This window comes from Natrinema amylolyticum (genome assembly GCF_020515625.1).
Classification (GTDB): domain Archaea; phylum Halobacteriota; class Halobacteria; order Halobacteriales; family Natrialbaceae; genus Natrinema; species Natrinema amylolyticum.
Genome location: NZ_JAIWPJ010000001.1, coordinates 1 through 55,730 on the forward strand (window position 1 = coordinate 1; position 55,730 = coordinate 55,730).

A 55,730-nucleotide genomic window follows, 5' to 3' on the forward strand; every position below is an offset into this window, starting at 1 on the left:
ACGGAAGATAAGCTCGCCTGCGTTACGATCAGTACTGGAGTGGGCGACCCTCTGGGAAATTCGTTTCGCCGCCACCACTCATACTCGTTTCAACCCCGCACAGCATCGGCTGTGCGGGGTTTTCTGCGTATATCCCCCTTCGTCGGGGACCTTACCACCAAATATTTTTGGAGCGGCTCTTAACCAGTTGTCTCTGGAAGGCCAGAACATGGATACAGGGGTAGAAAATCTCGATCTCGATACTATTTATGAACTTCTCTCGGAATCCCGTCGTCGATACGTCTTGTACTATCTCCTAGACAGAGAACACGCAAACGTCGATAGATTGGCTCTTCAGATCGCTGCCGAAGAACAGGACAAAGCGATCAAGCGAGTCACGGACGGCGAAAAAGAGACAGTCTCGATATCACTGATGCATAATCACCTTCCCCGACTCGCCGATCACAAAGTCATCACGTACGATCAGCGGAGTGGTGATCTCGTTACTGGAGAGCAATTCGATACAATGCGTGCAACTATCAAGCGTGCAGGAAACATTGAGTCGGTTGATTCAATTGGGAGTAACCGGACCGAGTCTTTCCTCTATAGCGATCCAGTAACAGAATCGACGAACAACGAGGATTGATCGGCTCATTTCGCCGTTTTCTGGAGCGTCTAACGGCTATTCTCGAGGTCGCAATCGGTAACATAAATCCGATCACAGCTGCGCGCAGCGGTATCAGAATGGGATTCTGAAGCGACCAAGAGGGACGACCGGTGCGCCTCGAGAGAGAGCGCCTGATCGTTGTAATGCATGTGAAAATCCGTGTTCCTCGGCTCGAGCGCGGTGATCGACGGACGTGGCGCTCGCGAGCGTATCGTGTGAAAATGTCACCCGGAACACTAACGTCCAGCCTCATCCCGTGGCGGCGTGCCGCGTCGGCTGGCTAACCCTCGTGCCGGGCGGAGGAACTCGTGGGAGTTCCCCGGAGTGCTACTGTCGCGTGCCCGGGTTCGCCGTACTGTCATCGCACCCGAATGGGTATGCTCGGACGGGGACTAAAGGCACGCACTCCACCTAGGAACGGGACCCGTTTAACTCTTGCAGGCTCGTCCCGTCGTGCAGTCGACCGCGGTCAGGAAGAGGCACGGTAGTTCGACGACCGGATTCGAGTACCGATCGAACACTGCCGGTGATCACCCGGGTTCCGGTGCCGCGGTGACGTTGTCGTCGTCCGCGTTATCCTCGAGCCACTGGTCGTAGGTTTCGGGTTCGACGACGACGACTGCGGCGTCCATTCGCGAGTGGCCCGCACCGCAGAACTCGGCACAGACCGCGTTGTAGCGGCCCGGTTCGGAGACGATGGTTCGGGCGCGAGTGTAGTCGCCGGGGAAGGCGTCCTGTTTGACGCCTAAGTCGGGCACGAACAGCGAGTGAATGACGTCGTCACTGGTGACCCAGAACGTGACGTTTCGATCGGCCGGTATCACGATCTCGTTTTCGGTCGTGACGTTCGAGTCGGGATAGGTCGCCTGCCATTCCCACTGGTAGCCGCGGACGTAGACCTCCTCGTCGTCGGTTTCGGGGAGGTCCTCGAACGAGTCGAATCCCTCCTGACTGCGGTCGTCGTCCTCGAGTGCTTGCGACGGCGATACGTAGGGGTTGACGAGGACGCTGTAGCCGGAGAGTCCGACGAACAGTAGGATGATCGCCGTCGCGGCGGTCCAGGTGATCTCGAGGGCGGGATCCTCCGTGGTCGGTTGGGGGTCGTCGTTGTCGTGAAACTTCACGGCCGCATAGATCAGGATCACGAGGACGAACAGGGTCAGCGGGAGGGCGACGTAGAGCAGTTGATACTCGAGACCGTCGATGAGCTCGCGGTTTTCGGACTGTGCAGCGACTGTTCCGGTCAGGACGAGACAACTCGAGCACGCCGCGACGAGGAGGGAGACGATCGTGCGTCGACGACTACCCATTGGCGGGGATTCGACGACCGGCGTGATATACGGCCTTCACGGATCGGTGAACTGTCACGATCGGATACCGATCGTAGGCGACAGATAGAGGGAGAGGGGCCTATCGTAAGCGGCGACATTCACGAAACTACCAATCCATCTTTATTGGGGACGATGGTGAGTCCACCGCTATGCACGGTTACGAGCGGTACGGTCGATCAGCGGGAGGTGACGGGCAACGATGAACCGTGCGCTCGCGGAGGTGTCGCTGTTCGGTGTCGTCGTCGTTAGCTGTCTGCTGGTCGTCTGCTTCGCCCGGCGCTTCCGAGCGGAAGCGTCGCCGGACGGGGGTTACGCGACGGGTCGTCAGCGACGGTTCGGTCTCGGAGACGCGAAGGCGGCCGCCGTCCGCTGGACGACGACGACGAACCACCGTGAGATCGGGTTGCTATACATCGCGTTCGGGACCGTCGCGGCGATCTGGGGCGGGATCGACGCGATGATGATCCGGACCCATCTGTTGACGCCCGAGGCGAACATCTGGACCGAGCAGACGTACAACGAACTGTTTACGATGCACGGGCTGACGATGCTGATCTTCTTCGTCACGCCGGTGTTCTTCGGAATCGGGAACTACTTCCTGCCGTTGCTGATCGGGGCCGACGACATGGCGTTTCCGCGGCTCAACGCCATCGGGTTCTGGCTGCTGCCGCCCTCGCTCCTGCTCGCCCGGTTGGGGATCGTCGCCGAAGTGACGGGAGCGGTGCTCGCAGTCGTCGTTCCGACGGACTGGATCTCGGTTCTCTTGGCGTTTCAGGAGCCGGCGATCGGGTGGACGATGTACCCGCCCCTGTCGCTGGCACCGAATCCGCAGACGAACTTTCTCTTACTCGGACTTCACTTGAGTGGCATCGCTACCACGATCGGTGCGATCAACTTCATCACGACGATCATCTACGAGCGCGACGAGTCGATCGGCTGGGCGAACCTCGACATCTTCTCGTGGAACATGCTCATCACGAGCGCGATCATCGTCTTCGCATTCCCGCTGCTCGGGACCGCCCTGCTCATGTTGCTGTTCGATCGGAACTTCGGGACGACGTTCTTCGCGGTCGAGGGCGGCGGTCCCATCCTCTGGCAGCACCTCCTCTGGTTCTGGGGACACCCCGAGGTCTATATCATCTTCCTGCCGGCGACCGGGCTGATGAGCCTCATATTACCGAAATTCGTCGGCCGCAAGCTGTTCGGGTTCAAGTTCATCGTCTACTCGACGATCGCTATCGGCGTCCTCTCGTTCGGCGTCTGGGCCCACCACATGTTCGTGACAGGTATCGATCCGCGCGTTCGGGCGAGTTTCATGGCGACGTCGATCGCCATCGCCGTCCCCAGCGCGATCAAGGTGTTCAACTGGATCACGACTATGTGGAACGGTGACGTTAGGCTCGCAGCGCCGACGATCCTCTGTATCGGCTCGATCGGTCTGTTCATCGTCGGCGGCGTCACTGGCATCTTCCTCGCCGTCATCCCCGTCGACGTCATCTATCACGGGACCTACTACGTCGTCGGTCACTTCCATCTCATCCTCATGGGGATCATCCCGCTCATGATGTTCGCCGCCAGCTACTACTGGTACCCCATGCTCACCGGCCGGATGTACGACCGCCGGCTCGCGATCTTCCAGTCGTCGCTGCTGGTCATCGGTGCCGCGCTCACGTTCATGACCCTGATGGCGCTCGGTTTCCTCGAGCTCCCCCGTCGATACGCGACCTACCCGCCGGGATACTCGGGGCTGCAGGTCGTCGCGACCGTCGGCTCGTTCATCATCGGGCTCAGCGTCCTCATGTGGCTCTATAATATGATCTGGTCGTACTTTCAGGGGACGCCGATCGAGACCGCCGATCCCTGGGAACTCAAGGCGACCGAGCAGTTCACGCCCGAGTGGCAGTGGTTCGAGGACCGCCTCGAGCGCGAACGCGGAGTGCCGCCGAGCGAACCCGAGGAAGTTCGCCCGTCGTACGTGCCCGCACAGGGTGAGCGGCCGCTGTCGATCTACGGACGGATCAAGCCGGTCGCCCGAACCGTCGTGAACGACGCCGGTATCGGCGCGGCCGGCGGGTTCGTCGGGACGCTGCTGATGACGGGAGTCCTGCTCCTCGCGGTGGCACTCGGCGTGTTCGACCTCGAGTCGTTCGCGACCCTCGCGACGTTCGTCGGGTTACCGGCGAACCTCGCGCTCGGGTACGGACTCTTCGTCGTCGGTGGAATGACGGTTTGGCCGCTCCTGTTCCTGTCGCTGGGGGAGTATCTGCCGGGCGAGCTCACGCTCGTAACGGGGCTGTGGTACGCGACGGTCATCGCCTCGGGGTTCGCCCTCGCCTTTTACACTGGCCAGCCCGGGCTCGAGTTGGTCGCGTACCTGCTGTTCGTCCTGCTCGCACACTGGATCTACGGTCTGGGGCTCGCGGGAACGATCGCGTCTCTCGGTGGCCGTCGACGCCGTCCGTCGACCGGGGAGGGCGAGTAGCGATGGGAGCCGGTGACGATTCATCCCCCGACGCGACCAAGCCGCCCGCGACCGACGAGACGGGACCGATCGAACCGACGACGTCGTCCGAGTCACTGATGTTGACCTACGCCGCGCCCTTTCTGGGCGTCCTCCTGATCGCCGCCGGCCTCCCCCTCGCGATCGCCGGCGGCTACGTCGTCATTCAGGACGGAATCGGACTCTGTGGGAACCCCACTATTACGGCCGACCCGGTCACCGAGGGCGAGACCCCACCGGAGACCGTCGAGACGCTGCCGGCCGCCGAGCTCTCGTCGGCCGAACGAGCGGCCCTCGAGGAGGCGATCGACAGTCCGCTCCAGGAGGCGAAGGTCGACGGCGAGCAGGCGAACAGAGGGGCGCTGCTCGAGGGGGCGATCGTCGAGTACGAGGGCGACCGTTACTACGTCCAGATAACGTCCCAGAACTCCTGTCTCGAGGTCGCGCCGTTGCTGTTCCCGATCGGTGCGATCGCGATCCTCATGGGGGTCATCGGCGTCCTGACGCCGCCGATATACCGGAAGATGGCGGGATTCGAAGAGCGGATGCGGCGCGATCGGACGGACTGATCGATCGCTCGATGGCGGCGGCACGGACGGCCGACGACGGGTGCCCGAGTCCGCCGCTGAAAGGGAAACCCGACTGTGATCGAAAAGCGATCTCGAGCGGTGTCGATCGCGGGGCTGAACTGCGACGGGACGATTCGACGCGTCGGCCTTACTCGTTCGAGTCGGTGGTGTTTGACTCGTCGGTCGCGTTCGAGTCGGTCGTATCGCCCGAGTCGGCCGAATCGCTCGTCCTGTTGGGCGTATCGTTCGTCATCGGGCTGGGCTGGGGCGCGATGACTTCGCCGTCACCGGGCTGTTCAGGCGCGTAGGAGAACTGGCCCTTGCCGTCCGGTGACTCTCCCTGAGTCCACGGGTACTCGGGGTTCGGCTGTTCTTCGCGTCTCGTCGAGATGAACGTGTAGTTGAAGTCCTGGTTCTCCTGTTCTTGTGGGAAACTCGCGGGTACCGGAACCGGGTCGTCGAGGGTCTCGAGGGCCTGCAGCCACTGGTTCTGGTGCATCGTGTCCCGAGCGATGAGATAGGAGAGCATGTCCTTCATGCCGGGATCGTCGGTGTACTCCCAGAGCCGCGTCGCGAGGGTGCGACCGGTCGACTCGGCCATCACGTTCGCGTAGAGGTCGCCCGCGAGGTTGCCCGACGCGACGATATAATTGCCGGTGAACGGAGCGCCGTTACTGTCGACGGGCATGGCTGATTCCCCCGCCGAGAGGAACTGCCGCGGGTTCTGTCCGGTCATCGCCGCGGCCGTCGCCGCGGTCTCCTGGGCGTCCTCGCTCATCTGCTGGGACGATCCTCGGAGGTTCTTCGTGACGGCCGACGCGAGCATCTCGATGTGACCGAGTTCCTCGGCCGCGGTCTCCATCAGTAAGTTTCGATACTCCTCGTATCCCTCCGGCAGGGCCCACGCCTGAAACATGTACTGCAGAGCGACGCGCATCTCGCCTTCCTGTCCGCCGATCGCTTGCTGCAGGAGTTTCGCGAAGTGCGGGTCCGGTTCTTCGACGGTAACCTCGTACTGTAGCTCCGGTTCTTGGAAGAACATCCACTGTTCCCTGCCCACATCCAGTGGGATAAACCACTGTTACGACCGACAGTGACCCTTCTATTTACTGGTAATAGTTGGATATAAAACGTTCGTATCTGCCGGAAGACGCGCTGATACGTGTATGATCGGCATTCCAAAGGCTGCACGCCCGTCGCTGTGTCGTCATGGCAAACTATTATAATGACCTCGGTGGTCGGGGATCAGCACATGAGTGAGGAACCATGGTCGACGTCACGACGCGCGTTCGTTACGTACGGCGCGGTATCGACGGGAACGCTGTTAGGGGCCTCCGGAGCGAGCGCCGATTCGGGAGCGGCTTCGACTGAACCCGACGGCGAACCGGCCGATCACGGCGTGGTACGTCCCTATCAGTTCACCCCGGATAGCCGGTTCACCGTCGTCGAATCGGGCCTCGAGTGGCAGCCGGAGCGATTCGACGACAGCTATCAGACCAACGTGATCGCCTACGACCACGCGCCGTCGTATCGTGCGTTCCTCTTTACCGAGTCCGACGCGACTCTCGAGTCGGGCCAGTCGTTCGATTTCGGGGCCGTCCGGGGATCGCCCGGAACCGCCGGCCGACGATTCGTCACCGTCGGCCTCGAGTAATGTACCCGGGCGGGGGCCGAAACGCTATCACTGGCCGCGGACTGCGGTCGGCCGATCGGCCACCGGGGTTTTTCCTCGGTGACTGTGGTACGGATCAGTCCCAGAGGTGACTCTAGTGGGAAACAACGACGAGAAACAGCGAGCGGCGGCCGAGTGCGACGATTGCGGCGAGATCGGTATCGTCCAGATCTGGCCCGACGGCAACCTCCAGCCCCTCGGTCAGTCGAATTTCTGCGACTGTGAGTCACCGACGCTGGAGGTCCTCGCGACCGATCTCGACCACGACGAGATACCGTGACCGACTCACTCTGCGCGCTGTTCATCGACGACGGTCGCGATCGCCTGCGCGACCCGTTACACTGACGCGCCGACGTAGAGGACGACGACGAGGAAGAGCCAGACGACGTCGACGAAGTGCCAGTACAGCGAGACGGTCGCGACCGACGTATCGCGGTCCGGGCCGTAGTGACCGCGGAGCGCTCGCCAGCAGAGCACGGCGATGCCGCCGACGCCCAGCGCAACGTGGAGTCCGTGGAGTCCGGTCAGTCCGAAGAAGGCGGTCCCGAAGATACCGCTCGCGAGGGTGAATCCCTCGTGAGCGACGAATTCGTAGTACTCGTAGACCTGTCCGGCGAGGAAGACCAGGCCGAGCGCGAGCGTCGTTCCGAGTAGTCCGAGGAATCGTCTTCGGTTGTCGTGCTCGAGCGCCTCGTGTGCGTAGTGGAAGGTGACGCTGCTGGCGACCAGGATGGCGGTGTTGACGATCACGAGCGAGCCCAGCAGCGGCGGTAACTCCTCGGGCGGCCACGTCCCGATTCTGACGAAGAAGTAGTAGATAAACAGCGCGCCGAACGTCGAGACGTCGGTCGTGAGAAAGAGCAGCGTCGTCGAGACGTACGACTCGCGGGACTTGTGCGACCCCTGCCGATCTCGAGCGGGCGTCAGAAACGCCTGATCGACCCAGCCCGCGACGCCGGCCAGCAGAACGATCGTGCCGACGACGGCGAGACCGGCGCCGAGCAGCGGCGGGACGAGATCAGTCTCGTCACCGAGGATGAAGACCGCGACCCCGCCGTAGAGCCCGGCCGCTCCGGCGGCGGCGACGAGCGGCCAGCGACTGCGGTGCTCGTGCTCGTCGTGATCGCCGCGACCGCGGTGGTCGCCGTACTCCTCGGGTGCCTGCCCCTCGGGAACGCGGTGGCCGGAGCCGTCGGCTCGAGGGGCGTCCTCGTCGGGCGGATCGGTGCGTCCACCAGAGCCCATAGGGGCGCTTCCACGTCGACCCGGAAAAAGGATCACCGCGAACGAGCAGTTAGGCCGGCGTTACACCGGCGGTTCCCGACTGATACGCAGTTGTCGCCTCGCTCGGGCCCCTCGAGTATACCGCGGACGGAACGCGACGAGGTGCCGGCGCATCGGCCGACTCAGTAGAAGTAGTCGTCCTCCGAGAGCTGCACGTAGCCGCCGTCGCGATATTTGAACTTCTGGCGCTTGTACGTCGCCATGATCTTCGCCGCGCCGAGGCCGGCGGAGTACGTCTTGCTCACGAGGCCGTCGGTCAAGCCGTCGCCCTGCATGCCGGTGATGGTGTCGAACGCCCAGTCCCAGTCGTCGGGCCCGTAGTCGGCGACGATGTCCGCGAAGGCGACGTTGCGCAGGATCTCGTCGCCGATCGCGCGTTTCCAGACGTCGTTGTAGTTCGCGATGGAGTCCGTCGCGGCGAGTCGGCCGGCGATCTTGCCGGTGCGGACGGCGACGTGGTAGCCGCCCTCGTGGAAGGCGGAGGTGGTGCCCATCGCGCCACCGGCGACGGCGATGTTCGCGCCGACGGGCGACTCGATCGGTCGCGTAGAGGAGATCGGATAGGTTTCGGTTCCCTTCGACTTGCCGCGGTCCTCGACCCGCGGGATGTCCTCCTCGACGTCGTACTCGTCGCCGTACTCCTGCTCTAAGAGCCGCCTGATGTACTCCGCGCCCGAGGGGATCCGCTCGTCGTCGGGCCGTAGGAGCTTGTAGGAGCCGGGATCGTCGACGTCCGCGAGGTCCATCCCGATGGGCATCGTCAGCCCGACGCGGGCGACCGTGCCGTCGTTCGGGAAGACCCACGGATAGGCGGTCTCGCCGGGCATGTACCCCCACCAGAACTTGAGTCGATCCTCGAACTCCTCGAACAGTTCGGGCGGGAACTCTCGATACTCCTGATAGGCGATGTGGTTCGCCTCCGGCGGCGAGAGGTGATCGGAGACGCTCCGGCCGGGTGCCGTGAACTGATCGAGCGCCTCGAGCGTGATCCGTCGCTGCGGGCCGTCCGCGAGGACGACGTACTGGGCCTCGAGTTCCTCGCCGTTCGAGAGCGTCAGCGTGTGGGTCGGGCCCTTCTCACTCGCGGCCCGTAGGTCGGTCTCGAGGTCCGAGACGCCGGTCCCGACGCGCAAGTCAGCGCCCGCGTCGACCGCGCGTTCGTGGAGCCAGTCGTCCATGCGCGCGCGGTGGAAAGTATAACCGAACTTGGGGTAGCTGGCTTCCATCCCGGTCGAGGTCAACTTGACGTTGCTGTTCGGCCCGACGAACTCGGTCGCCTCGAGCTCCCGGTGGATGACCTCGTCGGGAATTTCCCGGTAGTCGAAGCCCATGATGTCGATCCAGTAGTCGAGCATTCCGGCGGCGTCGGTCGAATCCGGCCCCGGCCCCTCGCGGTCCTCTCGAGGCACCCCCTGCTCGAAGAGGACCGTCTCTGCGCCGTGAGCGGCGGCCCGTTCGGCCGCGGACGCACCAGCGGGCCCTCCGCCGACGATCGCGACGTCTACGCGTTCCATACGCCGTTTGGACTCAGTGAGTCGTTATAAAATCTGCGAGGTGGAGTTTCAGCTTCTCGTTCACGTCTCGTCGCGGATCGACCGATCTCCACGTGGTGGCGCGGCTGTGCCGCGCGAACTGCGGGGCCCGAACGACGTGACGGACTCGTGTCGTGAGCGGTGACCGCAGGGGACCGCGAACCGAAACGCGAATCAGGGTGCCGCGAGACGAACCCTTTTGATCGCACCGGCCGACGGCTGGGACATGAGCGACGACGCGCCGGACGTCCTCGTCCTGCGAAAGGGCACCCACGGGACGCCGATCGAACAGTACGCCGACGCGATCCGCGACCGGCTGCCGGACCACACCGTCGACCTCGCGCGAACGCCGGCCGAAGAGCGCGAGGCGATCGAAGACGCCCGCTTCGTCACCGGCATGACCCTCGAGGAGGACCTTCTCGAGGCCGCCGAATCGCTCGAGGTCTTCGCGTGTGCCTACGCGGGGACCGGCCACCTGCCCCTCGAGCGACTCGAGGAGCGGGGCGTCGCAGTGACGAACGCCTCGGGAGTCCACGGACCGAACATCGGCGAGCACGTACTGGGCGCGATTCTCCACTTCACCCGGCGGTTCCACGTCGGCGAACGCCGCCAACGCCGCCGCGAGTGGCGTCACTACCAGGCCACCGAACTGCAGGGATCGACGGTCACCGTCGTCGGTCTCGGTGCGATCGGGCGATCGATCTGTGACCGACTCGAGCCCTTCGGCGTCGACACGATCGGCGTGCGCTACACCCCCGAGAAGGGCGGCCCGACGGACGAGGTGATCGGCTTCGAGGACGCCGAATTCGACGACGCGCTCGCGCGGACGGACTATCTCGTCCTCGCCTGTCCGCTCACGGAGACGACGCGCGACCTGATCGACCAGAGTGCGTTCGTCACGATGGATCCCGAGTCAGTGCTGGTCAACATCGCCCGCGGCCCGGTCGTCGACACCGACGCGCTCGTCGAGGCGCTGCGCTCGAACTGGATCCGCGGCGCGTCGCTGGACGTCACCGACCCCGAACCGCTGCCCGAAGAGCATCCGCTGTGGACCCTCGAGAACGTCCAGATCACGCCCCACAACGCGGGCCACACGCCGAAGTACTACGACCGACTGGCCGACATCGTCGCCGAAAACCGCCGCCGGTTCGACGACTCGGGGTCCGATGCCGACCTCGAGAATCAGGTACTCCCCTGACTGAGGACCGTTCGATCACGCTCGAACTCGGACGATCGCCGCTCGAGTCGTCCGACCTACTTTTTTGACCCCCTGCGACGAATCACGAGTATGAATCTCTCAGTAACTGCCGAAACCGCTCGAGCGGGCGACGCGGGAGGTGTCCCGTGCCGCTGACGTTCGACGGGACGATTCTCGTCCCCGCAGCCGATCCCGACGACGGAGAGCGGACCGCGGCGGCGCTCGCACCGTATCTCTCCCCCTCGAGTCGCGTGATCGTCGTCAACGTGATCGAGAAAGCGGGGGGTGCGCCCGACAAGGCCTCCGTCGAACAGCGCGAGGAGTACGCGCGGGAAATCTTCGAGCGCGCCCGCGGGCCGCTGGAGGAGCGAGCGAGATCGGTCGAGACGGCGATCCTCTTCGGGACCGACGTGGTCGAGACGATCTTCGAGGCGGCAGTGGAGCGCGACGTCGACGCCGTCGTCTTCGAGCCCCGCGACGGGAACCGGTTCGTGGAACTGCTGACCGGCGACGTGGCTCGACGGTTAGTGAAGGAAGCCTCGGTACCGGTGGTCGCGTTGCCGCGAACCGACGATTAATCGCGTACTGAGACGGCGCTCGCTCGTCATCACCCGTTCGTTTCCGACGGGCGGGTCTCGGCTCGCTCGTTCGAAAAACGGCTACTCTCGGTCCTCGAGCAGCACCTGCCCCGTCTGATCGACCGTGACTCGATAGTCGGCGTACTCGAACGTGACGGACCCGACGGACCGCTCCGTCTGCCCCGTCGACTGGAACAGTGAATCCAGTGCGGTCGGATCGACCGCGTCGTAGAGCGGTCCGAACTCGTCTGCGATTTCGAGCACGTCCATCCCCGATTCCGACGCAATCGCGGCGATGACCGTTTCGCTGAGGGGCGTGTCGGGTTCGAACTGATACGTCGCGGTTCCGTCCTGCAGGCGTGACTCGCCGGTCGAAGGCTCAGTTTCCATACTCGGTGTACCGGTCCAATGCGGGAAGTGACTACGATTGAATGGTCAACCCATTAAGAGGGGGTCCGTTCCCCCATCGTATTCCGGAGCAGATTGGCCTGCCCCCGCCGAAGCCGCGCGGACAGGGCCTGGTCCGAGATATCGAGTTTCGCGGCGACCGCCGATAGCGTCGTCCCTCGCGGCACGTCGAAGTAGCCCTCCTCGAGGGCGATCTGGAGCGCTTCTCGCTGTCTGGCAGTGATTCCGTATCGATCCTCGGTCTCCGACGGGTCCGATTCCCGAAAGATGCGCTGAATCCGAAACGGGATATCCTTCTCGCGACAGACGTCGCGATACGCGAACAGCGCCGCTCGCGTCGGGACGCGAGCGCGGATCTTCGTGTCCTTCGTGACGGTGATCTCGTGGTAGCCGATGTCGTACTCCGCCGCCGTGGGATAGGTCAGGTGCGCCTCTCCCCGCTCCGATAGCGTGACGCTGTAGAGGTGACGATCGTCCTGCTCCTCGAGCAACGAGAACGTCTGTACGGTGTCGTCGTCGGTCAGTGCCGTCTCGACGCTCTCGAGTTCGTCGCCATAGACCCAGCAGATGAGTTTCGTCTCCCCCGTTTTGGACTGATAGATCTCTTCGACGTCGATCCTCGAGACCGCCTCGACCGTCCGCCGGAGGATCGGCGTCGCGATTTCGAACTCGACGATCAGGACCATGGCGGGCTCACTCTCTCGACTACGTGACGCTGGTTGTTATAGTATAGCAATACCCGAGAGCGGGTTGCTGTGAGAGCTGCGATTCGACGCCGAAAATAGCGCGATCGACCGCGGGACGCGACTCGCGCGTTCAGATGTAGCCGTTCTCGAGCAGCAGTTCGCCGTTGAGCACGCTCGCGCCGGCGGCGCCGCGGATCGTGTTGTGGGCCAGACAGTTGTACTGCAGCCCGAACGGGGACTCCTGAAGGCCGCCGGCGGCGATGGCCATTCCGTCGCCGAGCGTGCGGTCCATCCGCGGCTGCGGTCGGTCGGGCTCCTCGAAGACGTGGATAAGCGGGTCCGGCGAGGAGCGCAGGTCCAGCGATGGGTAGTCGCGCATGGCCTCGGCGGCCGCGTCGGTGGTCAGTTCCTCCTCGGTCTCGACCCAGACGTTCTCGAGGTGGCCGTCGATGGTCGGGATGCGGTTACAGGAGGCCGCGACGTCCATGCCGTTGTGGGTGAGTTCGGCCCCGTCGAACTGCCCGAGCAGCTTGCGAGACTCGGTCTCGAGTTTGTCCTCTTCGCCGCCGATGTAGGGGATGGCGTTGTCGATGATCTCCATCGAACTGACGCCGTCGTAGCCCGCGCCGGAGACGGCCTGCAGGGTCGAGACGTGAACCTTCTCTAAGCCGAAGTCGGTCAGGGCCGCGAGCGTGGGAACGAAGGTAATCGTCGAGCAGTTGGGGTTCTTGACCATCGCGCCGTCCCAGCCGCGCTCGTCGCGCTGGACCTCGAGCAGGTCGAGGTGTTCGGCGTTGACCTCCGGAATCACGAGGGGGATGTCGTCGTCCATGCGGCCGTTCGAGGAGTTCGAGGAGACGACGTAGCCCGCCTCGCAGAAGCCGGGCTCGACCGCCGCGCCGACGCTCGAGGGGAGCGACGAGAAGATCAGATCGACGTCGTTCGGAACCTCGTCGGGATCGGTCGCCGTGACAGTCGTGTCGGCGACGTCGTCCGGGATGGGGCTGTCGACGCGCCACTTGGCGGCCTGTCGATACGTCTTGCCGGCGCTCGCGTCGCTCGCGGTGAGCGATGCGATCTCGAAATCCGGATGGGGATCGAGTAGCTGAATCAGTCGCTGTCCAACAGCACCGGTCGCACCGAGTACGCCTACTCGTACTGCCATTTTCCGCCACTCCGAGTTGTGTCCGCAAAACCGTTTGGGTTTACGGTAGCGACTGTCAATCGACGAAGCTGCTCGGCCAGCGTCGGGTGTTGCGGCATGACCCGACGGCCGTCCGTCGCGACGCGCTGTGACCGGATAGAAGATGTTAAGAAACGGGAGCGCCAGCTATCGACCGATGCATTATCGACAGGATCGACTCGAGGCCGCCGGTGTGAGGTGGTCCCGATGACGAGTTCGACCGCGAACACCAGCGACCGAGGGCTGTTCGATACCCGGTTCAGTATCGGCGCGGCGGCCGTCGCGGCCATCGCGACGCTGTTGGGCGTCGTCTTCGGCTGGACGGGCTACAACGACGGGGCACTCCCGGTAATCGGCCTGGATCTGAACATCCTGACCGGCGTCATCGGGCTCCTGTTCGGGCTCGGGATCGCACTCGTCGCGGTCGTCGCTGCGATCTACATGGAACCCGGTCTCGACCAGTAGCGCCGACTATCGAGTCGAACTGTTCTCTCCGCTCACCCGCGAAACAGAACTCTCACTCGCGACCGGCGGCTCTCGAGAAATTCGACCGATCGCCGCCGCTCTCTCGTGGCGGGTATGACTCGCTCGAGGTGAAAATATCGACTTACGCGGGAACTTCTGCGCCCTTCTTTCGCGTCACGTAGCCCGCGATACGGTTGCGGACGCCCTTGGACTCGACGTTCGTGAGCTTCGTGACACTCTCTTTGTTCTGCTCGAAATCGGTCGTGAACGCCTCCGGGTACCGCTCCAGGAGGAGTTTGCCGGTCTTCTTGACGTAGGCCGGTTTGATTGCCATGTAGAGTGGTTCCGTCTAGAGGCTCTTAATCCCTTTCTCTTCGGCGCTCCGGGACACCGATTCGGCGTCCCGTCGGTCTCGTCGCTCGCGGACCGATTACCACGTCGAGTGCTCGCGGACGCGCTCGAGCGCCTCGCGCTCGCGGGGCCCGCCGGCGCGGTCGACGACCGAGGCACAGTATGCGAGCCGGTCCCGAAGCTCGCTCTCGTCGTAGTCGGCAACCTCGAGTCGCGAGGCGGCGACGGTCGCCTCGACGACGGCCCCGAACCCGCGGTCGATCGTCGGGACGGTTTCCCGCTCGATCGCCGACTCGACGGGACGGAGTGTCCATTCTTCCCAGTCGGTGTCGCCCTCACGACCGCTCTCGATCCGTTCGACGGCGACGCGCGCCCAGGCGTTCGCGGACGCGAGAACCGGCTCGTCGCGCTCGGTAATCGTGAGGGCGGCCTCGGCGAAGTCGACCGGGTCGTCGACGAACTGAACGTAGCCTTCGCCCTGTCGATGGAGGTTCCGGCGAGTGCGGGTGTTCCCCCACGTCCGTGCAGTGACGGGATCGCCCGCGTGGAGGCCGAGCGCGGCGGCGTTCCACAGCCCGTTCGGTCCCAGCGTGGTCACGACCGACTCGGTGACGCCCGAGAGCGCGACGGGCCACTCCGCGGCGTCCGCTCCGCCGGCCTCACCGCCGGTCGCTGCGTCGTCCGTGGCGTCTCGCTCGTCGCTCATAGCACGACCGCCTCGTGCTCGAGCGCGATGAACAGCCCAGCCGCGGTCAGATCGGCCGTCGTTCCGGGGTTGATCCCGCGATCGACGAGTCCGTCGGCGAAGGACTCGACGGCCTCGGGGTCCGTCTCGAGGGCGTTCGCCTCGAGCAGTTCCGCGGCGCGGTCGGTCACCTCTCGGGCGGTCGCCTCGTCGTGACGCGTCGCGACGAGCGTGTCCGGTCGGTCGGCGAGCAGCGAGAGGAAGACCGCCGCGGTCCGCGCCGAGAGCGGGCCGTCGGCCGCGGCGAGCCGTTCGGCCGCCGCGAACGAGCGGTCGAACCCGCGGACCCACTCGCGAGCGACGTCGTCGCCGGGAACGCTTCGGTCCATGATGTCGAATAGCGTCAGCCCGCGCTCTTCGACGGCCGGGACCGCGTCCGCGCCGCGGCGCACGTCGAGGGCCGCCATGTCGTCGGGCGGGTCGGCGACGCCGACGTCGACGTGTTCGAACGCGCGGTAGAACGATGCCGCGTCGCCGACGGTCGTCTCACGGACGACGGATTCGACGACGGGCTGTGAGAGATCCTCGCGAGCGGCCCGTACCAGCGGAACGAGCAACAGGAGCGACCCGAACTGCGTGTTCCCGCCCTCCTGAGCGGCCATCCCCTCGACGGCCCGCTCGAACGCCGGTCCGACCGCCGCGCCGTCGGCCGCGAGTTCGAGCCCCTCGCGGGCACCCACCGCTCCGGCCATGAAGTGTTCGAACCGCAAATCCGCGAGATCCCGGTGGCGGTCGACGTTCCCGGGCTTGGGGGTCGCCGCGACCTCGAGGAGCAGCGCCAGTTGTGCGTTCCCTGCCGACGATCGCATACGTGTCGTTGCGCACCCGGACGGCTTAGGGGTGAGGGTTCTCGCCCTCCGTCGCGGCCGGCAAACGAGGTCGCCGTTCAGTTGATTTAAGTCTCGAAACGAGAACCATCGACCATGGGCTACGATACCGTTGCCAAGACCGATCCGGACTCAGTCATCGACGAGGAGTGGGGCGGCATGTGGTTCCTCAAGGACGAACTCGGGACCGAGGAGCTGGGTATCTCGGTCCTCGAACTCGAGCCCGAGGGGAAGGGAATGGAACACGACGAAAGCGACTCCGGCCAGGAGGAGGTCTATTACGTCGTCGAGGGAACGATCGACGTCGAACTGGCCGACGCCGACGAGACCGTGACGCTCGAGACGGACGAGGCGATCCGGCTGGACGCCGAGGAGACCCGTCAGATCCACAACCGCGGCGACGAACGCGCGAAGCTCGTGTTAGTCGGCGCGCCGCTGTAATCGTCGGACGGAGTCGTCGCCGTTTTCAAAGCGGTGTTCTCACGGCCGTTCGACCGAGAGACGTCTCCACAGTCCGTTCTGAGAGTGGCTCGACCGCGGAGGGGGCGTCCTGCTATCGTAGCGGCAGGGAGTTGCCACGACTCCCCGGCTGATTGCGGTCCGGGTCGATCGATACCGGTGCTGAACAGGGAGTTCGGTTTGCGACGACTTTCTGCAGTCACCGCAACTGCTATCCGCTCGCCTCGAGCCCCAGCTGTCGCGCTACCGCGTCGCGAACCCGCTCGAGCACGACCGGGTTGTCGCTGGGCCGGCCGACACTGACCGCGTCTGCGCCGTAGTCGACGTACTCGCGGACGGTCTCGCCGCCGCGGACGCCGTTGTTGGCGATCACGAACAGGTCGGTCGCATCGACGACGTCGGCGATGACTGATTCGCTGTCCATCGCGTCGACGTGGACGAAGTCCGCACCAGCGCTCTCGAGGCCGCGAGCCAGGTCCGGCAGGTCGACGCCGGGGACCTCCGCGCGGACCTTCACGCCGACGGTCGCACCGGTCGCGGCCGCCCGATCGACGTATCGCGCGAGTCGCTCGCCGTCTCTCAGGAGCGTCTCCCCGCAGCCGACGGCGCAGAGTTCGTCCTGTCGGCAGTGGGCGTTGATCTCGAGGTACGCCTCCCGATCTCGACAGACGCGGGCGGCGTCGACGACGGGGTCGACGGTCGCGCTCCGGACGTTGAACGCCGGTTGAATCGGCGTTTCCGCGAGCGCCTCGAGTTCGCGGTCGATGAAGGCGAGCGGGTCGTCGGGCAGGAACTCGGTTCGATCCCGGTCGACGAGTTCGCGTGCGGCCGCGCGGGAGTCGGCGTCCAGGGCGATGCCGCCGAGGAACGCGGCACCGGCGTACTCGGCCCCGGCCCGCGCCCAGTCGGCGTCGGCCTCGCCGCTGAGACTCGCGAGCGCGAGCGGCGGTGTAAAGGGCAGTGTCGCAGTCATGTCAGTCCACGCGCCCGATTGCGTCGTCGACCGCTCGGATCACGCGCGCAGCATCTTCGCCGTCGTCGATCGCGATGTCCGTCCGGACCGTCGGCTGGTCGAAGTCGGCGTCGTCGCCGTCGTCGATCACGAAGGCGTCCGCGAACGGATAGGCCGTCGCGAGCCCCTCAGTGCTCGGCTCGGCGTTGACGGCCGCCATGAGGTCGCCCGCGGGCCCGGAGAAGGCGTCGTCGCCGAGGAACGGCGAGACGGCGACGACCGTCGTCTGGGCGAGCGCGTCGGCCACGCCCGGCAGCGCGAGCATCGGTCCGATACTGGTGACCGGGTTCGACGGGCCGATAACCACGGTGTCATCGAGCGCCTCGAGGACGCCCGGTGCGGGGTCGGCCTTCGAGGAGCCGCGGAACTCGACGGTGTCGACGGCCGGCTCGCCGCGGTGGGCGACCCAGTACTCCTGGAAGTGCATGACTCCCTCGTCGGTGTGGACGAGGCTGGCGACGGGGTCGTCGCTCATCGGGAGGAGATCGATCGTCAGCCCGAACGCGCTCGCGAGGCGTTCGGTCGCCTCGCTCAGCGTGTGACCCTCGTCGATGAGGCTCGTCCGCGTGATGTGGACGGCCCGGTCGCGGTCGCCGATCGTCATGAACTCGGCGACGCCCGAAAACCGCCGCCAGTTCGCGAGTTCTCGACCCTCGGTCTGTCTCTCGTCGGGCAGGTACTGCGGCCCCTCTGGCAGTCCCGCGGCCGACGCGATGTCGGAGAGCGCCGAGTTGGTTCGATGCGTGTCGCCCTCGATGCCCCACCACGTCTCTCGGTCGAGGATCCCACCGCCCTGAAACAGCAGCGTATCGACGTCCGGCGAGACGAAGAGCCCGCCGAGCTCGATGTCGTCGCCGGTGTTGGCGACGACCGTGGTCTCCTCCGGCGAGAACGCGGCGGCAGCGCCGTCTAACAGCTTTGGCGTTCCAGTGCCCCCGGAGAGGAAGGTTACCATACCTACACCTCTCGAGCGAGGGTACTTAATCGCTTTCGGCCGAACGCGGCGGCGGTCGGTGGCAGACGCTTCGAACCGCCGGTTCGACGCGAGCCGACCGGTCGCGGACGCCGTCGCTCACTCGACGACGACGGTTCCGATCATGCCGGCCGCCTCGTGGGGGATGCAGACGTACTCGTGTTCGCCGGTCGTCTCGAACGTCCGGACGTACGACTCGCCCGACTGAACCGCACCTTCGCCGTTCTCCCAGCCCTCGCGGGCAGCGTCCTCGCCGTCGAACCCGCCCGAGGCCCAGTAGTCGGCGGCATCCGGAATTCGGTCCTCGTAGGCCGAGACCGAGTGTGGCTCGCCGGCCGCGTGCGTCCAGGCGACGGTGTCGCCCCGTTCGACGGTGAGCGTCTCCGGCTCGAAGGCGACGGCCTGCATGTCGACGACGTGGTCGGCGTCGTCCGGAACGCCCTCGACGACGTTTGGGCCGCCCTCGAGGTCGGTCCCCGAATCGGACCTCTCGTCGGAGTCGGCCGTTCCGTCACCGCTCGGGGCGGCATCGGGCGCTCCGGCGACTGCGAACTGCGCCCGCAGCGCCGCCGTCGCGAACGTCTCAGCAGCTGCTTCGACCTCCGACCCGTCCTCGAGCGCCCCAATGTAGTCCTCGAGCGCCCCCTCGAAGCCCTCGTAGATCTCGTGGTCGGCCTCCTCGAGGAGTTCGTGGACCCGCGCTTGTTCGAACGACGCGAGCGCGTTCCCCGCGATCGACGCAGCGGCGTCGCCGAACGACCTGCCCGCGTCCGCGACGACGGTATAGATCGCTTCGATCGCCCGCTCGTTGAACGTCCGGGCCGCCGCGCTCACGTCTCCGCCGTCGGCCGCGGCGCTGCGGGCGTCGCCGAGCGCACCCTCGAAGGATTCGTAAAGGTCGTGGTCGGCCTCCTCGAGCGCCTCGTGGAAGCCCCCGGCACCGCGCTCGAAGTCCTCGAAGAGACCCTGCAGGACGCTTTCCGCGCGAGCGGCGTCGCCGAGGGTGTCCAGTACGCCCGCGTCGAACGCTCTGGCGGCCATGGCGCTGCTCCGGACGGCGCTGACCTGCGCGGTCGTTCCCGCGGTCGTCTCGAACTCGCCGAGCGCTTCCTCGAGTCCCTCGGTGTGTTCCTGGGCGGCCCCATCGTCCTCGCTCTCGAAGGCGTCGATCAGGCCCTGCAGGTGCTCCTCCTCGACGGTCTCGTAGAGATCGTGGTCGGTTTCCTCGAGCGTTTCGTGGAAGTCGGCCTCGTTTCGTTCGAAGGTTTCGAACAACTCGCGGGTGATCCCGGCGGCGACCCCGCTCTCGCCCTGGTAGTATCGCTCCAGCGCGTCTCCCAGCCGGGCTCGGAAGAAGGCCGCCTCGAGCAGGGCCGGTTCGACGCCGGTTCCCAGCGCCTCGATCCCGGTCACGAGCCCGTCGTCGATCGCGCTGACGGCGCTGTCGACGCCCTCGGGGTCGTCGTTCTCGATGGCCGTCGCGAGCGCGTCGAGTCCGTCTTCCTCGAACCGGTGGTAGGCGTCCTCGCTGGCCTCTTCGAGGGCCTCGTGTGCGCGGGCGCCCTCGAAGTGTGCGAAGGCGTTTTCGACGAGTTGCCCTGCCGCGTCCCGCTGTCCGCGCTCGAAGAGCCAGACGGCGTCGTAGGCCCGCGCCTGATAGCCGGTCAGTGCAGTCGCGTGGGCGAACGCCGTCGACGGCCCGCCCAGCCCCGCGAGCGCGGCGGCGTCCCAGCCGCGGGCCTGGTAGGTGGCGATCTGGCCGGCGCCCGCCGCCGACTCGGACGGCGCGAGGACGTACGCGCCGTCGTTGGCCGCCGCGAGCGCGTCCGCCACGTTCGAACGAACCCCCTCGAGGTCCTCGTCGGCCGCGGCCGTCGCGACGGCGTCGACGGCGCCTTCGAACTCCTCGTATACCTCGCTGTCGGCCTCGGCGATCGCGTCGTGGACGGCCGCCTCCTCGAACCGCTCGAGGGCGTCGGTCGCGATGGTCTCGGCGGCATCGAAGGCACCGGCGTCGGCGAGGACGACGGCGTCAGCAACGGTCGTCCCGAACGCCTGTAAATCGAGCGTCCGTGCCGTCTCCTCGCCGACGAGCGTCCTCTGAGCTCCGGCAAGTTCCTCGTCACCGATGACGGTCTCCTCGCGGGTCCGGTCGAGATCCGCGCGCTCGAGGCCCTCTCGCCGGAGTTCGCCGAGCGCTTCTTCGAACTCCTCGTAGCGATCGCGGTCGGTCTCCTCGAGGAGTTCGTGGGCGTTGTACTCGCCGCTGGCCGTCTCGAATCGTTCGAACGTGTCGCCGGCGATGGCGGCACCCGTTCCGGTCTTCCCGGCTTCCCCCGCCGCGAGCGCGTCCCACAGGCGGGCCCGCATCGCGTTCCACTCGGCGGCGACGGCCCTCTCCGCCGGTTCCGTCGTCGCCGACTCCTCGTCCCCGCTCGGTTCCCCTTCCGCCGACTCGTCCCCGTCGGACGAATCCGAACAGCCGGCGAGGCCGAGGCTCACGATCACAGCACCGCTCCCCTTCAACCACGTCCGTCGTGTCTGTCGCATATACTTTTAGGTTAGCCTAAAAATACAAATACTCTTCGTTTATTCCACGGCCCATATATGGAATAATAGTGTAGGAATGACTCGTTATACCACTAGAAAACACCTGGCGGCGGATCTGTTCCCGGTTATTTAGGTTGGCCTAAATTCCTTTGATCGAGAAGGTCACCGACATCCCGTAAACGGTTTCCCGAATATATTCCCGACGGCTCGTCGTCCCGTCCATATCGGCGAGCCGGCTCGGCACCGGCGTTCGCGTTCGAACCGTCACTCTCCGATCCAGTCCGCGAAACTCCCCTCGAGCAACGTCTCCGACTGCCGAGCCACGTATCGCTGTTGCATCTCCGTGATCGCCTCGGCGAGGTCCGCGCCGTCCTCGAGCGCCGCCCGCACCTGCTCGCGCTTCCAGCGGGCGGGCGTAACTCCCTGCCGGACGCGCCGCCGGAGCGGGTAGAGGTACTTTGCAGCGTCTTCCTCGCTCAGCCCGCGGTTGGTCAGCCCGTCCTCGGCGTGGGCCAGCAGATCCTCGTAGAGTGCGAGGCTGTCGGTGGTTTCCTTCCCGTCGTTGGTGATCCAGGTCATGTCGGCCTCGAGTCCGTCGACCATCGCGGCGTAGAAGTTCTCCCGAGCGATCTCCCAGTCGAGTTCGACGACGGGGTGCTCGAGGCGAGTCAGGCTCTCCATCAGGCCGGCGAAGGCGGCGAGGAAGGAGACCGAATCGCGGACCGTGGGCTGGGCGGGGATCGGGCGGAACTCGATGCGGGCGTTGGCGGCCGATCTGGTCGGACCGCCGAAGACCGGCCGGACCCACCGCCAGTAGGTGCCGTGTTTGCGGCTGAAGTGGGGAAACTGGTCGTCGAATCGCTCGCCGGGTTCGACCGGCATCGGGACGATGGTATCGTCGTCGGCGACGCGGTCGATCGCCTCGTCGACGGTCGCTAAGTCGTGCGGGAATCGGACCTTCCCCTCGCCCGTCGTGGGATCGTTGAGGACGGTCTCGAAGACGCTGATGCGGTGTTCCATCCAGCCGTCCCGGAGGATCTCGTCGGCGGTCGCGTCGTCGTCGTAGAGGTCGGCGGGGAAGAACGGGGAGTTGACCCCGAGCGCGAGGAGGGGGCCCGCGATCCGCAGGGCGTAATTAAAGTAGTCGGGCAGGTCGGGGGCGTGGGCCACCTGATAGTGTGGCTGGATCGACGTGATGAGACTCTCGGGCATGACGGTGTCGGCCTGCAGGGAGACGTGCGGGGCCTCGATGCGCATCCCCGCTGAGTCGGCCTGATCGGTGTTGGCCATCGCGTGATACCGAGCGGAGTCGCTCATGTTCGTCGCGATGCGGACCGACCGCTCGGTCCCGTCCGGTGCCGTCGCCGTTCGCTCGACGCTGTCGGTGAGATAGGTTCCCGCCGCTTCACCCTCCGGCGGAATCGTCCAGAGCGCGTCGCTGACCAGCCGCATCCGCTCGGAGTTCGTCACGTCGAGTGCCGTCTGCAACCGGGCCTTGACCTCCGACTCCTGGGCCGCCAGTCCCGGCGCGTTCAGCGGCTGCGGACTCGTCGTCATCTCCGCGTTGTGGAGGCCGAGCTCCTTCTCGAAGCCGATCAGCTCGAGCAGTCGGCGCGGAACCCGCCGCAGCGTGCAGTCGTCGGCCTTGACCGCGTAGAACTCGTACTCGAGGCCGACGATCGCCTGCGGGTTGTCGAAGACCCCCTCCTCGACGGCGTCTTTGATGACCGCCGCGTCTGCCTGGGCCCGTTCGCGGAAGTCGGCGGCGTCGACCGCCAACACGTCCGCGACCCGTGCGGCGAGTTCCTCTTCTGGCATATATCTCCGAGTGAGTGGCCAATCGTCTTTAAAGCACGTCTCTCGGGTCGCGGTCGCAACCCGTCTCAGAACCGTTTTACTCCCCGCGGCGATACACTCCGCCGATGGAGTTCGCCACGTTCGCCGACCGCGCCGGAACGATCGAGGCCGAACCCGCCGACCTCGAGATCGTGTCCCACGTCCGGGACCTGCTCGCCGAGGCCGGGGACGAGAGCGAGGAACGACGTTCCTCGAAGGATGCGGTGAAACCGCAGACTCTCGAGATCGTCGCGCGATTCGCACAGGGTCGGGTGTTCCCGGCCTGGGACTCGACGACGCTGGACATCGGGCCGAGCGCGTGTTACGAGGCGATCGCTCGTGCCGCGGGGACGAACGTGAGCAGCGACGACGTCGAGGACCGCCTCGCCGAGGTCGGCGAGATCGGCGACGTGGCGGCGAGTTACGAGTTCGGCGGCCAGCAGGGGCTGGGCGCGTTCACCGGCGGTGGCGGCGGTGCGGAGAGCGGCGCTGATGGAGGCAACGGCGGCGACCTCACCGTCCGCGAGGTCTACGACACGCTCGCGGAACTCGCCGCCGCCGAGGGATCGGGCAGTCAGGATCGGAAGGTCGACCTGTTGTTCGGCCTGTTCAACCGCTGCTCGAGCGAGGAGGCGCGCTACCTCGCGCGCATCGTCCTCTCCGAGATGCGCATCGGGGTCGGCGAGGGAACCGTTCGGGACGCGATCGCCGAGGCCTTCGACGTTCCAACGGATCGAGTCGAGCGTGCGCTACAGGTCTCGAACGACTACGGGCGGGTTGCGCGGATCGCGCGGGACGAGGGCCTCGAGGGACTGGACGCCATGGAACTCGCGGTCGGTCGGCCGGTACAGGCGATGCTCGCGCAGGCGGGGACGGTGACCGACGCGCTCGAGGAGTGGGAAGAGGCCGCCGTCGAGTGGAAGTACGACGGGGCCCGGGTGCAGTTGCACCACGATCCCAGTGGACTCGGCGAGTCCGACGGATCGACGGCGGAGACTCGCGTCTTCTCGCGGAACATGGAGGAGGTCACCGATGCCCTGCCGGAAGTCGTCGAGTTCGCCGCGGCTCACCTCGAGGAGCCCGCGATCCTCGACGGCGAGGTCGTCGCGATCGACGAGGACGGCTCGCCGCTTCCCTTCCAGGAGGTGCTCAAGCGGTTCCGACGGAAACACGACGTTGCGAAGGCCCGCGAGGACGTCTCGGTGCGACCGGTCTTTTTCGACTGTCTGCACGCCGGCGGTGAGGACCTGCTCGCGGAGCCGCTGACGACGCGCCACGACCGGCTCCGATCGGTGCTGATCGACGGCGACGTTGACGCCGACTCCGTCGATGATGACGATATCGAAGGGCTCTCCCTGCTCTGGCGGACCGACGACCCCGACGAGATCGAGTCGATCGACGCCGACGCGCTCAAGGCCGGCCACGAGGGAATCATGCTCAAGAACCCCGACTCGACGTACTCGCCGGGCCGGCGGGGCAAACACTGGCGCAAGCGCAAACCGGACGTGGAGACGTTGGACTGCGTCGTGACGGGTGCCGAATGGGGCGAGGGCCGACGCGCGACCTTCCTCGGCACGTTCGAACTCTCGGTACGCGCGGGCGACGACTTGGAAACCGTCGGCAAGGTTGCGACCGGGATCACCGACGAGAAACTCGCGGAACTCACCGAGTTACTCGAGCCCCACATCACCACCGAGGAGGGACAGGCGGTCGAACTCGAGCCCGCGGTCGTCTTCGAGGTCGGCTACGAGGAGATTCAGTCCTCGCCGACCTACTCGTCGGGCTACGCGCTGCGGTTCCCGCGGTTCGTGGGAGTCCGGTCCGACAAGGATCCCGAGGACGCGGACTCGCTCGAGCGCGTCGAACGGCTCCGCGCGTAGCGACTCCCGGCTCTGCGAGGTTGTCGATCTCACCCGCGGTAGCGGCGGCGAAACCGGGAGTACAATGCCGCTTTCGGAACGCTTGATAACGGTTATCGGAAAGACAGACCGTGTCCCGTACTCGACTCTTCGCCTCCCTGTGCGGTCTCGTCTTTCTCCTCAACCTCGCGCGGATTATCTTCGCCCCGCTGTTGGACGTCTTCATCACCGAGTTCGCGATCGGCGAGGCGACGGCCGGTCTCATCGTGACCCTCGCGTGGGTCGGGAGCGCGTCCCCGCGGCTGCCCGCCGGCTGGCTGCTCACGAGGGTCCCGAGGCATCACGTCGTGCTCGGTTCCGGGACGATCCTCGCGGTCGCCTCGGGACTCGCCGCGAACGCGACGACCGTCCGACACCTACTGATCGGCGCGTTCCTCATGGGCATTGCCTCCGGCGTCTACTTCGTCGCGGCGAACCCGTTACTGAGCGAACTGTTCCCGTCGCGGGTCGGCCGCGCGATGGGGATCCACGGCGCCGCCGCCCAGATCGGCGCGGTGGCCGCCGCCCCGTTCGTCGCGCTCACGCTGCTGGTCGACTGGCGACTCTCGCTGTGGGTGATCGCCGCCGGCGCGGCGCTGCTGACTGCCACAACGTGGGTCACCGCGCGACGGACCGAGATGCCGGCGGCGGGCGATGCCGACCGGGAGTTCGTCGCCGGCGTGCTCTCGGAGTGGCGGCTCATCGCGACGGCGCTGGCGATCGTCGGTCTGACCTCGTTCGTCTGGCAGGGGGTGTTCAACTTCTACGAACTGTACATGCAGTCGAAGGGGCTCTCGAGCGGTGCGGCGGGCACGCTGCTCACGATCGTCTTCGCCGCCGGCGTCCCCGCGTTCTTCTTCAGCGGCGATCTGGCCGATCGGTTTCCCCACGTGCCGTACCTGCTCGGAATCGTCGGGACGTTCGCCGCGACGCTGCTCCTGTTGACGGCCGTCGAGGGCTTTCTCGCGCTGGCCGTCCTCAGCGCGGCTATTGGGATCGTCATCCACGCGCTGTTCCCGGCCACAGACGCGTACCTCCTCGACACGCTCCCGGACTCGACGCGGGGCAGCGCCTACGCCGCGTTCAGCTCCGCCTGGATGCTTACGCAAGCGCTGGGCTCGTTCGCCCTCGGGCTGGTCCTCGAACGCGGCTACACCTACGACGGGGTATTCGCCGGCGCCGCGCTCCTCCTCGGTGCCACGGTCGTCGGTCTCGTGGCCCTCGAGCGGACCGGACGACTCCCGGGCTGACCCGTCGCCGGTCGAGACTCGCCGCAGCTGATGCCGCGGGATTCGGTCCCGAGCGTTCGGGCTGCGACGAGGTCTCGCCGTCCACCGTCCCGAAGATAGGTAAGCACCCTTAAGACCCGCGACCGACAGGATTGGCGTATGCAACCGCGCGACCTGTCCGATCACGTCGCATACGAGGCGGGTCGAGGCATCGAGGAGGTCGCCCGCGAACTCGGGCGCGATCCCTCGGAGTTCATCAAACTCGCCTCGAACGAGAACCCGCACGGCCCCTCGCCGGCCGCCGCCGTAGCCATCCGCGAGACGGCCTCGAGCGTGAGTTCCTACCCCAAAGCCGCCCACGCCGATTTGACCGCCGCCGTCGCTGACCGTTGGGACGTCAGCGACGAGCAAGTCTGGCTGGCCAACGGCGGCGACGGGGCAATCGACTACCTCCACCGGGCGGCCCTCGAGCCGGGAGACGACGTCCTCGTTCCCGCGCCCGGCTTCGCCTACTACGGGATGAGCTCCCGCTTTCACCACGGCGACGTTCGGGAGTACGAACTCGAGCGCGAGGACGACTTCGCCCAGGACGCCGAGACCGTTCTCGGGGCCTACGACGGCGATCGATTGCTCTTCGTTACGAGCCCGCACAACCCCACCGGCTCGACGATGCCGCTCGCGGATGTCGAGCGCCTCGCCGACGAAACCGCCGACGAGACGCTGATCGTGGTCGACGAGGCCTACGGCGAGTTCGCCGACCGGGACAGCGCCGTCGCGCTGATCGAGGGCCGCGACGGATTCGACGCCCGCGACGACGTCGCGGTCCTGCGGACGTTCTCCAAGGCCTACGGGCTGGCCGGCGTTCGCCTCGGCTACGCCGTCGTTCCCGACGAGTGGGGCGACGCCTACGCCCGCGTGAACACGCCCTTCGCAGCGAGTGAGCTCGCCTGCCGGGCCGGTCTGGCCGCCATCGACGACGACGAACACGTCCGGCGCACCGTCGAGACAGCGGTCGAGTCACGCGCGTACATGCGCGAGAACATCGACGCTCACGTCTGGGAGAGCGAGGGGAACTTCGTCCTCGTCGACGTCGGCGACGCCGTGGCCGTCAGCGAGGAAATGCAAGAGCGGAGCGTCATCGTCCGCGACTGCTCGAGCTTCGGCCTCCCGGGCTGTATCCGCATCACCTGTGGCACCGCCGAAGAGACCGAGCGGGCGGTCGCGACGCTCAACGACGTGCTCGCCGATCTCGACGTCGCGCCGGAGTCGACGGACGAGGCCGAGGACCCGGACGCGGAGGTGGCCGACCCGTGAGAATCGCCGTCACCGGCACCCCCGGAACCGGAAAGACGACCGCGACGGAACTGCTCGAGTCCCGGCTAGCCGATGCGGAGACGGCCGCCGACCGCGAGTCGACGCCCGACCTCGAGGTGATCCACCTCAACCGAGTGCTCGAGGAGGAGGGGCTCTACACCGAGGTCGACGCCGACCGCGAGAGCAAGATCGCGGATCTCGAGGCGCTGAGCGAGTGGCTCGCGGGCCGCGACGACGTCGTGATCGAATCGCATCTCGCCCATCACGTCGACGCCGACCGGATCGCCGTCCTTCGGTGTCACCCCGAGACGCTCGAGGAGCGGCTGCTCGAGCGCGGCGAGACCGACGCGAAGGCCGCCGAAAACGCAGAGAGCGAGGCTCTGGACGTAATTCTCTCGGAAGCGGTCGAGGAACACGGCCTCGAGTCGGTCTACGAGATCGACACGACCGATCGCGATCCGGCGGCCGTCGCGGACGAGCTCGCGGCGGTCGCGGCGGGCGAGCGCGACCCGAGCGCCGGCGAAGTCGACTTCGTGGGGTATCTCACGTGACGCTCGACAAGTTCCGGCCGTACGTCTCGCGCTTTCTCGACCCGTTCGTCAAGGGGTTCGACCGCGTCGGGATGACGCCTAACGGGGTGAGCGTCGTCGCGTTCGGGATGGCGATCCTGGCCGCGGGCGCGTTCGCCCTCGGCGGCCTCGAGGCTCCGATCTGGTACGTCGTGGCGGCGATACTGGTCTTCCTGAACGGCTGGCTGGACATCGTCGACGGCGCGCTCGCGCGAGAACAGGAGGTCGCCTCGGCCGGCGGCGACCTGCTCGATCACGTCCTCGATCGGTACGCGGATATCGTCGTCATCGCGGGGCTGGCCGCGGGCATCGAGGACTATCTGCTGGGCTTCGCCGCAGTGACCGGCGTCGTGATGACCTCGTATCTGGGGACGCAGGCCCAAGCCGTCGGCCTCGACCGGGTCTACGGCGGACTCGTCGGCCGTGCGGACCGACTGGCGATCATCGGGATCGCCGGCTTTCTCGCCTATCCGCTCGCGGGGACGACTCTCGGTGGCGTCACGCTGGTCGGCTGGCTGCTGGTCTTCCTCGCGGTCGTCGGCCACCTGACGGCGCTCCAGCGGTTCTACTACTCCTGGGCCGCCCTCGAATAGACCCGTTTCGGCCCGGTAATCGGATGTTTTGACGGCGCGGAGCCGCGCCGCATGCTTTATCCCTCACCGCGATATAGAGACCGACATGGTTCAGTGCGAGATGTGTGGGGCCGAGACGTCGTCCCCGAACACCATCAAAGTCGAGGGCGCGAAGCTAGACGTGTGTTCGAACTGCACGGACTTCGGCACTGAAGTCAAAGACACGTCGAGTTCGAGCGGGTCGACGAAGTATTCGACCGGGTCGAGTTCGTCCTCGTCGAGCGGGGGTGGCCAGTCGAGCGCCTCGAGCGGGAGTTCTTCGCGTTCGAGCGGCTCGAGCCAGCGCCGCTCGGACATGTTCGACGACATGGACGAACTCGCGACTGATTACGACGATCGCGTCCGAAACGCTCGCGAGGACAAGGGACTCAGCCAGTCCGATCTCGCGAACGAACTCAACGAGAAGGCCAGCCTGATCCGCAAGATCGAGCGCGGTGACACGCTGCCGAGCGACGATGTACAGACGAAACTCGAGGACTTCCTCGAGATCAGCCTGAGCGCGGAGGGCAGTTCCGGCGAGGACTCGGAGTGGTCCGGCGGCTCCTCGACGGGGAGTTACACGCTGGGCGACGTCGTCAAGCGCAAGGACTGACGCCGACGGCCGTCTCCGTCCTCGATACCGCCGCCGACTCGCAAACTATTTCTTTCGTGCGGGTGCCGTTGCCGATATGTTCGTCCTCGTTAATCTGAAGACGTATCCGTGTGACCCGATCGAAGTCGCGGAAGCCGTCCGCGACGTCAACGATGCGACCGATGCCCGTCTGGCAGTCGCGCCGCAGGCGGCCCACATCGAGCGCGTCGCCGAGACGGGCGCGGAGACGTGGGCCCAACACGTCGATTCGATCGAGCACGGGAGCAACACCGGCCACGCGCTCGCCGAGAGCGTCGCCGACGCCGGCGCAGTCGGGACCCTGATCAACCACTCCGAGCGCAGACTGAAACTGGCCGACATCGACGGTGCCGTCCGAGCGGCCGAGCGGGCGGGTCTCGAGACGGTCGTCTGTGCGAACAATCCGGCCCAGATCGGTGCGGCCGCCGCCCTGGGGCCGAACGCCGTCGCCGTCGAGCCGCCTGAACTCATCGGCACCGGCACGCCGGTCAGTCAGGCCGACCCCGACGTCGTCGAAGACGCCGTCGAGGCGGCGGCGAACGTCGACTCCGAGGTGTCGGTCCTCTGTGGTGCGGGCATCAGTACGGGCGACGATGTCGTCGCTGCCGGCGAGCTGGGCGCCGAGGGGGTCTTGCTCGCCAGCGGCGTCGCGAAGGCCGACGATCCCGAGGCGGCGCTCGAGGACCTCGTCGAACCGCTCTGATCCCGGATTTCGACCCCGACCGCGTACCGACGCCGCGGACAGCGCCGACCGACTTTTCTCGACGCCCGCCGAATGACGGAATATGACCGACGACGGATCCGGACCCGAGAGCGATCTCGGGGCCGAGAACGAGTCCGAAGCGGGGGAGCGATCCGTGGCCGTCACGCTCGAGAACCGACTGATGAGTCACGGGCTCTACGTGACTGACGTTCGATGGATGGCGGAGACCGAGCCGCCCGGCGACGACGGGGCCGGGATCGAACTCGAGTACGAGGCCGTCTCCGAAGCGCCCGCCGTCACGAGCGACGAGGTCGGGGCCGTCCTGCGGACGCTCCTGACCATCGGCGACGAACGGGAGTGGACGCCAGGCCGGCTCGAAGTGACGTCACTGACGACCGATGGCGACGTCCGCGGGTGGTGGTACGTCGAACGCGAGTGGTTCGAGCGGCTCGGTTCGGACCTCTCTCAAGTCGAGTTCTCCGAGCGGGTGCTATCTACCGTTAAAAATTACCGACACGAACGAGACAGTCGTTAAATACGATACCGGGGATAGATTAATGATGGCTCATACGCCTGTGTATCGTAGACGATCCAATGACTGGAGAGCAGGTGTACGTTTCGCACGCGCCCGGTAACCTCGAGCTCGTTCAGGACCTGTTCTCGACGGTCAAGAACTTCCCGTTCGGCGTCCACATCGCGCTCGAGGAGATCGAGTCCGGCCGCTCCCGGAAGCGACTTGAGGGCCGCCTCGCCAACAGCGATCTCGTCGTCGCGGTGCTGACCGAGGACGCGGCCGGGAACACGTGGATCAATCAGGAGGTCGGCTACGCGGTGGCGAAAGGAATTCCCGTCTTGCCGGTCCGCGACGACGGAGTCAGTTGTCGCGGGTTCATCAGCGACGTCGAAGGCGTGACGATCGATCGGGGAGACCTCTCGGTCACCATCTTCAACCTGCTCTGTCGGCTCCGGAGCGAGCTCGCGCCGCTGGGGGCGCTGTCGGTCCCGAACTGGTACATCCGATTCCCCTGTACGATCCCCGACTGCGACCAGCCGGTTACGCTCGAACTCGAGCAGGGGCAGACGAAACTCTGGAAACTCCACGATCACGGGAAACACCTGACGGCGTCGTGTGCGGTCTGCGAATCGACGTACTACTTCGACCCGGCGACGATCGGCTTCACCGGCAGGAAGGACGGCGTCGCCGCTCAATCCTCTCGGAGCCGTTCGTAGGCCTCGGTAACGAGACCGAACGCCGATCGACTGCCGGTTTGACGGTCGGGATGGGCGCGCTTCACCTGCCCGTGGAACGCCTCGCGGATCGCGTCGTCGCTCGCGTCCGCGTCGACGCCGAGTACCTCGCGGGCTCTTCTCTTCCGCATGGCGACGTCGACGACGATACCGTCTGCCTCGGCCTCGGCCTTGCAGTCGGGACAGAGCCGTTCGGTCCGGTCGTCGATCGTGGTGACGCGAAAGCGTTCCTCGGCGACCCGCTCCCGGCACTGACTACAGATGGCTCGGTTCTCGTCGGACTCCCCGTCGGTCGGGTCCGATGCGGCCGTGTCCGATCCGCGGGTCGTCGCACCGCCGGTATCGCCGTCGCCGCCTTCGTCATCGCCGTCGGCACCATCGTCACTGTCGGTGCCGCCGTCATCGCCGGCACCGTCGCGATCAGGCGCTTCGGCCGCACACGACCGGCAGCAGGTCAGGACGGTCCCGTCGTCGAGCACGACCTCCTCGAGGTCGTCTGCGAGAGTGGTTTCGGTACAGCCGTCACACGTCTCTCGACGTTGATCGAGCGAGCCGGCCGTTCGCGCGGCCGCTCTCGCATGTGGTTCACACGCCGGACAGCACGCGACCCGTTCGCCGTCCGGCATCGTCACTGTCGTCAGGTTCTCGAGTGCGACCGAACGGTCGCACCCGTCACAGCCGGTCCGCCGATCGCCGACCACGCCCATTGCTCGAGCGGTTCGGGGTCGTCCCATATTAGTTCTTCTGCTGACAGTCACGGCCGTCGGCATCCCGTCGCGGCGAGACCGTCTCGACGTTCGACGCGACCGGGACACCGAGTCGGGGGGACGAGTGCGTAGGATCGGCCTACCTACCGGGTGGAATTCCCCGCCGCGTGGGTGCCGTCAGTGAACGGTGTCGATAACAAAGTGGCTTCCCGTCGACCGACCGATCGTGCGAGGCGACCCTCGCACGGAGACGCTCTGTCCGTTGGACGGCGCTCGGCGGCCGACCGTCGCCGAGTTCCTCCTCTCCTGTCAGGGATTCAGTGGCCGCCGCGACCGAGACGGATTCGGTCCGTGGCTCGGCCGAATTCATTTATCGATCGTCGATCAGCCACGTCTCGGTCTCGGGCCCGATCGAGCGGAACCGGGAAATCAATACGACCGCGGAACCGACGGTCGAATATGGACACGGCAGTTCAGACGGGAGTCCGTGACAGCGCGGCCGGTCGCGCGCGAATCGCCGCCGGCGCGGTCGACGTCGTCCTCGTCGCCGCGATGGTTCTCTACGGCTACGTCGATCACGGTGGCGATCCGATCGCCGCCCCGCTCGCGGCGCTCGAGACGATCGCACCGTTCGTAATCGGCTGGCTCGCCGTCGCAGTGATTGCAGACGTGTACGCGCGCGATCGTCTCCTGGGACGAGACGAACTCCGACTGACGGCGATCGCCTGGATCGCGGCGGCTAACGTCGGACTCATGATCCGGGGGTCGCCGCTGTTTCAGGGCGGCACGAGTTGGCCGTTCCCGGTCGTGATCACCGTCTCCGTGCTCGTCGTGTTGCTCGGATGGCGGCTCGGCTACGCCCTGTTTCTATCAGCGTCGAAGTAAGTCGCCGCGGCGCTGCTTGCTATCACTAACGTGAGCGATATTCGATCGATCCGTCACTGTTCCGGCTACTCTCATTGGGCCGTACGACTCCTCTCGGAGAGGAATATCATCGGACACGTTATTCCGATCGCTGATGACCGTTTCCCGAGCAGCAACATATCACTATACTGTGGTAGGATCGTTTTCTATAAGTTATAGAAATCCATTGCAAAGGATTTCCATTGTATACGAGTCCACCACGAACCGATTATGGGAAACACTTATATGGTTATTCCACATACTATAGGATAGATTATGACTGGATATTACGACATTGTTCTCGGCCTCATCCCAGTCGCACTGCTCGGTATCACCGCGGCCCTCACCGTCGTCGGGATGTCGGTGACCACGGCGGTCCCGCTCGGATCGCTGGTCGCGATGGGAATTATCGGGCACGCAATGTTCGTCAATACGCCGGCTGACACCGCCGACGAGCCCCGATCCACGCAGTCTCCGATCAACGCGGACTGATTCTCTCGTCTCTCTGTCTCTATCCCCGCTTTCGGTTCTTTTTCCCCGCTCCGTTCCGTGTTGTTCGGTATGACCGAGACGCTGTTTCTGACCAGTGCAGACGTCGATTCGCTCGCGACGCCGGCCGAATACGTCAACGCCGTCCGTGATGGGTATCGCCAGCGCGGCGAGGGCGCGCCCGCTCAGCCGCGGTCGAAGTTCCTCCGCGGCGATCCCGAGGGAATGCTCACGAGCTACGCCGCCGTCCTCCCGGAGACGGGCGCGATGGGCGGGTACATGTACAGCTCCGGATTCGGTGCTGTCGACGCCTGGTTCATGACGCCGCTGTTCGACGCCGAGAGCGGCGCGCCGCTCGCCCTGCTCGACGGCGCGAGCATGAACCCCTTCAAGACCGGCGCAGCGGGTGCTGTCGGCGTCGACGAACTCGCCCGCGCGGACGCCGACACGCTCGCGGTCATCGGTAGCGGCGCGCAAGCGCGGGGCCAACTCCGCGCGACCGCGACCGTCCGCGACTTCGCCGAGGTGCGGGTCTACTCGCCGACGCCCGAGAATCGCGACTCGTTCGCGGCCGACTTCGACGACGATCTCGCGGCCGACGTTCGCGCGGTCGACTCGAGCACCGCCGCCGTCACGGGCGCGGACGTCGTGATCACGGCGACGAAAGCGAGCGAGCCGGTCTTCGACGGCGACGACCTAGAGCCCGGCACGCACGTCACCGCGATGGGTCAGTACTCGCCGGACAAGCGCGAGCTGGACGCGACGACGATCGAGAAGGCGACGTACGTCCCAGACCTCCGCGAGCGGGCGACGTTCGACGCCGGCTCGTTCATCCAGGCGCTCGAGGAGGGAGCGATCACCGAGGACCACGTCCACGCGGAACTGGGCGAGGTCGTCGCCGGGAACGAACCCGGCCGAACGAGCGAGGACGAGATCACGGTCTTCGACAGCGGCGGGACGGGCATCGAGACGGTCGCCGCGGCGTATCTGCTCTACGAGCGCGCCAGCGACCAAGGACTCGGACAGACGATCGAGTTCGCACCGGCGAGCGAGGCGCTGACCGGGAACTAGGTGGTCGGGAGCGCAGTTCTCAGGAGACTCGAGTGGAGCGGCGAACGATGGAGTTACGTTATGAGCGAAAACAGGATATAGGCTCCGCTGAGCGACAGTACCGGAGTGAGTACCCAGAGGACGACGATCCGAGCCGTGGCCGCGGGGTCGAACAGACTTTCGGCGGACAGTTCGGTCGGCCGCTCCTCGCCGATCGGCGGCACGCCGCCGTCCGAGACCTGTTCGTCCGGGTCGGGGGCGTCCCCCTCGGAGAGTTCGCCGACCGTCGGGCTCGCAGGTGTGTCATCGGTAGTGTCGGTCGGTGGGGCCGTGAGTGCGCCCGTCGTCAACTCCGGGGCCGGCTCCTCGGTCGGCGCGGGAGTAGCTATTTCGACGAGCGTCCGCGCGCGACTCGCTCGCCCCCAGCCCAGGCCGATGATACAGGACGTCGTGCTCACTGCGAGACTGGCCGGAATCCCGAGCCAGGAGAGGACGGTGATGATCGTCGCCCCCACTGTCGAAACGATAAGCGCCGCCAGGATCGGAAGGTCGGTGATGTCGTTGCCGACCGTCGCCAGCGTCCGTCGGGCGATCGTGAACCCGCCGAGACTGATCGACCCGACCGCTAGGAGAATCGCCGGGTCGGCGGCGATACTCCCGCTACCGACCAGCGGCGCGACCGCGTTCGCGGCGTTCGAGGCCCCGGCACTGAACCCCATGTAGCAAGCGATCGCGATCACCAGCGTCGCCCCGCCCAGATCTCTGGACGCCGCGTTCTGGTTGATTCTGGGACGGGGGATCGTCCCCCGGGTATCGATGGCGATCAACGGATCCCGAAGGCGACCGAACGCGAACTTGGCGTCGAGATAGGGGTACAGATACCGACCGATGACGGCCCCCACCGAAGCGGCGATCAACGGGGCGACGATCCACGCGGAGAGGATCGTGAACATCAGAGCGGCGTCGAGCGTCCCCGTCGCCAGCCCGAGCCCGACGATGGCACCGACCGCAGTCATCGACGTCGACGCCGGGACGCCGTACACGTTCGATATCAGGAGGGAGAGTCCGGTGAAAAAGAGGACGCCCACACTCGCTTCGGGCGAGAAGACCGCCGCGTCGACGATTTCGTTGCTCATCGTATCGATGACGTTCCGCCCGACCGTCCACGCCCCAACGAACGCGAACACGGTAAACAGCGCCGCGGCGGTGACCTTTCTGACGATCCGACTCCCGACTGCCGGTCCGAAGGCGACACCCGTCGAGGAGCCGCCGATGTTGTACCCGACGAACACCGCCACCAGTAACCCGATGATGAGTAATGGCTCCGCCATGCGCTGTTCTTTGTGGGAGGAAAGGAGAAACCCTGCCCCGTAGGTCCGGGTTACATCCGTCGACGCCGTCGGCAGTCGATATCACGGAGTCGACGACGGGAACTCGAGCCCGCTACTCGCCTGCGGGCCGAATCTTGAACCCGTATCGGGTGACGCCTTCCTGGGTGTAGATCCGGCGGATCGTCGTCTCGATCCGGTCACCGACCGCGAAGTCAGCGGGATCCGCGTCGGTCCCCATCGCCGGGGCGCTGACGGTCTCGTTGCCCCCGTCAGTCTCGAGCGCGACGATCGCGGCCGCGTAGTCGCCCGCCTTCGCCTGCTGTTCGGCGAACTCCGGCGGTGCGCCGCCCTGGGAGATGGTCGTCACGGCCTCGATCGTTCCCTCGCCCGCGAGTTCGATGGGCTCGTAGTCGGCGAGCGCGCCGCAGTCGTCACAGGACCCTTCCGGTGGGAACGAGAGCGCGCCGCACTCCGAACAGCGGCCGGCCTCGAGCCGGTAGCGCTGGGGAATCGAGCGCCGCCAGGAGGGGACGCTGACGTACGCGCCGCCGCCCGACGGCGGGCCCGTGGTCACGACACCGCGCTGGCGCAGATACTCCGCGTAGGAGAGCGGATCGTCGCCCTCGAGTGCGGTCACGGCCGGCACGTCGCCGTCTCTTCGGTGTGTCTCCGACGCACCGCTCTCGACGACGAACGCGTCCGCGCCCGCACCGCTACCGTGAGAGACGGCGAGGACGGAGTCGTACCCGTCCTCGAGCGCCGTCGCGAGCGACAGCGGAACGCTCGCCGCGCCGAGGTCGCCGAGGTCGTGGACCGTCGCGGCGGCCTGGATCTCGTCTGTTCCGACGCCGACCGCGCCGGCCGCGCGGTAGGGGAGTTTCCCGTCCGGTGCCTGGATCGCGGCCGCTTCGGGGTCGACCTCGACCTCGAGGCCAGCGACGGCACCGCCGATCGTCTCGGTAAACGCCTGCCGGTCGTACTGGGTGACGCCCAGTTCCCGCGTCTCGTCCTCGCCGGTGTTGCGGAATCGGGTCCCCGGATACGGCGCGGCGTACTCGGCGCGGTCGACGATCTCGGCCGGGCCGTCGCGCTCGAGGACGAACGCGGCCCCGCCGGCTCCGGCGGCGTGGTCTACCCCGTCGTCGGGGTCGCCCTTCGGCGCGTCGGCCGCGACGACGAGCGCAGTGGTCGACTCGGCCTCGAGCGCGTCCAGACCGGCCCAGAGCGCACGCGTTCCGGCCCGCGTGCTGCCAGTGAAGACCTGCCGGGTCGCCGACTCGGAGAGAGCGAGCATCGCACCCAGTCGGGCGGTCGGGTCCTCCTCGGCCTCCGGCGGCCGCGAGGAAGCGAACGCGAGCCAATCGATTTCGTCGGGATCGGTCTCGGCCGCCTCGAGCGCCCGCGTCGCGGCCTCGTAGCCCATCGTCAGGGCGTCCTCGTCGGCCGAGGGGACGGCCTTCTCGTTCACGCCGGCGGCGTGGAACTGGCCCCACGCCTCCTCAAAGGCCTCGCTACTGATGCGGAATCGCGGCGCGTACGCGCCGACGCCGGTGATCGCGCTCATTACGCGCTCACCTCCGTCTCCTTCTCGAAGATGTGAATCACGGACGCGCCACCGCTGCCGCCGACGTTGTGGGTCAGTCCGCGAGTCGGACTTTCGACCTGTCGCTCGCCCGCTTTGCCCGAGAGCTGTTTGTAGGCCTCGACGACCTGACCGGCGCCCGTCGCGCCGATGGGGTGGCCCTTGGACTTGAGGCCGCCGGAGGTGTTGACCGGCAGTTCGCCGCCGAGTTCGGTCGCGCCGGACTCGATGAGCTGCCCGGCCTCTCCCTTCTCACAGAAGCCCAGATCCTCGTACGCGAGCAGTTCCGCGATCGCGAAGCAGTCGTGGACCTCCGCGAAGTCCAGTTCGTCGGGCTCGACGTCGGCCATCTCGTAGGCCGACTCGGCCGCTCGCTGACTCGCCGGCACGCCGGTGTAGGTGTCCCGCTGGAAGAGGCCGACGTTGTCGCTGCCGGCACCGACGCCGGCGACGCGGATGGGGTCGTCAGTGTAGTCGTCGACGACGTCTTCGCTGACGATGAGGGTACAGGCCGCGCCGTCCGAGGTCGGACAGCAGTGATAGAGGTTGAGCGGGTCCGCGACGACCGGCGCGGACTGGGCGTCCTCGAGCGAGCACTCGAAGCCTAACTGGGCGTGCGGGTTCTTGGCCCCGTTCGCGTGGTTCTTGACGGCCACCCGCGAGAGCTGTTCCCGCGTGGTGCCGTACTGCTCCATGTGAACGCTGGCCATCTGGGCGTAGACGCCGGAGAACGTGGTGCCCGAGAGCCGCTCCCACTCGGTCTCCCCGGAGACCCCGAGCCAGTACTTCGTCGCGTCCGAACTCATGTCCGACATGATCTCGAACCCGCCCGCGAGGACGACGTCCGCCATCCCCGACTTGACGGCCTGAACGGCCTGTCGCACGGCGAAGCCACTGGCCGCGCAGGCGTTCTCGACCCGCGTCGTCGGGACGCCGTCGAGACCGACGTGTTCGGTCACCGCGGGCCCCGAGAGACCGAGCTGGCGGCCGCCGACCCCGAGGTTGCCGACGAACGCCTCGTCGACGTCCTCGGCCTCGAGTCCCTTCGGTACGCTGTCCGTCGCCGCGTCGAACGCCGTGCGGAACAGTGACCGGTAGCTCTCCGAGGGGAAGGCCCCGTAATCCGACTGTCCCGCGCCGACGAGATATGCGTCTCGCATACACACCCTTTCGCGATCCAAGTGAAATAAATGTCCGATACGAGCGGACCGGGCCGAACAGGCCGTTTCGAAGGGGTTCACGACCGTTCCGATGTGCGAAACCGATCTCGAATTTACCTGGCCGTTTCGAAACCGCCGTCGCGAACGCCTCGAGCGGTGGTCGGGTCGAGACAGGGACAGAAACGAGACGTCCAGATCCAGCGTTCGTCGCTACTGAGACGCGACGCGGGATTCAAGCGTCTCGTTCCCATATACCGACTATGTCCCGCGCGGCCGAGCTCGTGTCCGCCCTCGAGCGGACCGACTCGTTGGCGATCGTCTGCCACGACAATCCGGATCCGGACTGTCTCGCTAGTGCGCTCGCGCTCGAGGCGATCGCGCGCGATCACGCGGTCGCGGACGTGACGATCGCCTACGGCGGCGAGATCTCCCACCAGCAAAACCGCGCGTTCGTCAACTTACTCGAGATCGACCTGCAGACGCTGTCGAAGACTTCGATCGGGGACTACGAGAGCGTCGGGTTCGTCGACCACACGAGGCCGGGAGCGAACACCGAAATACCGGCGAGCGTCACTCCCGACATCGTCGTCGATCACCATCCGGGCGAGTCGGCGGACGCCGCGTTCGAGGACGTTCGCCCCGAGTACGGCGCGACGGCGACGATCTTCATCGAGTACCTGCAGGAACTCGAGGTCGACCTGACGTCGCGGCTCGCCTCCGCTTTGCTCTTCGCGCTCCACCGGGAACGCCTGGACTTCGTCCGCGAACCCACGCGACGCGAGTACGAGGCCGCGCTCGCGGTCTACCCCGACGCGGAACTCGAGATCCTGGAACAACTGTACGGCAGCGCGTTCTCGCCGGGGACGCTGGACGCGATCGGACGAGCCATTGCTAGCCGGGAACGGCGAGGGTCGTCGCTCGTCGCGAGCGTCGGCAAGACCGGCGAAACGGACGCGCTGCCGCAGGCGGCGGACTACCTGCTGAACCTCGAGGGGGTCGATACGGTGCTCGTCTACGGCATCATCGACGACGCGATCCGGTTGAGCGGTCGCTCGATCGATCCGCGGGTTCACATCGGCGAGACGCTGGAGGAGGGGTTCGACGAACTGGGCGCGGTCGGCGGTCACCACGACATGGCCGGCGGCCGGATCGAACTCGGGCTCTTCGCGGACGAGGACAACGATGAGGACGAACTGCTCGCGTTCGTCGGCGGCCGGCTCACCCGCCGCTTTTTCGACGCGCTGAACCTCGACGATTGACGGCGACGGGATCGTCGGGACGAGACGTGTCGCGACGGGATCATCGAGACGAGACGTATCGGCGACGTGAATCGCTGAGACGATCGTGAGGCAGCGATGACTGAGCGGCGATTCGCTGGCGGTCATCGACGGCAACGACCGAGCGGCGATGTCGCTAGCGGTCATCCGCGGCGGCTCAAGCGATCGGTCCGGCTCGCCGATGCGGGCCCACTACTCGATGTCGATCGAGTGTGCGTCGTCGTCCGGCTCGTGCTTCGGGAGCCGTATCGTCAGGATACCGTTGTTGACGCTCGCTTGAACCCCGTCGGCGTCGACCGGTTCGGGCACGCGAAGCTGCCGGCTGAACGACTGCGTCTTCCGCTCGCGCCGGATGTAGTTCTCCTCGTCGCCACCGATCTCCTGTCGATGCTCTCGTTCACCGGACACGGCCAGCGTCTGGCCGGAGAGACGCAGTTCGAGGTCGTCGCTCTCGTAGCCGGGGACATCGATGGTGACGACGAATTCGTCGCCCTCGTCGGCGAGGTCCAGACTCGTCTCCGCGCCGCTCATCGAGAGATCGAGCTGACTTCGGTCGTCAACCTGTGATTCCCACGATCGGGCCGCCGTTTCGATCTGGCGGTTCAGTCGGTCGAGCAAGTCGTCGATACCGTCGAACGGGCGGGGTCGGTCTGCCATGGTATCACCTATCGAATATAGGGGGTCGACGGCGAAAAAGGCCACTCTCGGACGGTGTGACTGTCCCGCACGCGAACGTGTTAGTACGGGGACTTGCGGCAGAACCGAGGGGTGGGCTGGTCGTTTTTAGGCTGCCCGCCGTACCGACGAGTATGACGGACGCACTATTCGTCGTGAGCGAAGAAGGGTACTGGGGAGAGGAATGCGTCGAGCCGCTCGAGACGCTCTCGGACGCGGGCGTCGAGATCACGGTCGCGACGCCGTCGGGAAGTCCGCCGGTCATCGACGAGCGATCGCTCGATCCGGAGCAGGTCGGCGAGGAGACCGCCGAACACGTCCGCGAGGTAGCGGAGAACGACGAGCGACTGAACGATCCGATTCCGGTCGCACAGGCCGACGCTGAGGGGTACGACGCCGTCGTCTTCCCCGGCGGTCACGGCACCGCGTGGGACATCAATCAGGACAAACACGCCCGCAAACTCCTCCGGGACATCGTCGAGGGCGACGGCAAGGCGCTCGTCGTCTGTCACGCCGTCGGCATGCTCGGGTTCGCCCGCGACAGCCACGGGGCGTTCATCGTCAACGGACGCGACGTGACCGGGTTCCCGAACGAGTGGGAGGAGGGCATCGTCGACGAGGCCGACCGCATGCCCGACGGCCGGAAACTGCCCTACTGGACCGAGGAGGAAGTCGAAGCGGCCGGCGGTAACTGGGACGCCGAACTCGATTCGGACACCAGCGTCACTGTCGACGGCGACCTGATCACCGCCCGCGGCCCCGAATCCTCGAGCGCCGCGGCCGAGACCCTCCTCGAGGAACTCGATATCGAACTCGAGGCCTGAACGGACCGTCGTTCGATCCGTTGCGATCGCTTTTTCATCCCGCGTCCACTCCGTGAACCGGACACGGTAGTTCTCATTTCGCCGCTCTGACAACCCCAAGGCTATTTTTACCTGTTCGTGTTGATCGATTCACATGCCGGCAATACGAACGCGGGGACTCACGAAACGCTACGGTGCCGGCGACGAAGCCGTCGTTGCCCTCGAGGAGTTAGACCTCGAGGTCGCGGAAGGGGAGGTATTCGGCTTTCTCGGGCCGAACGGTGCCGGAAAAACGACTACGATCGACCTGCTCCTGGATTTCGTCCGGCCGAGCGAGGGGTCCGCGACCGTCCTCGGCTACGACACCCGGGACGAGACGGACGCGGTCCGCGACCGCGTCGGCGTCCTGCCCGAAGGGTTCGACCTCTGGAATCGCTCGTCGGGGTACCGACACCTCGAGTTCGCGATCGAGTCCCAGGACGGCCAGCGGGAGCCGGACGCGCTCCTCGAGCGCGTCGGCCTCGACCGAGCGGACGGACGGCGGCCGGTCGGGGACTACTCGAAGGGGATGAGTCAGCGGCTCGCGATGGCGATGGCGCTCGCGGGCGATCCGGACCTCCTCGTCCTCGACGAGCCGTCGGGCGGGCTCGATCCCCACGGCATTCGGACGATGCAGGAGATCGTCCGCGACGAGGCCGAGCGGGGGACGACCGTCTTCTTCTCGAGTCACATCCTCGGCCAGGTAGCGGCGGTCTGTGACCGCGTGGGCATCCTGGACGACGGCGAACTGGTCACCGTCGACACCATCGAGGGACTTCGCGAGGCGGCCGGCGTCGGCTCGCGACTCGTCGTCGAGATCGCAGGCGAACCCGGCGAGCCGATCACCGACCTGACCGCGATCGAGGGGGTGACCGACGTCTCCCGGGAGACCGACGGGTTGCACGTCGCCTACACCGATCCGCGCGCCAAGGCGACGATCGTCCACCGACTCGTCGAGTCCGACGCGGCTGTGCTCGACTTCGACGTCGAGGAGGCAACGCTTGAGGATCTGTTCGCGGCGTTTACCGGAGCCGGAAGCGGGTCGGAGTCGGCCCTCGAGGCCGAGCGCCGAGCCGAGCCGGACGTGCGAATCGAAGACGGGAGCGAGGCGGATCGGTCGCTCGAGGCGAGCGAGGCACAACGCGCCTCGGAGAGCGAATCGACCCGCGAGACGGGCGAGGGGGCGGACCGATGACATGGGTCGCGATCGCGCGGAAGGACTTCGAGGACGTCGTCCGCTCGCGGATGGTCTGGGGGATCACCGCGATCTTCCTGCTCCTGATGGGGATCGTGACGCTCGGCGCGTCGGCCCAGATCGAGGATCCGAGCGCGACGGACGTCATCTTCTTCTTCACGAACGTCGGCGGCCAGATATTCGTCCCCATCATCGCCCTTGTCGTCGGCTACATGGCGATCGTCGGGGAACGCCAGTCCGGCAGCCTCCGGATCCTGTTCGGGCTCTCCCACAACCGCCGCGACGTGCTCTTCGGAAAACTCGCCAGTCGCACTGGCGTCATCGTCGTCGCGACGCTCGTGGCCTGCGCCTTCGCTGCCGCCCTCATGATCGCCCTGTTCGGCTCGCTGCCCGTCGGGACCGTCCTGGGGTTCGTCGCCCTGACGCTCCTGCTCGGGGCCGCCTTCACCGGTATCGCCGTCGGCGTCTCGGCGATGACCGACACCCGAATGCGGGCGATGGGGGGCGCGATCGGCAGCTACATCCTTTTTACCATGCTCTGGCATCCGCTGATCGCCGGCGTCCACTACCTGCTCGAGGGGGAACTCGTCGGGCTCGAGGCCCCGACGTGGTACCTCTTCGCGCTCCGATTGAACCCGCTCGAGGCCTACCGACAGGCCGTGGCCTCGCTGATCGACGCCTACGTGCCGGCGCTGGTCGGCTGGGAGAACATCGTCGAGGACGTGCCCGGGGGCTCGTTCCAGGAGGGGACGCTCCTGACGGCGAACCGCGTCGCCGGGGAGGTCCCGTTCTACCTGACGGAGTGGTTCGCCGCCGTCGTCCTGCTGGTCTGGATCGTCGTCCCGGTCGCGATCGGCTACCGGCGCTTCGAGCGGGCCGATCTGAACTGACCGGCTCGAGGCAACTGACCGAATGCGGTGGCGCACGCGGGGTCGCGGCGAACGAACAGTGAGCCGCGACCCGAATTCGTGCGAGGGACGAGCGAGCGACCGTGGGAGTGAGCGAGTCGGCTGGGGAGGGCGTGGAAATCCCTTGTCGCCGCGTGAGCAGAACGCTCGTCGTCGGTTCCGTCCGGAGGCAGTCGTCGTGGGTTCGTCGTTCCGTTCCACGTATCTGCCGATCACTTGCCGCGAATCAGTCCCTTTTTACACGCAGACGGGGAATCACCTCCTATGAGCTTCGAGGAAGACGATCGCGTCGTCCTGCACGACGAGCACAGCGAGTTCGACGGCGAAACCGGCACCGTCTCCCAGACCATGGAGTCGATGTTCGGCGACGTTACCTACACCATCAGCTTCGACGACGGCCAGGAGGCCGGCGTCCCCGAGGACGACCTCGAGGCGGCCGACGAAGCCGACGAGGCCGACGCCGAAGACGCCGACGAGGAATAAGCACCGTTCGCGGGCCGGATCGCCGCTCGAGCCCCCGTCACCATCGCGCCCGCACCGACCACACCGAATTTCGAATCGCAGATGCCACAAATACCGCTTCACTACGTCGATTTACGGACGTTCTGCTACGCCACCGAGGACGAAAAGCGCGTCGAGGAGGCGCTCCGAACCTTCCTCCCCGACGGCGACGACGACGAGCCGTTCGAACTCGAGCGCACCGAGAGCGAGGGCCACTACGGCGACCGCATCCTCGTCCTCTCCGCGCGCGTCGAGAACGCCGACGACGTCCGTCACGTCCTCTCCCGGTTGGCCGACCTCGAGAGCTTCGAGGACCTGATCGACGAACTCGACGAGCGGGTCACCGAGAACACCGAACTCTTCTTGCGCCTCGACAAGCAGGCGGCCTTCGCGGGCGACGTCCGCCTCGGGCAGGGCATCACCTTCCGCGGGAAGGTCGAGGCCTACCCGGCGAAGAAGGAACGGGCCGTCGAGAACGCCGAAGAAGTCCTCGAACGACTGCGCGAACAGGACTGACTATCCCGGCGTTCGTCGGAGCCGTTCGTCCCATTTCTGCACTTTGAGCCGATCTCGACGTCTCTCACCGGTCTCGAACAGTCGTCCGACCCCCGTTCGACCGAACGTAATCGTCCGGGTGCGAAGCGCTTTTGACTGGCCAGTCAGTAAGTTTGTGTAGACATATTCTGAATGACGGACGAGACGATCGACGATCTGATGGACGCGACGTATCGCGCGCTCTGCAAGCACGGCTACGCGGAGTTGACGATGCAGGACATCGCCGAGGAATCGACCAAGAGCAAGGGCACCCTTCACTATCACTTCGAGGGGAAACGGGATCTCCTCGAGTCCTTTCTCGAGTATCTCTTGGACCGGTTCGAGGAGCGAACCGAGACGATTCCCGGCGAGACGCCGGCCGAGCGACTCCACGCGTTCCTCGACGAGTTGCTGACGCCGTCGGACGATGAGTCGGCCGAGGAGTTCCGGACGGCGATCCTCGAGATCAAGGCCCAATCACCGTACAACGAGGCCTACCGGGAGCAACTGGCCGAGTTCGATCGCACCCTCCACGATCGCATCGAGGAGCTCATCGCGGACGGCCTCGAGTCGGGGGCGTTCCGCGAGGACGTGGATCCGGACGAGACGGCCGACTTCCTCGTGACGCTGTTCCACGGTGCGCAGACGCGAGCGACCGCGGTCGACCGCCCGCCCGAGCGGACCCGCCAGTACGTCCACGCGTACATCGACGAAACCCTGCGCCCGGACGGGGCGTCCGGTGAGGACGCGCCGACCGAGAATAACGGAGAGAACCGCGAATGAGCCTGCTAGATCGGATTTCCGAACTCTTCAAGGGCCGCGACGAGTTCGATCTCACCTCGGGCGACATCGCGGGACCGCTGTTCTATCTGTCGCTGCCGATCATCGTGACGAACCTGTTGCAGACGGCCTACAACCTCATCGACACGTTCTGGCTGGGCCAGTACAGCACCGAAGCGCTCGCGGCAATCAGCTTCGCGTTCCCGATGGTCTTCCTGCTCATCTCCGTCGGGATGGGGCTGTCGGTCGCCGGGAGCGTCCTCGTCGCCCAGCACATCGGTGGGGACGAGGAATCGGCGGCCGAGTACGCCGCTTCCCAGACCGTCGCGCTGTCGCTGCTCGGCGCGGTCGGGCTCGGACTCGTCGGCTACGTCTTCGTCGAGGAACTGCTCGGCCTCCTCGGCGCGTCGCCGGACGTGTTGCCGCTGGCGACCGACTACATGCAGGTCATCACGCTCGGGATGCCCTTCATGTTCGGCTTCTTCGTCTTCATCGCGCTCATGCGAGGCTACGGGGACACGATCACGCCGATGCTCGTGATGTTCGGCTCCGTCCTCCTGAACGTCGTCCTCGACCCGTTCCTGATCTTCGGCTGGGGGCCGTTTCCCAGACTCGGGATCGAAGGCGCGGCGATCGCCACGGTCTTCTCCCGCGCGCTCGCGCTCGTCGTCGGACTGGCGATCATGTTCCGCGGGGCGCGCGGCGTTCGGATTCGGCTCCGCCAGATGCGTCCGGACCTCTCCTTCGCCAAGAAACTCGTGACGATCGGATTTCCGGCGTCGATCGAGGGAATGGGACGCGCACTGTCGATCAATCTGTTACTGGTGATCGTCGGCCTGTTCCCCACCTACGTCGTCGCCGCCTACGGGATCGGCACGCGCGTGTTCTCGGTCATCTTCCTCCCGGCGATCGCGGTCGCCCGCGGCGTCGAGACGATGACCGGACAGAACGTCGGTGCCGACAAACCGGAGCGCGCGGAGGCCGCAGCGAGCTTCGCCGCCCGCACGATGTTCGTCGTCCTCGGAGCGCTGGGCGTCGTAGCGTGGCTCGGCGCACGGCCCATCACCGCCGTCTTCACCAACGACCCCGAAGTCATCGAAGTCGGGGTCACCTTCCTCCGGTACGTCGCCCCGTCGTTCGGCTTCATCGGCGTGATGCGGGCCTACAACGGCAGCTTCCGCGGGACCGGCAAGACGCTCACCGCGGCGGCGATCGTCCTCGTGACCTACGGCATCGTCCGGCTCCCGATCGCCTACGGGCTCTCGCAGACGGCGATGGAGTACCGCGGCATCTGGCTCGCCTTCGCCGCCTCGAACGTCGTCGGTGCCGGCCTCGCCTACGGCTGGTACCGACGGGGAACGTGGCGAGACGCCGACGTCACCGAGGGCCCGGCGGGGCCGACGATCGGCGACGACATCGAGCCCAGTACCGACGACTGACTCCCCTGTCCAGTAAAGTGGGTGTGTGCCGTCACAACCGACCGAGCCGCGTTTCGAGAGGTGAACGAGCCGTGAGTCGACACTGGCAGGTCCGCAATCGGACCGGACGAGGCGTTCGATCGATGAGCGAGAGAGGGGTGTAACCAGATGGTCGAAGCCGTCAACATCGATATTCTGAGCCTCCTGCTCGTTCTCTCGGTCGCGTGGGTGTTCGGCGCGCTCGCCGAGCGCCTCGGCTACCCGACGATGATGGGTGAGCTGTTCGCCGGCATCGCCTTCGGACCCCCACTGCTCGGACTCTTGCGCCCCTCGGAGCTCCTCTCGGTCCTCTCGGAGCTCGGCGTGTTCCTCCTCATGGTCTACGTCGGTCTGGAGGTCGACCTCCGCGAACTGTTCAAGCTCGGTCCGCAGTCGCTGCTGATCGCCTTCGGTGCCTTCGTCATCCCGTTCGGCCTCGGCTACGCGGCTGGCGTCTGGCTCGGCGTCTCCGTCGGCGCGTCGCTCTTCCTCGGACTCGCGATGGCCGCCACGTCGCTGGCCACGAAGTCCCGGATCCTCGCCGACCTCGAGCTGCTGGACACCCGAATCGCGAACGTGTTGCTCGGCGGCGCGCTCGCGTCGGACGTGGGCGTGCTCATCGCGTTCGCCGGCGTCGACAGCTACGTGACGGCGGGCGCGCTCGACCCGACCGAGATCGGGACGATACTCCTGCAGGCGGTCGGCTTCTTCGCGATCACGCTCCTGATCGGGTATCGGTTTCTCCCCGTCGCGTGGCGGTATATCGAGCGCCAGCGCGAGCGGTACGGGTTCGTCGACCGGACGACTGCCTTTACCTTCGCCCTGCTCGTCTCCCTGCTGTTCGCCCACCTCGCGACGCTGGCGGACCTCCACATGATCATCGGCGGGTTCGTCGCGGGGATGTTCCTCCGGCAGGCGGACGTCGAGCCCGGGCTCTACGAGCACATGCATACGGTCATGTACGACCTCGCGATGGGGCTGTTCGCCCCGATCTTCTTCGTCACGGTCGGCTTCCAGATCACGTTCGGCGTCTTCTTCGATTCGTTCGTCGTCCTCGCGGGTCTGGTCGCGATCGCCTTCCTCGGGAAGATCATCGGTTCGTGGCTGTTCTCGCTGCCGACGTCGCTCTCCTCCCGGGAGGGACTGGTTGTCGGCTTCGGCATGAACGGCCGCGGCACCGTCGAGATCATCATCGCGCAGGTCGCCTTCGAAGCCGGAGTCATCGACGCCGAAATGTTCTCGATCCTCGTGTTCATCGCGATCTTTACCACCGCGCTCGTCCCCGTCACCGTCACCTGGGGCGTGCGCCTGCTCGAGGCGCGAGACGAACTCGTCTACGTCGATACGGCGGCGACGACCGAGGACTGACACCGGTTCCGTCCCGCCGACGCCGCACGTCCCGACTGTCCGGTGACGCGCGAGCGGGGCGTTTTTGCCGCCCGCGCCAGCAGGTAGGGGTATGCAAGTCCACGTCGTGGGTGACGATCCGGTCCGCGAGGCGATCGTCACCGCGCTCGATGACGTCGATATCGGTGTCCGCGACGCCGAGCCGTCGGCTCTCACGGACGCTCGCTTCGCGGTCGTCAGCGACGTCGCCGGCTCGCCGACGTTCGAACGGGCGAACGAGGCCGCCCGCGCGGGCGGAACGCCCTGGATCGCCGTCGAGATCGGTGGGGTCGGCGGGCAGCCGCTCCCGGCCGTCGACGCCGCGATCTCCGGATTCGCACCCGCAACGGGTTGTTTCGACTGTCTCCGCGCGCGCGTCGCGTCGAATCTCGAGGAGCGGGCGGACGGCCCGCAGGCCGGCCGGAGCGAAGCGCGATTCGCCGGCGCGGTCGCCGGCCGGGAGTGCGTGCGCGTCCTCTCCGGCGACGAGCGATCGATCGTGGGACACGTGCTCGAGGTTCCCCACGCCCGACGCCGGTTCCTGCCCGTTCCCGGCTGCGAGTGTGGCGGCGGCGACCGGGACCGCTCGCTCGAGCGCGACGCGGAGACGCTCGCTCTCGACGCCGCGGTCGAACGCGCCGAAGGGGCGATCGACGAGCGCGTCGGCCCCATCACGAGTATCGGCGAGATCGAGTCGTTCCCGGCCCCCTACTACCTGTCGACGGTCGCGGACACGACCGCCTACAGCGACGCCAGCGCGCCGCGACAGGCCGCCGGCGTCGCGATCGACTGGAACGCCGCGCTGATGAAAGCCGTCGGCGAGGGGCTCGAGCGCTACTGCGCCGGCGTCTACCGCAAGGACGACTTCGTCCGCGCGAGCGAGGACGCCCTCGAGAACGCGGTCACCCCGACGGCGCTCGTCCGGCCGGACGACGCGCCGACCTATGACGCGGGCGACGAGCACCGCTGGGTTCCGGGCGAGGACCTCATGACCGGCGAGCGAGCGCATCTGCCCGCCGCGGCGGTCCAGTTCCCCCAGCCCGGCGAGTCGCTCGTCCCGGCGATCACGACCGGACTGGGGCTGGGCTCCTCGACGGTCGACGCGCTGGTCTCCGGGCTGACGGAGGTCATCGAGCGCGACGCGGCGATGCTCGCGTGGTACTCGACGTTCGACCCGCTCGGTTTGTCGGTCGAGACGGATGCCTTCGATGCGCTCGAGCGACGCGCCCGGAGCGAGGGGCTGTCGGTGACGCCGCTGCTCGTCACGCAGGATATCGACGTCCCGGTCGTCGCCGTGGCGGTTCACCGCGAGCCGGACGCCCTCGAGGATCGAGAGATCGCGGCCGGCGACAACTCCTGGCCGGCCTTCGCCGTCGGCTCGGCGGCCGGGCTCGACGCCGCGGCGGCCGCGACGTCGGCGCTCGAGGAGGCGCTGCAAAACTGGATGGAGCTGCGGAGCCTCGGTCCCGAGGACGCCGACGACGCCGGCGGAGAAATCGGTGCGTACGCGTCGTTCCCGGAGCGCGCGCGAGCGTTCGTCGACACCGAGCGAACGGTCTCGGCGACGAGCGTCGGTCCCGATCCCGCGCCGACCGGTAGCGATCGGCTCGAGGCGCTGTGTTCGCGGACGGCCGACGCCGGACTGACGCCGTACGCGGCGCGGCTGACGACCCGCGATATCGAGTCGATCGGGTTCGAGGCCGTCCGGGTGCTGGTTCCAGGCGCGCAACCGCTGTTCACCGGCGAGCCGTTCTTCGGCGAGCGAGCGCGGACCGTCCCGAACGACCTCGGCTTCGAACCGCGCCTCGAGCGGCTGTTCCACCCCTACCCCTGACCGCTGTCATCGTTCGCGCTCGTTACTCGTTGGTCGAGGTATCGTTCTCGTTGCTCGGCGCGTCGGTATCGGTCGTTTCGGCGTCGCTCGGACTGGATTCGTTCGGTGCTGGCCCGTCCGGGTCGGAATCGGGAGTCGGACCGGGTTCGTCCGTCCCTCCGCCCCGCTGGACGTCCAGTACGAGGTCGTCGTCGGTGATCCGGACGTTCACGAGCTTGGTGTTCGGCGTGATCGTGGCCTCCCTGAACGCTAGTTCTTCACCGTCCCGTCCGTACTTGACCACGCGGAGGATCTGTTCGGTCGCATCGAGGTGCGGGGGCGACGCCGACTGGTTCGCCGTGACCGTGTAACTCTCGTCGTAGGTCTGCCGGTCCGTCCCGGACTCGTAGGCCTCGAGCGTGAGGTCGTAGTGGCGCTCGGCTTCGCTGTGGATCTCGATGGGAACCAGCCCCTGGAAACTCCCCTGATAGTGCTCCTCGAGCGCCTCGAGACAGCCCGAGAGCCCGACGGTCGCGGCCACCCCGGCGGTCCGAAGTACCGTACGGCGGTTCACGTGTGGGCCTCAGGGTCGGACGACCGTATGCGTTACTCTTCGGCTGAGACGCGGCGGACAGCGGCCTCCGCTCGGTTCCGCGTCAGTCTCGGCCCCGAGTCACGCGAGCCGACGACCGCTCGAGCGATTCGTCACTGGCCGTCTCGATCCGTCTCCGCGCCGCTCGACCTCGGCTGTCATCCACACCCACGGGACTTTTGTCCCGAGAGACGAACGCCCACGCATGGAGAAAGTCGCAATCGACGACGTCGATATCGAAATCAATCCGATGGAAGTCCACTCAGTGCGACGGCCGATCTCCGACGCGCTCGGGTTTTCGGACTTCGCGATGAACTACTTCGAACTCGAGTCCGGCGAGTCCTTTTCGGGCGGGATGCACACCCACCACGACCAGGAAGAGGTCTTCTACGTCCAGGAGGGAACCGCGACGTTCGACACGGAGGAGGGCGAGGTCACCGTCGACGAGGGCGAGGTGATCCGGTTCGAGCCCGGCGACTTCCAGCACGGCTACAACGACACCGACGAGCGGGTCGTCGGCTTCGCCTTCGGCGCGCCCAAGTCCAAACACGACTGGGACCAGATCGAGTCGCTGGTCTACTGCCAGGACTGCGAGGAGGAGCTCGGCCACGGCCTCGAGTTCACCGACGACGGCGCATTCCGACTGACCTGTACTGAGTGCGGGAACGCGTTCGTTCCGCAGTAACTCGAGTCGACAGCGTCGGGTCACGGGTCCGTCGATCGAACGCGCTCGGAGCCGCGGCCCTCGTGCTCGAGCGAGGAGGGGAAGCTTGTTGACGAGGGGCCGATATCATCGACGTATGCCTGTCCAAGACGGTTCGGATGAGGGAATCGACACGACGCTGTTCGTGACCGTGTCCGGCCCACCGGGCTGTGGCGCGACGACGCTGTGTGAGCGACTCGCCGACGCGATGGGCTGTCCGTACGTCTCCGGCGGCGACATCTTCCGCGAACTCGCGGAGGATCGGGACATGAACCTCAACCAGCTGACCGCGAAGGCCGACGAATCCGACGAGATCGACCGCGCGTTAGACCAGCGACTCCAACAGATCGCCGAGAAGTGGGGCATGGCGAATAAACCGTTTATCCTCGAGTCGCGGCTGGCGGGCTGGCTCGCCGGCGAACGCGCGGACCTGCGGATCTGGCTCGACGCGCCCGAGGACGTCCGACTCGACCGTATCAACGATCGCATGGAGACCGATGCGGAGATGCGCGTTCGAGAGGTCAGCGAGGCCGGTCGATACCAGTCGCACTACGAGATCGACATCGGTAACCGGACGTTCTACGACCTCCACATCAACACTGCGCGATGGAGCAAGACCGGCGTGTTCACGCTCGTCCGGGCCGCGATCGAAGAGTACGATCCGGAACTCGACGAGGGGTCGTTCACGACCCCGTCCATGGACGTCTAGGGTCACGCCCGCTCCGGCCGCCGGCGAACCACACGGCTGATCGACCTCGAGCGACTCAGCCTGCAGTTCGGCCGACTGCTTCCGGCCGTATCGACGGATATCGAGTGAGATTACGCCCGGTTCGTCGATAAGTTGTTCTTACTCGCTCGTGGCCGCCGTACTGTCGAATCATTCAAATAGCAGTCCGTATTTTCGTGTGTGCTATAGGGCTATGGCGGTTGATACCAATAGTAACGGTGTCGTCGATCGGGACGGACGTCTCGGTCGCGGCGCGAGCGACCGGGTGCGTCAGTCGGATGTGCGCGAACCGCAATCTAGCACGGAGATCCGCCGTGCTGCACGGGAGGGATCCCGGAACGGGGACGGGAGGGGATAGTATGGCCCGAAACACGCTGATGACAGTGATCGGCGTTCTCGCAGTCGGGGCGCTGCTCACGGCGAGCCTCGGCTGGTATCGCGTGTTTTCCTACGTCGCCGGAGCGTTCATCCTCGCGGTCGTCGCCGGTGCATCGACCGAACACCGCGGCTCCGTTCTCGAGCCGTACACCGGCCTCATCGGTGGGCTCGCGGGCATGTTCCTCGTCGGACTCACGGGGATCTGGCTGCTGTGGAACCCGGGCGTCACGAGCTATACATACGTGCTCGGCGTGCCGATGCCGACGCTCGTCTACTTCGTGCTCCTGTGGCTCGCGCCGGCGTTCGCGGCGATCTACTACTCGTTGATTTTCGACCGGATCGGCAGCGAGGCGATCGTCGACGACATCATCGACGAGGCTCGAGACCGACAGCGGGACGCGGAACTTCCCCTTGCACCCCGTCAGATCGACAGGACGACGGGAACGGACGGACTCGACGGCACGGCCGACGTGGAGGGAGACGATGATTGACGGACCCGCGCTCTCGTCGGGGCCGCTGCAAACCGAAGGGATCCCGGTCGCGGACGATCCGATCATCCTCGGGTTCGGCGCGACGTACTTGTTGATCGTCGTTCTGATCGGCGTGTGGGGATACATGCGCACGCAGACGACCGGGGACTTCCTCATCACTGGGAAGAGCATCGGAACCTGGGTGCTCGCGATGACCGCGTTCTCCGTCATCCAGTCCGGCTTCGGCTTCGTGGGCGGCCCCGAACTCGTCTACGAGTTCGGAACGACGTCGCTCTGGATCTTCTTTACCGCGCCGCTCGGCTTTCTCATCACCTGGGTCGTCCTCGCCAAGCGGCTGCGATTGCTCGCGGACATCAGAAACGTCCTGACGCTGGCCGACGGGATGTACGTCCGCTACGAGAGCGACTGGGTCCGCGGGCTCACCGGGCTCGCAGTCATCGTCGGCGTGATCGCCTATCTGGCGACCAACCTCGCGGCGCTGCAGTTCGTCATGCGTGCGATCTTCGGGATCCCGGTCATCTGGGGACTGCTCGGCGGCGCGCTCATCCTGTTGCTGTACAGCATGCTCGGTGGAATGATCGCCGGCGTCTGGACGGACTTCCTGCAGGCGCTGACGATGATCACCGGCGCGGTGTTCGTCTTCGCCTACGCCATGTCCTTCGGCGGCGGAATGGAGACGATCTCCCGCAATCTCGCGACCGCCGATCCGGCCCTCGTCTCGCCGTTCGGCGCGATGGGCGGCGCGACGACGGCCATCCTCGTCGGCGTCGCGTGGTGGATCCTCTTCTCGGTCGGCTCCGCCGGCCAGCCCCACCTGATCACGAAATTCTACATGAGCCGCAACCTCGAGATCCTGAAGTGGGGCGCGCCGATCGCCGCTCTCTCTTACGCCGTCTCGAGCCTGATCGCCTTCTCGGCGGGGCTCTCGATGCGCTCGATGGTCGAGGCCGGCGAGATTCAGGAGACGTTCAGCGCGAGCGAAGTCGGCCCCGTCTTCGTCCTCGAGTATACACCGAGCGTCGTCGCCGGACTCATCCTCGCGGCGCTGCTCGCTGCGATCATGTCGACGAGCGACTCGTTTCTCAACATCGGTGCAGCGGCCATCTCTCGGGACATTCCGCGAGCGATGGGCAAGCCGATCGAGGACGACAAGACTGAACTTCGGGTCACGCAGGGGGCGCTGGCCGGCCTGACGATCCTCGCGACGGGCGTCGTCTACTTCTCCGACGCCCTGGTGGGGATCCTCGGAACGATCGGCTGGGGCTTCTTCGCCGCGGCGTTCGTCCCCATCGCCGTCTTCGGAATGAACTGGAAGGGCGCGACGAAGTGGGGCGCGATCGTCGCGATCCTCGGCGGACTCGCCGTCAACGTCGTCTACAGCGCCGTGCCGATGGCCGCGGACGTCGCCGGCTACGGGGCCCTCGCCGATGGGATCATGTCGACCTACCCCTACCCGGACGTGTTCCCGGTCGGCACCGTCGCACTGCTCGTCGCGATCGTCCTGTTCATCGGCGTCTCGCTCGCGACGCAGGACGGCGACGAACTGCCCGCGGACCTCCACGCACTGCTCGAGCGCTGATCGATGAACTCCGATCCCACGACTCGTTCGCCCGACGAACACACCGATTTCGAGCCGAACGCGGCCGACCCCACGATGCCGACCGAGACCATCATCGCCCGGCTTACGCACTGGTTCCGCCAGCGACCGAACTCGATCGAGTTCTGGGAGCTGGTCCTGACCGACGAGCGGCTGCTGTGGTGTTTCGTCGGCGAGTCCTATCGATCGCTGCTCTTGCGAGCGGACATGGGCGAACGCGACCGAGACGTGGTCGCAGAGCTGCCGCCCGACGCCGTCGCGACCTACGACGAGCGGAACGTCGCCGTTCCGCTCGAGGCCCTCGAGCGACTCCGCCTCGTCACCGGGACGCGGCTCCGCCGAGCGCGACTCGTCGTCGAATGGCGATCGGACGACGACCCCGAGTCCGAGGAGCGGACGCTGTACCAGTCGCGAACCGCAGACCCGCAGCGGGACCTCGTGACCGAACTGGAGTCGGATCCGCGACTCGAGGACGTCGACGTAACCGTCGAGACGCCGCGGTTCCCACGCCTCTGATACCGGTCTCCCGTGTCGACCACCTCGCCCGACCGTTTATCCCGAACTCCGTCGTACGATGTGCTATGACGTGGCACGTCACGCTCGGTGAGGACTCGTACGACGCAGCTTGCGAGTCGTTCGCGTGGAACGTTCCGCCGGATTTCAACGCCGCGACCGATCTAGTGGGCAAGCATTCGGACGGTGACCGGCCGGCGCTCTTTCAGGCGTATCCGGACGGTCGCCGGGAGACGTACACCTTCGACGACCTCGATCGGCGATCGAACGCCGTCGCGAACGCCCTCGAGTCGATGGGCGTCGACCGTGCGGATCGAGTCGCGGTCGTCGTTCCGCAGAAACCGGAAAACGTCCTCACGCATCTCGCCTGCTGGAAGCGCGGCGCGATATCGCTCCCGCTATCGGTGCTGTTCGGCGACGACGCCCTGCGCTATCGCCTGCGGGACAGCGAGGCTCGAGTCGCCGTCGTCGACGCCGCCCAGTGGGAGACGATCCGCGCCGTCGCACCCGACTGTCCCGCCCTGGAGCACGTACTGGTCGTCGACGCCGATCCGGCGGCAGCGCGCGTCGGCGAGGCCGACGTCCGAACGTTCGAGGGAGCGGTCGACGGTCGCTCGAGCGAGTACGAGACCGTCGAGACGGACGCCGACACGCCCGCGATCATCATGTACACGAGCGGGAGTACCGGCGATCCGAAGGGCGTTCTCCACACCCACGACGTCTGGGTCGGCCACTGTCCGGCGTTTTCCATGTACTTCGAACGAGACGTCCGCGGCGACACGGTCTACTGGACGCCCGCCGACTGGGCGTGGATCGGCGCGCTCGGCGACCTCGTCTTCCCTGCATGGCACTACGGCCGGCCGGTGGTCGGCTATCCGATGGGATCGTTCGACCCCGAGACGGCGTTCGAAATCGCCGCGGAGTTCGACGTCACGAACGCCTTCGTCCCGCCGACGGCGATCCGGATGCTCATGACGGTCGACGAGCCGACCGAGCGGTACGACCTCTCGCTCGAGGCGATCTGTTCGGGCGGCGAACCGCTGACGAGCGAGATCCTCGAGTGGGCCGACGAGGAACTCTCGGGAACGGTCATCAACGAACTGTACGGGCAGACGGAGGCGAACCTGCTGG

57 protein-coding genes (1 of these 57 running past the window's edge) are annotated in these 55,730 nt (G+C 66.4%); 37 read left to right on the top strand and 20 right to left on the bottom strand.

Annotation, left to right across the window (positions count from 1 at the left end; genetic code table 11):
• A partial coding sequence (locus tag LDH66_RS00005) for a DUF7344 domain-containing protein (RefSeq protein ID WP_226479034.1) occupies positions 1-625 on the top strand: 625 nt, incomplete at its 5' end.
• Between the two features lie 551 nt (positions 626-1,176).
• On the opposite strand, the gene coxB is transcribed toward LDH66_RS00005, so the two are convergent.
• Positions 1,177-1,956 (bottom strand): cytochrome c oxidase subunit II, encoded by a 780-nt coding sequence (gene coxB / locus LDH66_RS00010; RefSeq protein ID WP_226479035.1) that lies wholly within the window; start codon positions 1,954-1,956, stop codon positions 1,177-1,179.
• Between the two features lie 220 nt (positions 1,957-2,176).
• Here coxB and LDH66_RS00015 point away from each other — a divergent pair, with 220 nt between their 5' ends.
• Complete coding sequence (locus LDH66_RS00015) at positions 2,177-4,459, top strand: DUF6789 family protein (RefSeq protein WP_226479036.1); 2,283 nt, start codon at positions 2,177-2,179, stop codon at positions 4,457-4,459.
• 2 nt (positions 4,460-4,461) lie between these two features.
• Complete coding sequence (locus LDH66_RS00020; RefSeq protein ID WP_226479037.1) at positions 4,462-5,046, top strand: DUF7979 domain-containing protein; 585 nt, start codon at positions 4,462-4,464, stop codon at positions 5,044-5,046.
• A gap of 148 nt (positions 5,047-5,194) precedes the next feature.
• Here the strand turns inward: LDH66_RS00020 and LDH66_RS00025 are convergent, their stop codons facing one another.
• Positions 5,195-6,088, bottom strand: coding sequence for a manganese catalase (locus tag LDH66_RS00025; RefSeq protein WP_226479038.1), 894 nt, complete (start codon positions 6,086-6,088; stop codon positions 5,195-5,197).
• Between the two features lie 210 nt (positions 6,089-6,298).
• On the opposite strand from LDH66_RS00025, the gene LDH66_RS00030 reads away from it, so the two are divergent.
• On the top strand, positions 6,299-6,700 hold the full coding sequence (locus LDH66_RS00030; RefSeq protein WP_226479039.1) for a hypothetical protein: 402 nt from the start codon (positions 6,299-6,301) through the stop codon (positions 6,698-6,700).
• Between the two features lie 106 nt (positions 6,701-6,806).
• Positions 6,807-6,998 (top strand): hypothetical protein, encoded by a 192-nt coding sequence (locus tag LDH66_RS00035; RefSeq protein WP_425492875.1) that lies wholly within the window; start codon positions 6,807-6,809, stop codon positions 6,996-6,998.
• A gap of 56 nt (positions 6,999-7,054) precedes the next feature.
• Here LDH66_RS00035 and LDH66_RS00040 read toward each other — a convergent pair whose 3' ends face one another.
• Entirely contained in the window at positions 7,055-7,963 is a 909-nt protein-coding gene (locus LDH66_RS00040) for a cytochrome c oxidase subunit 3 (RefSeq protein ID WP_226479041.1), read from the bottom strand.
• A gap of 161 nt (positions 7,964-8,124) precedes the next feature.
• Positions 8,125-9,516 (bottom strand): NAD(P)/FAD-dependent oxidoreductase, encoded by a 1,392-nt coding sequence (locus LDH66_RS00045; RefSeq protein ID WP_226479042.1) that lies wholly within the window; start codon positions 9,514-9,516, stop codon positions 8,125-8,127.
• 244 nt (positions 9,517-9,760) lie between these two features.
• On the opposite strand from LDH66_RS00045, the gene LDH66_RS00050 reads away from it, so the two are divergent.
• A complete protein-coding gene (locus tag LDH66_RS00050) occupies positions 9,761-10,732 on the top strand; it encodes a D-2-hydroxyacid dehydrogenase (RefSeq protein WP_226479043.1) in 972 nt (323 codons plus the stop codon).
• A gap of 146 nt (positions 10,733-10,878) precedes the next feature.
• A complete protein-coding gene (locus tag LDH66_RS00055; protein ID WP_226479044.1) occupies positions 10,879-11,310 on the top strand; it encodes a universal stress protein in 432 nt (143 codons plus the stop codon).
• An 81-nt stretch (positions 11,311-11,391) separates the two neighbouring features.
• Here the strand turns inward: LDH66_RS00055 and LDH66_RS00060 are convergent, their stop codons facing one another.
• The 3 genes from LDH66_RS00060 to asd all read right to left on the bottom strand — a co-directional run bounded on the left by LDH66_RS00060 (position 11,392) and on the right by asd (position 13,569).
• Positions 11,392-11,700, bottom strand: a complete 309-nt coding sequence (locus tag LDH66_RS00060; RefSeq protein WP_226479045.1) for a HalOD1 output domain-containing protein — start codon at positions 11,698-11,700, stop codon at positions 11,392-11,394.
• 53 nt (positions 11,701-11,753) lie between these two features.
• Positions 11,754-12,404 (bottom strand): helix-turn-helix domain-containing protein, encoded by a 651-nt coding sequence (locus LDH66_RS00065; protein ID WP_226479046.1) that lies wholly within the window; start codon positions 12,402-12,404, stop codon positions 11,754-11,756.
• 130 nt (positions 12,405-12,534) lie between these two features.
• Positions 12,535-13,569 (bottom strand): aspartate-semialdehyde dehydrogenase, encoded by a 1,035-nt coding sequence (asd, locus tag LDH66_RS00070; RefSeq protein WP_226479047.1) that lies wholly within the window; start codon positions 13,567-13,569, stop codon positions 12,535-12,537.
• Positions 13,570-13,785: 216 nt separating this feature from the next.
• Here asd and LDH66_RS00075 point away from each other — a divergent pair, with 216 nt between their 5' ends.
• The gene (locus LDH66_RS00075) at positions 13,786-14,052 is read left to right on the top strand and encodes a hypothetical protein (RefSeq protein ID WP_226479048.1); all 267 of its coding nucleotides are present in this window, start codon (positions 13,786-13,788) and stop codon (positions 14,050-14,052) included.
• Positions 14,053-14,194: 142 nt separating this feature from the next.
• Here the strand turns inward: LDH66_RS00075 and LDH66_RS00080 are convergent, their stop codons facing one another.
• The 3 genes from LDH66_RS00080 to LDH66_RS00090 all read right to left on the bottom strand — a co-directional run bounded on the left by LDH66_RS00080 (position 14,195) and on the right by LDH66_RS00090 (position 15,957).
• Positions 14,195-14,386, bottom strand: coding sequence for a 30S ribosomal protein S17e (locus LDH66_RS00080; protein ID WP_222918965.1), 192 nt, complete (start codon positions 14,384-14,386; stop codon positions 14,195-14,197).
• A gap of 96 nt (positions 14,387-14,482) precedes the next feature.
• Complete coding sequence (locus tag LDH66_RS00085; protein ID WP_226479049.1) at positions 14,483-15,109, bottom strand: DUF447 domain-containing protein; 627 nt, start codon at positions 15,107-15,109, stop codon at positions 14,483-14,485.
• Positions 15,106-15,957: a triphosphoribosyl-dephospho-CoA synthase gene (locus tag LDH66_RS00090; protein WP_226479050.1), complete on the bottom strand. Its 852-nt coding sequence runs from the start codon at positions 15,955-15,957 to the stop codon at positions 15,106-15,108. The genes LDH66_RS00085 and LDH66_RS00090 overlap by 4 nt, the downstream gene beginning before the upstream one ends.
• Positions 15,958-16,071: 114 nt before the next feature.
• Here LDH66_RS00090 and LDH66_RS00095 point away from each other — a divergent pair, with 114 nt between their 5' ends.
• On the top strand, positions 16,072-16,416 hold the full coding sequence (locus LDH66_RS00095) for a cupin domain-containing protein (RefSeq protein ID WP_226479051.1): 345 nt from the start codon (positions 16,072-16,074) through the stop codon (positions 16,414-16,416).
• Positions 16,417-16,645: 229 nt separating this feature from the next.
• On the opposite strand, the gene LDH66_RS00100 is transcribed toward LDH66_RS00095, so the two are convergent.
• The 4 genes from LDH66_RS00100 to LDH66_RS00115 form a co-directional block, all read right to left on the bottom strand.
• Positions 16,646-17,407, bottom strand: coding sequence for a tRNA-dihydrouridine synthase (locus tag LDH66_RS00100; RefSeq protein ID WP_226479052.1), 762 nt, complete (start codon positions 17,405-17,407; stop codon positions 16,646-16,648).
• A gap of 1 nt (position 17,408) precedes the next feature.
• Positions 17,409-18,401 (bottom strand): 2-phospho-L-lactate transferase, encoded by a 993-nt coding sequence (cofD, locus tag LDH66_RS00105; RefSeq protein ID WP_226479053.1) that lies wholly within the window; start codon positions 18,399-18,401, stop codon positions 17,409-17,411.
• A 117-nt stretch (positions 18,402-18,518) separates the two neighbouring features.
• Complete coding sequence (locus LDH66_RS00110; RefSeq protein WP_226479054.1) at positions 18,519-20,969, bottom strand: DUF5059 domain-containing protein; 2,451 nt, start codon at positions 20,967-20,969, stop codon at positions 18,519-18,521.
• A 264-nt stretch (positions 20,970-21,233) separates the two neighbouring features.
• Entirely contained in the window at positions 21,234-22,787 is a 1,554-nt protein-coding gene (locus LDH66_RS00115; RefSeq protein ID WP_226479055.1) for a glutamate-cysteine ligase family protein, read from the bottom strand.
• Positions 22,788-22,891: 104 nt separating this feature from the next.
• Between LDH66_RS00115 and ligA the strand changes: the two genes are divergently transcribed.
• From ligA to LDH66_RS00160, 9 genes are all read left to right on the top strand, one after another.
• A complete protein-coding gene (gene ligA / locus LDH66_RS00120; RefSeq protein ID WP_226479056.1) occupies positions 22,892-24,685 on the top strand; it encodes an ATP-dependent DNA ligase LigA in 1,794 nt (597 codons plus the stop codon).
• Between the two features lie 110 nt (positions 24,686-24,795).
• On the top strand, positions 24,796-25,953 hold the full coding sequence (locus tag LDH66_RS00125) for an MFS transporter (RefSeq protein ID WP_226479057.1): 1,158 nt from the start codon (positions 24,796-24,798) through the stop codon (positions 25,951-25,953).
• A gap of 138 nt (positions 25,954-26,091) precedes the next feature.
• Positions 26,092-27,246 (top strand): histidinol-phosphate transaminase, encoded by a 1,155-nt coding sequence (gene hisC / locus LDH66_RS00130; protein ID WP_226479058.1) that lies wholly within the window; start codon positions 26,092-26,094, stop codon positions 27,244-27,246.
• Positions 27,243-27,797, top strand: a complete 555-nt coding sequence (locus tag LDH66_RS00135; protein ID WP_226479059.1) for an adenylate kinase family protein — start codon at positions 27,243-27,245, stop codon at positions 27,795-27,797. Before hisC ends, LDH66_RS00135 begins: the two co-directional genes overlap by 4 nt.
• Positions 27,794-28,408, top strand: coding sequence for a CDP-alcohol phosphatidyltransferase family protein (locus LDH66_RS00140; protein ID WP_226479060.1), 615 nt, complete (start codon positions 27,794-27,796; stop codon positions 28,406-28,408). The genes LDH66_RS00135 and LDH66_RS00140 overlap by 4 nt, the downstream gene beginning before the upstream one ends.
• 85 nt (positions 28,409-28,493) lie before the next feature.
• Positions 28,494-29,039, top strand: a complete 546-nt coding sequence (locus tag LDH66_RS00145) for a multiprotein bridging factor aMBF1 (protein WP_319004328.1) — start codon at positions 28,494-28,496, stop codon at positions 29,037-29,039.
• A gap of 76 nt (positions 29,040-29,115) precedes the next feature.
• Complete coding sequence (gene tpiA, locus LDH66_RS00150; RefSeq protein WP_226479061.1) at positions 29,116-29,760, top strand: triose-phosphate isomerase; 645 nt, start codon at positions 29,116-29,118, stop codon at positions 29,758-29,760.
• Between the two features lie 82 nt (positions 29,761-29,842).
• Positions 29,843-30,295: a DUF8159 domain-containing protein gene (locus LDH66_RS00155; RefSeq protein ID WP_226479062.1), complete on the top strand. Its 453-nt coding sequence runs from the start codon at positions 29,843-29,845 to the stop codon at positions 30,293-30,295.
• Positions 30,296-30,354: 59 nt separating this feature from the next.
• Positions 30,355-30,990 (top strand): toll/interleukin-1 receptor domain-containing protein, encoded by a 636-nt coding sequence (locus LDH66_RS00160; protein WP_226479063.1) that lies wholly within the window; start codon positions 30,355-30,357, stop codon positions 30,988-30,990.
• Here LDH66_RS00160 and LDH66_RS00165 read toward each other — a convergent pair.
• On the bottom strand, positions 30,966-31,715 hold the full coding sequence (locus tag LDH66_RS00165; RefSeq protein WP_226479064.1) for a J domain-containing protein: 750 nt from the start codon (positions 31,713-31,715) through the stop codon (positions 30,966-30,968). The two genes, LDH66_RS00160 and LDH66_RS00165, sit on opposite strands and share 25 nt — an antisense overlap.
• A 459-nt stretch (positions 31,716-32,174) precedes the next feature.
• Here LDH66_RS00165 and LDH66_RS00170 point away from each other — a divergent pair, with 459 nt between their 5' ends.
• The 3 genes from LDH66_RS00170 (at position 32,175) to LDH66_RS00180 (ending at position 34,178) form a co-directional block, all read left to right on the top strand.
• Entirely contained in the window at positions 32,175-32,600 is a 426-nt protein-coding gene (locus LDH66_RS00170) for a DUF3054 domain-containing protein (RefSeq protein ID WP_226479065.1), read from the top strand.
• 294 nt (positions 32,601-32,894) lie between these two features.
• Positions 32,895-33,110, top strand: a complete 216-nt coding sequence (locus tag LDH66_RS00175; RefSeq protein ID WP_226479066.1) for a DUF8015 family protein — start codon at positions 32,895-32,897, stop codon at positions 33,108-33,110.
• A 69-nt stretch (positions 33,111-33,179) separates the two neighbouring features.
• A complete protein-coding gene (locus tag LDH66_RS00180; protein WP_226479067.1) occupies positions 33,180-34,178 on the top strand; it encodes an ornithine cyclodeaminase family protein in 999 nt (332 codons plus the stop codon).
• 53 nt (positions 34,179-34,231) lie between these two features.
• On the opposite strand, the gene LDH66_RS00185 is transcribed toward LDH66_RS00180, so the two are convergent.
• From LDH66_RS00185 to LDH66_RS00195, 3 genes are all read right to left on the bottom strand, one after another.
• Complete coding sequence (locus LDH66_RS00185) at positions 34,232-35,488, bottom strand: inorganic phosphate transporter (RefSeq protein WP_226479068.1); 1,257 nt, start codon at positions 35,486-35,488, stop codon at positions 34,232-34,234.
• Between the two features lie 112 nt (positions 35,489-35,600).
• A complete protein-coding gene (locus tag LDH66_RS00190; RefSeq protein ID WP_226479069.1) occupies positions 35,601-37,052 on the bottom strand; it encodes a zinc ribbon domain-containing protein in 1,452 nt (483 codons plus the stop codon).
• Positions 37,052-38,230 carry a thiolase domain-containing protein gene (locus LDH66_RS00195; protein WP_226479070.1) on the bottom strand — a complete coding sequence of 393 codons (1,179 nt, stop codon included), beginning with the start codon at positions 38,228-38,230 and terminating at the stop codon, positions 37,052-37,054. The genes LDH66_RS00190 and LDH66_RS00195 overlap by 1 nt, the downstream gene beginning before the upstream one ends.
• Before the next feature lie 260 nt (positions 38,231-38,490).
• Between LDH66_RS00195 and LDH66_RS00200 the strand changes: the two genes are divergently transcribed.
• Positions 38,491-39,489 (top strand): DHH family phosphoesterase, encoded by a 999-nt coding sequence (locus tag LDH66_RS00200; protein WP_226479071.1) that lies wholly within the window; start codon positions 38,491-38,493, stop codon positions 39,487-39,489.
• 210 nt (positions 39,490-39,699) lie between these two features.
• Here the strand turns inward: LDH66_RS00200 and LDH66_RS00205 are convergent, their stop codons facing one another.
• The gene (locus LDH66_RS00205) at positions 39,700-40,164 is read right to left on the bottom strand and encodes an Hsp20/alpha crystallin family protein (RefSeq protein WP_226479072.1); all 465 of its coding nucleotides are present in this window, start codon (positions 40,162-40,164) and stop codon (positions 39,700-39,702) included.
• 152 nt (positions 40,165-40,316) lie between these two features.
• Here LDH66_RS00205 and LDH66_RS00210 point away from each other — a divergent pair, with 152 nt between their 5' ends.
• From LDH66_RS00210 to LDH66_RS00250, 9 genes are all read left to right on the top strand, one after another.
• A complete protein-coding gene (locus LDH66_RS00210) occupies positions 40,317-41,006 on the top strand; it encodes a type 1 glutamine amidotransferase domain-containing protein (RefSeq protein WP_226479073.1) in 690 nt (229 codons plus the stop codon).
• 133 nt (positions 41,007-41,139) lie between these two features.
• Positions 41,140-42,219 carry an ABC transporter ATP-binding protein gene (locus LDH66_RS00215; protein ID WP_226479074.1) on the top strand — a complete coding sequence of 360 codons (1,080 nt, stop codon included), beginning with the start codon at positions 41,140-41,142 and terminating at the stop codon, positions 42,217-42,219.
• The gene (locus LDH66_RS00220; RefSeq protein ID WP_226479075.1) at positions 42,216-43,109 is read left to right on the top strand and encodes an ABC transporter permease; all 894 of its coding nucleotides are present in this window, start codon (positions 42,216-42,218) and stop codon (positions 43,107-43,109) included. Before LDH66_RS00215 ends, LDH66_RS00220 begins: the two co-directional genes overlap by 4 nt.
• A gap of 282 nt (positions 43,110-43,391) precedes the next feature.
• A complete protein-coding gene (locus tag LDH66_RS00225; RefSeq protein WP_226479076.1) occupies positions 43,392-43,610 on the top strand; it encodes a DUF1918 domain-containing protein in 219 nt (72 codons plus the stop codon).
• An 81-nt stretch (positions 43,611-43,691) separates the two neighbouring features.
• Entirely contained in the window at positions 43,692-44,144 is a 453-nt protein-coding gene (locus LDH66_RS00230) for an RNA-binding protein (protein ID WP_226479077.1), read from the top strand.
• A gap of 171 nt (positions 44,145-44,315) precedes the next feature.
• On the top strand, positions 44,316-44,945 hold the full coding sequence (locus LDH66_RS00235) for a TetR/AcrR family transcriptional regulator (RefSeq protein WP_226479078.1): 630 nt from the start codon (positions 44,316-44,318) through the stop codon (positions 44,943-44,945).
• Positions 44,942-46,381 carry an MATE family efflux transporter gene (locus LDH66_RS00240; RefSeq protein WP_226479079.1) on the top strand — a complete coding sequence of 480 codons (1,440 nt, stop codon included), beginning with the start codon at positions 44,942-44,944 and terminating at the stop codon, positions 46,379-46,381. Before LDH66_RS00235 ends, LDH66_RS00240 begins: the two co-directional genes overlap by 4 nt.
• A 147-nt stretch (positions 46,382-46,528) precedes the next feature.
• On the top strand, positions 46,529-47,767 hold the full coding sequence (locus LDH66_RS00245; RefSeq protein WP_226479080.1) for a cation:proton antiporter: 1,239 nt from the start codon (positions 46,529-46,531) through the stop codon (positions 47,765-47,767).
• 91 nt (positions 47,768-47,858) lie between these two features.
• Positions 47,859-49,619 carry a YcaO-like family protein gene (locus LDH66_RS00250; protein WP_226479081.1) on the top strand — a complete coding sequence of 587 codons (1,761 nt, stop codon included), beginning with the start codon at positions 47,859-47,861 and terminating at the stop codon, positions 49,617-49,619.
• A 22-nt stretch (positions 49,620-49,641) separates the two neighbouring features.
• On the opposite strand, the gene LDH66_RS00255 is transcribed toward LDH66_RS00250, so the two are convergent.
• Positions 49,642-50,139, bottom strand: coding sequence for a hypothetical protein (locus tag LDH66_RS00255; RefSeq protein ID WP_226480928.1), 498 nt, complete (start codon positions 50,137-50,139; stop codon positions 49,642-49,644).
• Between the two features lie 256 nt (positions 50,140-50,395).
• Between LDH66_RS00255 and LDH66_RS00260 the strand changes: the two genes are divergently transcribed.
• From LDH66_RS00260 to LDH66_RS00285, 6 genes are all read left to right on the top strand, one after another.
• A complete protein-coding gene (locus tag LDH66_RS00260) occupies positions 50,396-50,875 on the top strand; it encodes a cupin domain-containing protein (protein ID WP_226479082.1) in 480 nt (159 codons plus the stop codon).
• 115 nt (positions 50,876-50,990) lie between these two features.
• The gene (cmk, locus tag LDH66_RS00265; RefSeq protein WP_226479083.1) at positions 50,991-51,602 is read left to right on the top strand and encodes a (d)CMP kinase; all 612 of its coding nucleotides are present in this window, start codon (positions 50,991-50,993) and stop codon (positions 51,600-51,602) included.
• Positions 51,603-51,979: 377 nt separating this feature from the next.
• Positions 51,980-52,489 carry a hypothetical protein gene (locus tag LDH66_RS00270; RefSeq protein ID WP_226479084.1) on the top strand — a complete coding sequence of 170 codons (510 nt, stop codon included), beginning with the start codon at positions 51,980-51,982 and terminating at the stop codon, positions 52,487-52,489.
• Positions 52,482-54,068, top strand: a complete 1,587-nt coding sequence (locus LDH66_RS00275) for a sodium/proline symporter (RefSeq protein ID WP_226479085.1) — start codon at positions 52,482-52,484, stop codon at positions 54,066-54,068. The genes LDH66_RS00270 and LDH66_RS00275 overlap by 8 nt, the downstream gene beginning before the upstream one ends.
• Positions 54,069-54,143: 75 nt before the next feature.
• Positions 54,144-54,602, top strand: a complete 459-nt coding sequence (locus LDH66_RS00280; protein WP_226480929.1) for a hypothetical protein — start codon at positions 54,144-54,146, stop codon at positions 54,600-54,602.
• Between the two features lie 65 nt (positions 54,603-54,667).
• Positions 54,668-55,730 carry the 5' portion of an acetate--CoA ligase gene (locus LDH66_RS00285; protein WP_226479086.1) on the top strand. The gene runs 653 nt beyond the window's last position, so the window shows 1,063 of its 1,716 coding nt (coding positions 1-1,063); its start codon is at positions 54,668-54,670; the stop codon falls past the right edge of the window.

What these genes read in the sequence shown, in the direction of transcription:
- coxB (WP_226479035.1), bottom strand. Translation starts at nt 1,956, where the DNA reads ATGGGTAGTCGTCGACGCACGATCGTCTCCCTCCTCGTCGCGGCGTGC.
- LDH66_RS00015 (WP_226479036.1), top strand. Translation starts at nt 2,177, where the DNA reads ATGAACCGTGCGCTCGCGGAGGTGTCGCTGTTCGGTGTCGTCGTCGTT.
- LDH66_RS00020 (WP_226479037.1), top strand. Translation starts at nt 4,462, where the DNA reads ATGGGAGCCGGTGACGATTCATCCCCCGACGCGACCAAGCCGCCCGCG.
- LDH66_RS00025 (WP_226479038.1), bottom strand. Translation starts at nt 6,088, where the DNA reads ATGTTCTTCCAAGAACCGGAGCTACAGTACGAGGTTACCGTCGAAGAA.
- LDH66_RS00030 (WP_226479039.1), top strand. Translation starts at nt 6,299, where the DNA reads ATGAGTGAGGAACCATGGTCGACGTCACGACGCGCGTTCGTTACGTAC.
- LDH66_RS00040 (WP_226479041.1), bottom strand. Translation starts at nt 7,963, where the DNA reads ATGGGCTCTGGTGGACGCACCGATCCGCCCGACGAGGACGCCCCTCGA.
- LDH66_RS00045 (WP_226479042.1), bottom strand. Translation starts at nt 9,516, where the DNA reads ATGGAACGCGTAGACGTCGCGATCGTCGGCGGAGGGCCCGCTGGTGCG.
- LDH66_RS00050 (WP_226479043.1), top strand. Translation starts at nt 9,761, where the DNA reads ATGAGCGACGACGCGCCGGACGTCCTCGTCCTGCGAAAGGGCACCCAC.
- LDH66_RS00060 (WP_226479045.1), bottom strand. Translation starts at nt 11,700, where the DNA reads ATGGAAACTGAGCCTTCGACCGGCGAGTCACGCCTGCAGGACGGAACC.
- LDH66_RS00065 (WP_226479046.1), bottom strand. Translation starts at nt 12,404, where the DNA reads ATGGTCCTGATCGTCGAGTTCGAAATCGCGACGCCGATCCTCCGGCGG.
- asd (WP_226479047.1), bottom strand. Translation starts at nt 13,569, where the DNA reads ATGGCAGTACGAGTAGGCGTACTCGGTGCGACCGGTGCTGTTGGACAG.
- LDH66_RS00080 (WP_222918965.1), bottom strand. Translation starts at nt 14,386, where the DNA reads ATGGCAATCAAACCGGCCTACGTCAAGAAGACCGGCAAACTCCTCCTG.
- LDH66_RS00085 (WP_226479049.1), bottom strand. Translation starts at nt 15,109, where the DNA reads ATGAGCGACGAGCGAGACGCCACGGACGACGCAGCGACCGGCGGTGAG.
- LDH66_RS00090 (WP_226479050.1), bottom strand. Translation starts at nt 15,957, where the DNA reads ATGCGATCGTCGGCAGGGAACGCACAACTGGCGCTGCTCCTCGAGGTC.
- LDH66_RS00095 (WP_226479051.1), top strand. Translation starts at nt 16,072, where the DNA reads ATGGGCTACGATACCGTTGCCAAGACCGATCCGGACTCAGTCATCGAC.
- LDH66_RS00100 (WP_226479052.1), bottom strand. Translation starts at nt 17,407, where the DNA reads ATGACTGCGACACTGCCCTTTACACCGCCGCTCGCGCTCGCGAGTCTC.
- cofD (WP_226479053.1), bottom strand. Translation starts at nt 18,401, where the DNA reads ATGGTAACCTTCCTCTCCGGGGGCACTGGAACGCCAAAGCTGTTAGAC.
- LDH66_RS00110 (WP_226479054.1), bottom strand. Translation starts at nt 20,969, where the DNA reads ATGCGACAGACACGACGGACGTGGTTGAAGGGGAGCGGTGCTGTGATC.
- LDH66_RS00115 (WP_226479055.1), bottom strand. Translation starts at nt 22,787, where the DNA reads ATGCCAGAAGAGGAACTCGCCGCACGGGTCGCGGACGTGTTGGCGGTC.
- ligA (WP_226479056.1), top strand. Translation starts at nt 22,892, where the DNA reads ATGGAGTTCGCCACGTTCGCCGACCGCGCCGGAACGATCGAGGCCGAA.
- hisC (WP_226479058.1), top strand. Translation starts at nt 26,092, where the DNA reads ATGCAACCGCGCGACCTGTCCGATCACGTCGCATACGAGGCGGGTCGA.
- LDH66_RS00145 (WP_319004328.1), top strand. Translation starts at nt 28,494, where the DNA reads ATGGTTCAGTGCGAGATGTGTGGGGCCGAGACGTCGTCCCCGAACACC.
- tpiA (WP_226479061.1), top strand. Translation starts at nt 29,116, where the DNA reads ATGTTCGTCCTCGTTAATCTGAAGACGTATCCGTGTGACCCGATCGAA.
- LDH66_RS00155 (WP_226479062.1), top strand. Translation starts at nt 29,843, where the DNA reads ATGACCGACGACGGATCCGGACCCGAGAGCGATCTCGGGGCCGAGAAC.
- LDH66_RS00160 (WP_226479063.1), top strand. Translation starts at nt 30,355, where the DNA reads ATGACTGGAGAGCAGGTGTACGTTTCGCACGCGCCCGGTAACCTCGAG.
- LDH66_RS00165 (WP_226479064.1), bottom strand. Translation starts at nt 31,715, where the DNA reads ATGGGCGTGGTCGGCGATCGGCGGACCGGCTGTGACGGGTGCGACCGT.
- LDH66_RS00170 (WP_226479065.1), top strand. Translation starts at nt 32,175, where the DNA reads ATGGACACGGCAGTTCAGACGGGAGTCCGTGACAGCGCGGCCGGTCGC.
- LDH66_RS00175 (WP_226479066.1), top strand. Translation starts at nt 32,895, where the DNA reads ATGACTGGATATTACGACATTGTTCTCGGCCTCATCCCAGTCGCACTG.
- LDH66_RS00180 (WP_226479067.1), top strand. Translation starts at nt 33,180, where the DNA reads ATGACCGAGACGCTGTTTCTGACCAGTGCAGACGTCGATTCGCTCGCG.
- LDH66_RS00185 (WP_226479068.1), bottom strand. Translation starts at nt 35,488, where the DNA reads ATGGCGGAGCCATTACTCATCATCGGGTTACTGGTGGCGGTGTTCGTC.
- LDH66_RS00190 (WP_226479069.1), bottom strand. Translation starts at nt 37,052, where the DNA reads ATGAGCGCGATCACCGGCGTCGGCGCGTACGCGCCGCGATTCCGCATC.
- LDH66_RS00195 (WP_226479070.1), bottom strand. Translation starts at nt 38,230, where the DNA reads ATGCGAGACGCATATCTCGTCGGCGCGGGACAGTCGGATTACGGGGCC.
- LDH66_RS00200 (WP_226479071.1), top strand. Translation starts at nt 38,491, where the DNA reads ATGTCCCGCGCGGCCGAGCTCGTGTCCGCCCTCGAGCGGACCGACTCG.
- LDH66_RS00205 (WP_226479072.1), bottom strand. Translation starts at nt 40,164, where the DNA reads ATGGCAGACCGACCCCGCCCGTTCGACGGTATCGACGACTTGCTCGAC.
- LDH66_RS00210 (WP_226479073.1), top strand. Translation starts at nt 40,317, where the DNA reads ATGACGGACGCACTATTCGTCGTGAGCGAAGAAGGGTACTGGGGAGAG.
- LDH66_RS00215 (WP_226479074.1), top strand. Translation starts at nt 41,140, where the DNA reads ATGCCGGCAATACGAACGCGGGGACTCACGAAACGCTACGGTGCCGGC.
- LDH66_RS00220 (WP_226479075.1), top strand. Translation starts at nt 42,216, where the DNA reads ATGACATGGGTCGCGATCGCGCGGAAGGACTTCGAGGACGTCGTCCGC.
- LDH66_RS00225 (WP_226479076.1), top strand. Translation starts at nt 43,392, where the DNA reads ATGAGCTTCGAGGAAGACGATCGCGTCGTCCTGCACGACGAGCACAGC.
- LDH66_RS00230 (WP_226479077.1), top strand. Translation starts at nt 43,692, where the DNA reads ATGCCACAAATACCGCTTCACTACGTCGATTTACGGACGTTCTGCTAC.
- LDH66_RS00235 (WP_226479078.1), top strand. Translation starts at nt 44,316, where the DNA reads ATGACGGACGAGACGATCGACGATCTGATGGACGCGACGTATCGCGCG.
- LDH66_RS00240 (WP_226479079.1), top strand. Translation starts at nt 44,942, where the DNA reads ATGAGCCTGCTAGATCGGATTTCCGAACTCTTCAAGGGCCGCGACGAG.
- LDH66_RS00245 (WP_226479080.1), top strand. Translation starts at nt 46,529, where the DNA reads ATGGTCGAAGCCGTCAACATCGATATTCTGAGCCTCCTGCTCGTTCTC.
- LDH66_RS00250 (WP_226479081.1), top strand. Translation starts at nt 47,859, where the DNA reads ATGCAAGTCCACGTCGTGGGTGACGATCCGGTCCGCGAGGCGATCGTC.
- LDH66_RS00260 (WP_226479082.1), top strand. Translation starts at nt 50,396, where the DNA reads ATGGAGAAAGTCGCAATCGACGACGTCGATATCGAAATCAATCCGATG.
- cmk (WP_226479083.1), top strand. Translation starts at nt 50,991, where the DNA reads ATGCCTGTCCAAGACGGTTCGGATGAGGGAATCGACACGACGCTGTTC.
- LDH66_RS00270 (WP_226479084.1), top strand. Translation starts at nt 51,980, where the DNA reads ATGGCCCGAAACACGCTGATGACAGTGATCGGCGTTCTCGCAGTCGGG.
- LDH66_RS00275 (WP_226479085.1), top strand. Translation starts at nt 52,482, where the DNA reads ATGATTGACGGACCCGCGCTCTCGTCGGGGCCGCTGCAAACCGAAGGG.
- LDH66_RS00280 (WP_226480929.1), top strand. Translation starts at nt 54,144, where the DNA reads ATGCCGACCGAGACCATCATCGCCCGGCTTACGCACTGGTTCCGCCAG.